37 protein-coding genes and 1 pseudogene (2 of these 38 running past the window's edge) are annotated in these 57671 nt (G+C 67.4%); 4 read left to right on the top strand and 34 right to left on the bottom strand.

Annotated elements, in window-relative coordinates; all coding sequences use genetic code 11:
* Both B8V81_RS17690 and B8V81_RS17685 read right to left on the bottom strand, forming a co-directional pair.
* Positions 1–87, bottom strand: partial view of a DUF2164 domain-containing protein gene (locus B8V81_RS17690; RefSeq protein ID WP_101808873.1) — the 5' portion only. It extends 159 nt beyond the left edge of the window; 87 of the gene's 246 nt are visible here — the first part of the coding sequence; it begins with the start codon at positions 85–87; its stop codon lies off the left edge, out of view.
* A gap of 135 nt (positions 88–222) precedes the next feature.
* Positions 223–6915 carry an RICIN domain-containing protein gene (locus B8V81_RS17685; protein WP_101808872.1) on the bottom strand — a complete coding sequence of 2231 codons (6693 nt, stop codon included), beginning with the start codon at positions 6913–6915 and terminating at the stop codon, positions 223–225.
* Positions 6916–7072: 157 nt separating this feature from the next.
* Between B8V81_RS17685 and B8V81_RS17680 the strand changes: the two genes are divergently transcribed.
* The 3 genes from B8V81_RS17680 (at position 7073) to B8V81_RS17670 (ending at position 9521) form a co-directional block, all read left to right on the top strand.
* On the top strand, positions 7073–7975 hold the full coding sequence (locus tag B8V81_RS17680) for a PhzF family phenazine biosynthesis isomerase (RefSeq protein ID WP_028597765.1): 903 nt from the start codon (positions 7073–7075) through the stop codon (positions 7973–7975).
* A gap of 63 nt (positions 7976–8038) precedes the next feature.
* Positions 8039–8524 (top strand): DinB family protein, encoded by a 486-nt coding sequence (locus tag B8V81_RS17675; RefSeq protein WP_028597764.1) that lies wholly within the window; start codon positions 8039–8041, stop codon positions 8522–8524.
* Positions 8525–8606: 82 nt separating this feature from the next.
* A complete protein-coding gene (locus B8V81_RS17670; RefSeq protein ID WP_028597763.1) occupies positions 8607–9521 on the top strand; it encodes an AraC family transcriptional regulator in 915 nt (304 codons plus the stop codon).
* A 590-nt stretch (positions 9522–10111) separates the two neighbouring features.
* On the opposite strand, the gene B8V81_RS17665 is transcribed toward B8V81_RS17670, so the two are convergent.
* From B8V81_RS17665 to B8V81_RS17635, 7 genes are all read right to left on the bottom strand, one after another.
* Positions 10112–11029 (bottom strand): DMT family transporter, encoded by a 918-nt coding sequence (locus B8V81_RS17665; protein WP_028597762.1) that lies wholly within the window; start codon positions 11027–11029, stop codon positions 10112–10114.
* 106 nt (positions 11030–11135) lie between these two features.
* Positions 11136–14996, bottom strand: coding sequence for a glycosyltransferase family 39 protein (locus B8V81_RS17660; protein WP_146000529.1), 3861 nt, complete (start codon positions 14994–14996; stop codon positions 11136–11138).
* Positions 14997–15291: 295 nt separating this feature from the next.
* Positions 15292–18036, bottom strand: coding sequence for a glycosyl hydrolase family 18 protein (locus B8V81_RS17655; RefSeq protein WP_280522989.1), 2745 nt, complete (start codon positions 18034–18036; stop codon positions 15292–15294).
* 447 nt (positions 18037–18483) lie between these two features.
* Positions 18484–19506, bottom strand: coding sequence for an AI-2E family transporter (locus B8V81_RS17650; RefSeq protein ID WP_101808869.1), 1023 nt, complete (start codon positions 19504–19506; stop codon positions 18484–18486).
* A gap of 126 nt (positions 19507–19632) precedes the next feature.
* On the bottom strand, positions 19633–21102 hold the full coding sequence (locus tag B8V81_RS17645) for an ABC transporter substrate-binding protein (RefSeq protein WP_101808868.1): 1470 nt from the start codon (positions 21100–21102) through the stop codon (positions 19633–19635).
* 32 nt (positions 21103–21134) lie between these two features.
* Positions 21135–22481 (bottom strand): response regulator, encoded by a 1347-nt coding sequence (locus B8V81_RS17640; protein ID WP_028597758.1) that lies wholly within the window; start codon positions 22479–22481, stop codon positions 21135–21137.
* Between the two features lie 2 nt (positions 22482–22483).
* Positions 22484–24301: a cache domain-containing sensor histidine kinase gene (locus B8V81_RS17635; RefSeq protein ID WP_101808867.1), complete on the bottom strand. Its 1818-nt coding sequence runs from the start codon at positions 24299–24301 to the stop codon at positions 22484–22486.
* A 180-nt stretch (positions 24302–24481) separates the two neighbouring features.
* On the opposite strand from B8V81_RS17635, the gene B8V81_RS17630 reads away from it, so the two are divergent.
* Entirely contained in the window at positions 24482–25276 is a 795-nt protein-coding gene (locus tag B8V81_RS17630; RefSeq protein ID WP_101808866.1) for a TerC family protein, read from the top strand.
* Between the two features lie 471 nt (positions 25277–25747).
* Here B8V81_RS17630 and B8V81_RS17625 read toward each other — a convergent pair whose 3' ends face one another.
* From B8V81_RS17625 to B8V81_RS25880, 25 genes and pseudogenes are all read right to left on the bottom strand, one after another.
* Entirely contained in the window at positions 25748–27331 is a 1584-nt protein-coding gene (locus B8V81_RS17625; protein WP_228551371.1) for an extracellular solute-binding protein, read from the bottom strand.
* Between the two features lie 27 nt (positions 27332–27358).
* Complete coding sequence (locus tag B8V81_RS17620; protein ID WP_445259682.1) at positions 27359–29722, bottom strand: helix-turn-helix domain-containing protein; 2364 nt, start codon at positions 29720–29722, stop codon at positions 27359–27361.
* A gap of 156 nt (positions 29723–29878) precedes the next feature.
* Complete coding sequence (locus B8V81_RS17615; protein WP_101808863.1) at positions 29879–31006, bottom strand: glycoside hydrolase family 88 protein; 1128 nt, start codon at positions 31004–31006, stop codon at positions 29879–29881.
* Between the two features lie 39 nt (positions 31007–31045).
* Entirely contained in the window at positions 31046–31927 is an 882-nt protein-coding gene (locus B8V81_RS17610) for a carbohydrate ABC transporter permease (protein ID WP_101808862.1), read from the bottom strand.
* Positions 31928–31940: 13 nt separating this feature from the next.
* Positions 31941–32864 (bottom strand): ABC transporter permease, encoded by a 924-nt coding sequence (locus B8V81_RS17605; RefSeq protein WP_101808861.1) that lies wholly within the window; start codon positions 32862–32864, stop codon positions 31941–31943.
* A gap of 77 nt (positions 32865–32941) precedes the next feature.
* Positions 32942–34600 carry a type 2 periplasmic-binding domain-containing protein gene (locus B8V81_RS17600; protein WP_101808860.1) on the bottom strand — a complete coding sequence of 553 codons (1659 nt, stop codon included), beginning with the start codon at positions 34598–34600 and terminating at the stop codon, positions 32942–32944.
* A gap of 415 nt (positions 34601–35015) precedes the next feature.
* A complete protein-coding gene (locus tag B8V81_RS17595) occupies positions 35016–36611 on the bottom strand; it encodes an NAD-dependent epimerase/dehydratase family protein (protein ID WP_180968482.1) in 1596 nt (531 codons plus the stop codon).
* A gap of 843 nt (positions 36612–37454) precedes the next feature.
* Positions 37455–38285, bottom strand: coding sequence for a dTDP-4-dehydrorhamnose reductase family protein (locus B8V81_RS17590; RefSeq protein WP_101808858.1), 831 nt, complete (start codon positions 38283–38285; stop codon positions 37455–37457).
* A complete protein-coding gene (locus tag B8V81_RS17585; protein ID WP_028597753.1) occupies positions 38282–39265 on the bottom strand; it encodes a polysaccharide biosynthesis protein in 984 nt (327 codons plus the stop codon). The genes B8V81_RS17590 and B8V81_RS17585 overlap by 4 nt, the downstream gene beginning before the upstream one ends.
* Positions 39258–40352 (bottom strand): non-hydrolyzing UDP-N-acetylglucosamine 2-epimerase, encoded by a 1095-nt coding sequence (gene wecB, locus B8V81_RS17580; RefSeq protein ID WP_101808857.1) that lies wholly within the window; start codon positions 40350–40352, stop codon positions 39258–39260. The genes B8V81_RS17585 and wecB overlap by 8 nt, the downstream gene beginning before the upstream one ends.
* Before the next feature lie 282 nt (positions 40353–40634).
* The gene (locus B8V81_RS17575) at positions 40635–41975 is read right to left on the bottom strand and encodes a glycosyltransferase (RefSeq protein WP_180968481.1); all 1341 of its coding nucleotides are present in this window, start codon (positions 41973–41975) and stop codon (positions 40635–40637) included.
* A gap of 49 nt (positions 41976–42024) precedes the next feature.
* Positions 42025–43206: a CgeB family protein gene (locus tag B8V81_RS17570; RefSeq protein ID WP_244912790.1), complete on the bottom strand. Its 1182-nt coding sequence runs from the start codon at positions 43204–43206 to the stop codon at positions 42025–42027.
* 55 nt (positions 43207–43261) lie between these two features.
* Positions 43262–44350 carry a CgeB family protein gene (locus B8V81_RS25345; RefSeq protein ID WP_052333137.1) on the bottom strand — a complete coding sequence of 363 codons (1089 nt, stop codon included), beginning with the start codon at positions 44348–44350 and terminating at the stop codon, positions 43262–43264.
* Positions 44351–44861: 511 nt separating this feature from the next.
* On the bottom strand, positions 44862–45227 hold the full coding sequence (locus B8V81_RS17560) for a hypothetical protein (RefSeq protein WP_043111194.1): 366 nt from the start codon (positions 45225–45227) through the stop codon (positions 44862–44864).
* A 218-nt stretch (positions 45228–45445) separates the two neighbouring features.
* Entirely contained in the window at positions 45446–46801 is a 1356-nt protein-coding gene (locus tag B8V81_RS17555) for a glycosyltransferase family 2 protein (RefSeq protein ID WP_101808853.1), read from the bottom strand.
* A gap of 553 nt (positions 46802–47354) precedes the next feature.
* Positions 47355–48329: a sugar phosphate nucleotidyltransferase gene (locus B8V81_RS17550; protein ID WP_176587467.1), complete on the bottom strand. Its 975-nt coding sequence runs from the start codon at positions 48327–48329 to the stop codon at positions 47355–47357.
* Positions 48330–48351: 22 nt separating this feature from the next.
* The gene (locus B8V81_RS17545; RefSeq protein ID WP_101808852.1) at positions 48352–49380 is read right to left on the bottom strand and encodes a hypothetical protein; all 1029 of its coding nucleotides are present in this window, start codon (positions 49378–49380) and stop codon (positions 48352–48354) included.
* Entirely contained in the window at positions 49377–50309 is a 933-nt protein-coding gene (locus B8V81_RS17540; RefSeq protein WP_244912789.1) for a glycosyltransferase family 2 protein, read from the bottom strand. The genes B8V81_RS17545 and B8V81_RS17540 overlap by 4 nt, the downstream gene beginning before the upstream one ends.
* A 458-nt stretch (positions 50310–50767) precedes the next feature.
* Complete coding sequence (locus tag B8V81_RS17535) at positions 50768–51688, bottom strand: WIAG-tail domain (RefSeq protein ID WP_180968480.1); 921 nt, start codon at positions 51686–51688, stop codon at positions 50768–50770.
* 233 nt (positions 51689–51921) lie between these two features.
* A complete protein-coding gene (locus B8V81_RS17530; RefSeq protein ID WP_101808850.1) occupies positions 51922–52488 on the bottom strand; it encodes a hypothetical protein in 567 nt (188 codons plus the stop codon).
* Between the two features lie 189 nt (positions 52489–52677).
* Positions 52678–53550, bottom strand: a complete 873-nt coding sequence (thiD, locus tag B8V81_RS17525; protein ID WP_101808849.1) for a bifunctional hydroxymethylpyrimidine kinase/phosphomethylpyrimidine kinase — start codon at positions 53548–53550, stop codon at positions 52678–52680.
* Positions 53547–54818, bottom strand: a complete 1272-nt coding sequence (gene thiO / locus B8V81_RS17520) for a glycine oxidase ThiO (RefSeq protein ID WP_101808848.1) — start codon at positions 54816–54818, stop codon at positions 53547–53549. The genes thiD and thiO overlap by 4 nt, the downstream gene beginning before the upstream one ends.
* A gap of 224 nt (positions 54819–55042) precedes the next feature.
* Positions 55043–55774: pseudogene (locus B8V81_RS17515) on the bottom strand (thiazole synthase); the annotation flags it as partial.
* 100 nt (positions 55775–55874) lie between these two features.
* A complete protein-coding gene (gene thiE / locus B8V81_RS17510; RefSeq protein WP_028598130.1) occupies positions 55875–56789 on the bottom strand; it encodes a thiamine phosphate synthase in 915 nt (304 codons plus the stop codon).
* 110 nt (positions 56790–56899) lie between these two features.
* Positions 56900–57671: the 3' portion of a ThiF family adenylyltransferase gene (locus B8V81_RS25880; RefSeq protein ID WP_228551366.1), read on the bottom strand. 452 nt of this gene lie beyond the right edge of the window; the window shows 772 of its 1224 coding nt (coding positions 453–1224); the start codon falls outside the window, past its right edge — the gene reads right to left on this strand; it ends in the stop codon at positions 56900–56902.

The following is a 57671-nucleotide window of genomic DNA, read 5'->3' as shown; positions in this document are numbered from 1 at the left end:
CGGGAGGTCGAGCTCCCGGTCCGCGAAGTCTCGCAGCTGCTCCGCCAGCTCCTTTTTCTGCTCCAGCGGCAGCTTGATCGGCATCATGTCGGTTCCTCCTTTTTCCTTCGACAGGCTCCATTATAAAGCTTTGCCGCGCCAAGCAAAACGGGACCAAGCGGACGACGCTCCGCTTGGTCCCGAATGCTCGCTCTGACGCCGAAAGGCGGCCACCGCCGAGAGCTAGATCAGCTCCGCCAGCCGCAGCAGGCGGACCAGCACCGCAGCCGCCTCCGCGCGGGTGACGGCGCGGGCCGGCTCGAAGCGGCCGCCGAGGCCGGCCATCAGGCCGAGGCGGGACGCCTCGGCGACCGGCTCCGCCGCCCAGCGCGCGATCGCGTCCGCGTCGGCATAAGCCGGCGCGGCGGCGCTCGCCGCCGTCGAGCCTGGCGCCCCCGGCGCTCCGGCGGACGCTCCGGCCGCATCGGCCGAGGAGCGCAGCAGCTCTGCCGCCCGCGTCGCGAGCGCGGCGAGCTCCTGGCGGCGGACCGGCGCGTTCGGACGGAAGCGTCCGTCCGCGTCGCCCTGCGCGAGGCCTGCGGCCAGCGCCGCGCGCACCGCCGCGGCATGCCAGGCGCCGGCCGCTGCGTCGCGCGGCGCGTTCGCGCTGTCGCCGGGCGGCAGCTGCAGCGCGCGGACGAGCAGCGCGGTCAGCTCCGCGCGCGTGATGGCGCGCGCCGGCTCATAGCGGCCGCCGGCGCCTTGCGCCAGGCCGAGCCCGGCCAGGCGGCCGATGTCGGCCGCCGCCCAGTGGCCGGCCGTGTCGGCGAACGCCGGCGCCGTGCGCACGGCGGCGACAAACGCGCCTCCGCCTGCCGGAGCCGCCGACGCCTTGCCGTCTGCGAAGCTCGCCGGCAGCGCGGCTGCCGAGCCGTCCGGCGCGGCCAGCCTCAGCAGGGCGGTCGCGCCGGCTGCGGCGCCGAGGCTCAGCCGCGGCCGCTCGGCCGGGCGGAACGCCAGCGGCTGCGAGCCGCCCGCCCAGACGGCGGCGAGGCTCAGCTCCGCCGCCGTGCCGGCCGGACGGAACCCGGCCGCGAGCGCCGCGCGGCGCAGCGCTGCCGCCGCGGCTTCATCCGCGTCGCCGAGCCGCAGCTCCAGCTCCAGCTCCGGCGTCGCGCCCGTCGCTGCCGTCGTCCGCAGCGCGCGCAGCAGCGCCGCCGGCTGCAGGCGCAGCTCGGCGCCTCCGTCCTGCACGAGCAGCTCCGGCTGCGGCTTGGCCGCGGCCGCGCGGGCGAGCGCGTCCAGGCTCAGCCGCAGGCTGCCGTCCGCTCCGAGCGGCAGTCGCGCCTGCGCCTTGCCTTCCGCGATGGCGGCCAGCAGCGCCATTTCCGCCGCATTCGCCGCTGCCGGCGTCGGCGTCGCGCTCGGGGTCGGCGTCGCGGACGGCCCGGCTCCCGTGCCCGGCGTCGGAGCCGGCGTCGCGCTCGGCGCAGGAGTCGGCGTCGCTGCCGCATCCGCCTCCTGCACCGTCAGCGTATACTTCCGCTCATCGTTGCCGAGACGGACCGTCACCGTCGCCTGGCCGGCGGCCAGCGCGGTCAGGCGGCCGTCCGCATACGATGCGGCCGCGGCCGGCCAGAAGGCGACGGACGCCTCGGCCGTCCGATCCGCTCCGGCCGCATCCCGCACGGCCACTGCCGCCGATGCGCCGGCCTTCAGGACGAACCGCGCTCCCTGTCCGTCCGCCAGCTTGACCGAGAACGGCTTCGGCCGCGAGGCCAAGCCTTCGTTCCATTCCTCCAGCGACAGCCGGCCTGCCGGACCGGCCGCGGCATCGCTCATCCGCTCGCCGCGCACGATCAGGTTGTCGATCACCAGGCTGCCGGTCGGATAGCCCTGCTCGTTGTCCGTCTTCGTCTTGGCCGCCTCCAGCCCGTTCGTGCCCAAGCCGTCGAGCACGTTGTCCTGCAGCAGCACGGAGCCCAGCTCATGCGAGCCATGGACCGTGATGCCCGCATACGCGCTGTCCCGCGCCACGTTGTCCCGCACGACGACGCTGCCCGCGCCGCCGGCGAGGTCGGACTCGCCGGCGAACAGCCAGATCGCCCCGAGCGGAATGCCGTAGCCGCTGTCGAAGCTGCCGGCGCGCACGAGCGTGTTGCGCTCGACGACCGTCTCGCCGCCGAACGGCTCCGCGGCGAAGCGCGTCGATACGGCGATGCCCGCTCCGTTCACGACCGTATCCTGAAGCAGATTGTCCTGGATGCGGTTGCCGTGGCCGCCGAACACGGCGATGTTGTCCGCCAGCCACGGCAGCGACACCGTGTTGAAGCGCGCCGTATTGTTCACGCTCGGCGTGCGCTCCGCTCCGTTCTGATCGGCCAGCTTCGGATCGGTGAACGACCACATCGCGATGCCGTCGTCGCCCGGATAGCGGATCTCGCTCTGCTCCATCAAGCTGTCCGAGGTGCCGACCGCGAAGTTGATGCCGTCCGCCAGCAGGTTGCGCAGCCGCAGCCCGGCCATGTAGAGCCCCTTCGTGCGGGCCTTCTCGCCGATCGGCTGCGTCAGCCAGAGCCCCGCCTTGGCATGCTCGACCCAGACGTTCTGGATGACCGAGCCGGGACCGAACGCGCCGTGGAACGCATTGTCGAACGCCTCGTCGTCGCGCTCCGCCACGCCCCCGTCGATGAACAGGTCGTAGACGCCGACCTTGCCGCCGTGGCCGTAGAAGCGCGCCCCGTTCAGCTCCGTATGCCAGACGCCCGCGCCGCGGATGACCGCGTCCCCGAGATCCAGCAGCTTGTCCGTAAAGTCAAAGCTTCCCGCCGGGAACCAGACGCCGGCCGCCGCGCCGCCTGCGGCCGCCTCCAGCGCGGCCGTCAAGGCGGCAGTGTCGTCCTGCCCGTCGCCGGCAACCGCGCCGTAGTCCGTCACGGATACGAAGCCGTCCGGCTTGGCGTAAGCCGCGTCCGCCCGCTCCAGATCGACCCGGTCGAGCGCGTACGTCGCCGCGTCGTCCCCGGCGTCCTTTCGCAGCGTGATCAGCGCGCCGGCCGGCACGTCGCCGATGACGGCGCGCACCTCGTCGTAGAAGCGGTGGCCGCTGCCCTGGGCAGGATCGTTCGACCACGGATAGCTGCCGTACACCCACGAATTGCGGTTCGTCAGCGTCAGCCTCTGGCGGAACTGCCTGTCCACATAAAGCGAAAGCGTATGCTGGCGCTCCGAGCCGTCGAGCGTATCGGGGATGGAATAGCGCAGCACGAGCGCGTCCGCCGCCTCGGCGCTCGCGAACTCGACCTGGTCGCCCTGCTCGCGGAGCAGGACGGCCTCCCGGCCGGAAGCCTCCGAGGCGAGCGTGCGATGCAGGCGCGACGGGCCGATCCGCTCGCCCTTCGCCTCCATATGCTCCGCTTCATAGGAAACGTAGGCCGGCGTCGCGCCGCGATCGTCCGGAGCGATGCCGCCCTCTACCGTCAGCGAGCGGAGCGTTCCCGCATCCGCCACGGAAATGACGTTGACGCCGCGGCGCAGCTCGGCCGTCCAGCCAGAGGCGGAGGCGATGCCGGCGGCCGGCAGGCCGTTGACCGCCAGCTTCAGCCCGGCCGCCTCCGGCGCCGCGCCGTCCCATGCGAGGCGGATCGCATAGGCCCCTGCCTCGGGAGCCGTGACGGCGAACTGCCGCATGCCTCCGGCTAAGAACGCCTTGTCCGCCGGGTAGACGACATCCGCCCGCACCGGCTCCAGCCTCCAGCGGGCAGCGGCTGCTCCCGCCTCATCCGAAAGGACAGGCGAGGCGCCATCCGCAGCCGCCAAATAACCGGCCGCCTGGACCGCCCGCAGCGTGCGGTAGCCGAGCCGCTCCTCCACGCTCCACTGCGCCTCGGCGGCGATCCCGCCTGCCGCCGTGCGCAGGCCGCCGGCCGGCAGCAGCTCCGGCACGCCCGCCGCCGTCATCGCCAGGTAAGCGCCCGTCGCCTCGTTGCGCAGCAGCTGGCGGCCGTTCGTGTCCACGAGCCGCCAGCGCGCCGCGGCATCCTCCTCGCCCGCTGCCGTCAGCTCGGGCCGGCCGCCGCGATCGGCGAGCCGCCTGTCCGGCGCTCCGGCCGGGGCGATCGTGACCGCTTGCGCCGAAGCCAGCAGCGGCGTCGACGTCTCCGCGCTGCGCGGCTCCGCGGCCGCCGGCGGCTCCATCTCCGCCGGCGCCGGCTCGAGCTGCCAGCGCGCCGTCGACGCCGAATCGAGCGCCAGTCCATGCTCCGCATACCCGGCCCCGCTGCCGACATGCACGAATTCGTCGCTGAACTCGCCGTACAGGCTGCGCAGCAGCCAAGCGCCGCCGTCGGCCGTCTGCTCGGCCGCCCAGGCGGCCGCTTCCGGAGCCGCCTCCCCTGCGGCGAGGCTTTCCAGGAACGGATAGTCGGCGTTCAAGCGGAGCAGATGGCCGCTCGCCCGGTTGCGGATGCTCCAGCCGCCGCTCTCCCGACGCTCGAGCGTCCAATGCGACGAGCCGTCCCGCTCGCTCGGACTGCCGTACAGCACGATGCCGGACGGATTCTCGTACAGCCAGCCTTGGCCGGACGCCGAGCGGATGCGCACCGGCTCCTGCGGCGGCTGCTTCGGCCCGCTGGCCGCCGGCTCGGCGATGAAGCGCGCCGCGTCCCGCTCGCCGGCGCCGGCCGCCTTGCTCAGCCGGATCGCCGGCGAGCCGTCCGCCGCCTGTCCGGCGAGCAGATAATGCCCGGCCCAGCGGCTCTGGATCGTGGAGTAGACGGTATCCGCGACGGTGCCGACCGCCCATTTGACGCTGGCCCAGTCGGAGCCGACGGAAGCGAGCGTCTGCGGCGATTCCGCCGGCTCGTCGTCGGCCTCATGGCCCGCGATGTTCTCCAGCGCCGCATAACGGCCGCTGCCCTGATTTTTGAGCCGCACGACGCCTGCGGCGCCGGCGTCCTCCAGATACCAGATCGAGGCCGGGTCCGCAGCGTCCGCCGGCCCGTACGTCGCCGTGCCGACGGCAGCATCCGCTCCGGCCTGGACATCGAGCAGATACTGATCGTCCGTGCCGGCGATGCGGAACCGGAACAGCCGCTGCTTGTCCGGCACGACCGGCACGAAGCGCCAGCGCGGGCTCGACCAGCCGGGGTTGATGACGCCGTACTCGGCGTATTTCGTCAAGTTCTGGATGGACATGTACTTCAGCGGCCGCTCGCCGGGATGCTTGTCCCGCACGCTGCTCACGAGCATGTCGCCTTCGCCGGCATTGCGGATCGTCCAGACGTAGCCGCCGGAGCGCTCCTCGCCCGGCGTCAGCGCCGCCAGCCCGATCCGGCCGCCGTATTCGGCGCCGAGACGGACATGATGGCCGGTCGCCCGGTTCTCGATCAGCTTGCGCCCCTCGAACTTGTGGACGACCCACTGATCCCGGCCGTCCGTGCGCGCGTTGCCGTACTTGAGCAGGCCGTCCTCCGATTCGTACAGGTAAAAGCGGTTGTCCGGCCCCCAGGCGTTCTGGATGCGGAGGTAGACCGGTCCGTCGCCCGCCGGCAGCGTATTCGGATCGGCCAGCTGCCACTGCGAGCCGAGCGAGGCGGCGTCGCCGCTGATCGCCGCCATGCCGTCCGCCCCGCCGGCCACATAGGCCGCCTCGCCCGAGGCGCTGCCGATCGTCACGTAGTCGTCGTACTCGTCGGACTCCGTGAACGCCCATGTCGAGCCGTCTCCAGGAGCCGCCTGCGCCGCGAGCGACACGCCGGACGCGCCGCCGCGAACGATGTAGCGCCCGCTGGCCGCGCTCCGCAGCCGCTTCGCGCCGTCGTAGTCCTCGACGAGCCACAGCGAGGCGGCTTCGTTGCCGAGCGCCTCCGATACGGCTCCATGCTTCAGCTCGCCGCCCTGCTCATAGAGGAAGTCCGTCGGCCGCTGCGCGTCCGTGTAGGCCGCGAGACGCACCGGCTCGATCTCGCTGAGCGGGACCGCCCGCCAATGCGCAGTCGGATTGCCCTTGCCGCCCGGCCAGCCGTTCGAGCGCACGTCCGTATCGTCCGGAAACTGCGCGTTCAGCAGGCTGCCGGACGCCTGGACGTTCTCCAGCGTGAACCAGCCGTCGTCCGCGGCCTCCTGCTTCCAGAGCGTCAGGCCGGGCGACGCGCCGTCCCGCTCGCCCGTCCGCACGGCCGCCCAGTCCGGATCGCGCTGCACGATATAGCGCCCGGAGCCGACGTTGCGGATCGCGACCGCGCCGCTGGCCGCATCCGGCTCCAGCATCCACTGGGAGGCCCGGTCCGTCGCCGGCCGCGCCGCGAAGCCGACGGTCGGCTCCCCGTCCTTCGCCGCATATTCCACCATGACCTGTCCCGGATGGCTGCGGGACTCCAGCTGCACCGGCTGCGGCGCGTCCAGCGGCACGAACGTCCACTTCGGGCTGTCGAAGCCGAGGTTCACGTCCGAGCCGAGCTCCGCCCAGCCGAGCTGCCGCTCCTCGTGGATCGCGCGCTTGCCCGCCGGGTCCGCCGCGCTGACGAGGTTGTAGTAGTCTCGCGTCGCGGTCGGCACGATGCGCCAGCGCTCCTCCGCTCCCGGCGCGCCGGTCTCCTTCGCCTGCAGCGCGGCGCCGAGCTCGCCCGCTCCCGCCGCCGTGACGACGTGGCCGGTGCGGACGTTGCGCAGCAGAGCGCCGCCTTCCTGCCATTCGACCGTCCAGTGCGAGGACTCGTCGGACGGATTCGTCTTGCCGTAGCGCACCTTGCCGTCCGAGCCCTCGTACAGATAGTTGCTTTTCCACAGGTTCTTGATGCGCACCTTGCCCTGCGGCAGCTCCGGCTGCGCGCTGTCCGCCGCCATCGCGGCTCCCGCCAGCGCCGGCAGGCTGCCGATCCAGAGCAGCAGCGCCAGCAGCGACATCGCGACCGGCTTCCACCTCGTTCGATTCATCGATTGACCCCCTTGATTGTCCACAGATTCTCTTTCAGTGTAGGGTGCAACCGCTTCCATGTTCGAGGTGCGCTTTTATCGCAAGCAGGTGTTTTTCTACGAATCTTCCTTGCTCCTCCAGCCGCCGTGCTATAATGCGGGAAAAAGGAGGGACGTCATGATCGCCGAAACGGCCTTTCTTCATTACGACGCTTTTGCCGACGAGCCCGGCAAAGGCAATCCCGGAGGCGTCGTGCTCCAAGCCGAAGCCTTGACCGACGAGCAGATGCTCGATCTGGCCGCGCGCGTCGGCTTCAACGAGACCTGCTTCGTGCTGCCCTCGGAGCGCGCCGACTTCCGCATCCGCTACTTCACGCCCGGACATGAGATGGATCTATGCGGCCACGGCACGATGGCCTGTCTCGCCGCGCTGGCAGCCGCCGGCCGTCTGGACGGCCTGGACACGCTCACCGTCGAGACGCTGGCCGGCGTGCTCCCGATCCGCGTCGAGCGCGATGCCGGCAGCGGCAGGCCGAGCTTCGTCATGCGCCAAGCCGCGCCGCAGTTCCGGCCGTTCGGCGGCTCGCGCGCGGAGCTTGCGGACGCCATCGGGCTGGCGGAGCAGGACCTGCATCCCGATCTGCCGATCGTCTACGGCAGCACGGGCATCTGGACGCTGTGCGTGCCTGTGCGCGGACTGGCCGCCTGCGCCCGCATGCGGCCGGACAACCGCCGGTTCCCGGAGCTGCTGGCCGAGCTCCCGCGCGCCTCGCTCCATCCGTTCTGCCTGGAGACCGTCCATGCGGACGCCCGCCTCCACGCCCGCCACTTCTCCTCCCCGTACTCCGGCACGGTCGAGGATCCCGTCACCGGCACCGCCTCCGGCGTGCTCGGCGCTTACTGGGACCGCTGCATCGCCGCGGCGCCGCCGGAAGGGCTGCGCTTGACCGTCGAGCAAGGCCGAGAAGTCGGCCGCGACGGCAAGGTCCATGTCAGAGTCGTCCCGCGCGGCGGCGAGCGGGAGGTCGAGATCCGCGGCTCCGCCGTATTCGTGCGGGAGTGGAGCTTGCCGGCGCTTTAGCCCGAGGACGCTCCGTCTCGCGCCCCATCCGACTCATTTCTCGATAAAAAGGAGACTGAACCTATGACCCGATCCGATTCCGCAATCTTCGCCCAGCTCGACGCCGTGCGATCGCTCACCGTCCGGCAGCTCGAGGATCTGACGCCGCTGCAGGGCGACCTCATCCCGTCCGGCTTCCGCAACTCCATCCGCTGGAACGCCGGCCATCTCGTCGCCGTGCTGGAGCGCTTCGCCTTCAAGGCGCCGGCGCTGCCGTCTCCGCTGCCGGCTTCGTTCCGCACGCAGTTCGACTTCGGCAGCTCGCCGGCATCCTGGATGGACCAGGATGAGCCCGTGCCGGCGCTCGAGGAGCTGCTGGAGCTGCTGCGCGAGCAGCCCGGACGGGTGCAAGGCGCGCTCGCCGGCCGCCTCGACGAACCGGTCGAGCCGTATACGACGTCGACCGGCATCCTGCTGACGACGCCGCGCGAATTCCTCTCGCTCGCCCTTTACCACGAAGGGCTGCACATGAGCGTCATCAAGCTGTACCGCCGGCTGCTCGGGCTGTGAGCATCGGTCCGCGAGGAGCAGTCTAAGACAGGCTGACGGCGGCGAAACCCGATACAATCAGCAAGGAAGGAGGCGCGAAGCCGTGGATTGGCTGACCCGAATGAACGACACGCTCGACCGGATCGAACGGCTGCTGGACGGACGCCTCGACGTGGAGGCGCTGGCGCGGGACGCCTACTCGTCGCCGTTTCACTTTCAGCGCATGTTCCATGCTCTGACCGGCTATCCGCTGGGCGAGTACGTGCGGCGCCGGCGGCTCACGAGAGCGGCGCAGGAGCTGGCCGCGAGCGGGATCAAGGTCGTCGATGTCGCGCTCAAGTACGGCTACGAGTCGCCGGAGGCGTTCGCCAAGGCGTTCCGCAAGACGCATGGCGTCACGCCGACGATGGCCCGCCAGCCCGGCTGCCGCCTGGTCGCCTTTCCGAAGCTGCGCTTCCATCTATCGCTGAAGGGAGAAATGGAAATGAACTATCGGATCGAGAAAAGAGACCGCTTCACGATTGCCGGAGCATCGATCGTCGTCAGCTGCGAGAACGGCGAGAACTTCCGGCGCATCCCGCAGTTCTGGCAAGAGAGCGGGCCGAACGGCACGATCGATCGTGTGCTGAAGCTCCAGCCGGGCCAGCCGCTGATCGGCGCCTGCACGGACTTCCGCATGATCGACGGCACGGCTAGCGACAAGGACGAGACGGAGCGGTTCCGCTACATGATCGCCGTGGAAGCTCCTGCCGGGACGGTGCCGGCGCCGTTCGAGCATGCCGGCGCCGAGTTCGTCGAGCGCGAGGTGCCCGCCTCCACGTGGGCCGTCTTCACCGCGGCCGGGCCGCTGCCGGAGTCGGTGCAGAGCGTCACGAAGCGCATCTTCTCGGAGTGGTTCCCGTCCACCGGCTACGAGCACGCGGGCGGCCCGGAGCTGGAGCTGTACCTGGAGGACGGCGGTCCCGATACGGACGCCGTGACCGAGATCTGGGTGCCGGTGAAGCTGACGTCGTCGTAATCGTTCCAAGCAAAAAGGCCAGCACACGGCATCCGTGCGCTGGCCTTTTTGCATGGGAGCGTGCGCCGACCGCGCCGGCCGCGCGGGCTACGCGCGGTTTTCACGCGCGTAGGCTTCGCTGGCGCGACGGCCGCGCGGGCTACGCACGGTTTTTACGCGCGTAGGCTTCGCCTGCGCGCCGGCCGCGCGGGCTACGCGCGGTTTTCACGCGCGTAGGCTTCGCTGGCGCGACGGTCGCGCGGGCTACGCGCGGTTTTCACGCGCGTAGGCTTCGCTGGCGCGCCGGCCGCGCGGGCTACGCGCGGTTTTTCTGCGCGTGGGCGTCATCTCCTCGCACCACCTGCACGCCGCACGACGGTACTCTCGACCCCGTCGTCGTCTCCTCGCACCACCTGCACGCCGCACGACGGTACTCTCGACCCCGTCATCGCCTCCTCGCACCGCCTGCACGCCGCACGACGGTACTCTCGACCCCGTCATCGCCTCCTCGCACCGCCTGCACGCCGCACGGTACGAGTGCAAGAAAAAAGGACGGAGCCAAGATCTTTTCATAGACCTTGGCTCTGTCCCTATGACTCCTTATCTTCCAGCTACTCCCGCTGCGCCCCGTCGACGCCGCTTCGAGCCGGCGCTGACGCCGGACGGGAAGGCCTCGTCGCCAGGAATACGCCGGCGAGGATGATCGCGAGCCCGGCGAGCAAGTTCCAGCGCAGCTCCTCGCCGAGCAGCAGGAAGCCCCACAGGATCGCGGTCGCCGGCACTAGATAGGTGACCATCGTGGCGAGCTCCGGGCTTCCTTTTTGGATCAGGTAATAGAACAGGATGTAGGCGATCCCGGAGCCGAATACGCCGAGGCCGACGAGCGCCCCGAGGAACGGTCCCGACCCGAGCGCTTCCACCGGCAGCGGATCGCGGACGAGCGCGATCGCGCCGCAGGAGACGGTCGCCACGAGCAGCGTGCCGAAGGTCGACTGGTACATCGTCAGTCCGCTCAGCCGCTTGGACAGCTGCGAGCCGATGCCGTAGCAGAGCGTCGCGCCCATCATGCACAGGAAGCCGAAGCCGTCGACCGAAATGATCGTCGCCGGATTGACGCCGAGCAGCACGAGGATGCCGGCGAGCGAGACGAGGATGCCTCCCCACTGCTTCGGCCCCGGCTTGCCGGCGAAAAAAAGCGCCCCGACGACGAGCGTCCAAAGCGGCGTCGTCGCGTTGAGCACCGAGGCGACGCTGCTCGTCAGCCTCGTCTCGCTGAGCGGGATGAGCGCCCACGGCACCGTCGTGTTGAACGTCGCCATGACGGCCATCGGCAGCCAAGGCAGCGAGCGCAGCGAGAACGGCTGCCGCAGCGCAAGCATGACGGCGGTGATGGCGACGAGCCCTGCGCCGGCGCGGAGGAAGGCGATCATCCACGGCCCGGCCTCCTCCAGCAGAATCTTGATGAAGAAAAACGAGCCTCCCCAAATGAGGCTGAGCGTTACGAGCGCGGCCGCGAGCGGCTTGGTCATGGCCATTCCCTTCCTTTCTGTATCAATCGCAGCAAAAGGCAAAAGGACGAAGCGGCAGGCGCTTCGTCCTTTTGCCTTTTGCCTTGTCGGCGGAGTCCTCTCCCCGTCAGGAGAAGAACGTCCAGCTGCCGAACCACTTGAGGAAATGCTCCGCGTAGCTGCGGCTGATCGTGAGGCCGGTCAGCACCGGATAGAACATCGCCAGCAGCGCGGCCGCAATTCCCACATAAAGTCCCGTCGCCAGGTTCGCCGAGCTTCGGTCCATCTTCTCCGGCAGGCGGATCAGCACGTACACGATGCACAGGATGAGGAACGGCACCGTCGCGTAGTAGTGGTAGATGAACGTCAGGCGCGGAATGCCGACCCACGGCAGGTACTGCGAGAGCAGCCCGATCGTAATGACGAGCAGCGCGCGGCTGCGTCTTTTCCAGGCGGCCGCGAAGGCAGCGAGCGCGCACGGAATGCCGGCCCACCAGATGAGCGGGTTGCCGAGGCTCATGATGCTGGCGATCTGGCCCTCGGCTAGGCCGGAGCCGCCATAGTACCAGATCGGCCGGCGGATGATCGGCCACTCCCACCAGGTCGAGGCGAACGGATGCGTCGCCACGAGCTTGGAATGGTAGTCGTACATGAACTTCTGGAACTCGATGACGTTGCGCAGGCCGTGGCCCGGCCCCGGCACGAGCATGAACGGGATGTACGTCAGCGCGTAGACGACGGCGGGCACGGCGACGAAGAACAGGAAGCCCGCGCCGATCAGCTTCGCCGGCACGCGGCTTTCCGCGGCCGCCGCCTCCGCTCCGCGCGGAATTCCTGCGCCGCCGCGAGCCGCGTCCGCTCCGCGCGAAGCCCCGGACACGCCTGGCGCTCCCTCGCGCGAAGCCTTCCACCGCCGGTATATCGAGCCGAAGAACAGGACGGCCAGGCCTGCGCCGGAGTAGACGCCGACCCATTTGACCGACGCTCCGAGCCCGAAGAAGACGCCGGACAGCGCGAACGCCTGCAGCGCCGGCCACAGCCTCGCTCCGACGACGTTGCGCTGCAGGAACCGGTTCATGAAGTGGTAGCTGAGAAGGATGAACAGGACGGCGTACGTATCGACCGTGCCGATCCGCGACTGCACGAGCGGCATGAAGTCGAGCAGGATGAGCGAGGCGGCCAGCAGGCCGGCCTTGCGCGAGTTGAACAGGCCCCGCGCCAGCGCGTACATCGCCGGGATGAGCAGCAGCCCCGCCAGTCCTCCCATCACCCGCCAGCCGAACGGGTTCATGCCGAAGATCGAGACGCCCGCCATGATGATGACCTTGCCGAGCGGCGGATGCGTCGTCTCGTACGGCTCGATCCGATGCAGATGCTCGAACGCCGTGCGCGCGTGGTAGATCTCGTCGAAGTACATGCTGTTCTTGTACGAAGGCTTTGCCGGCACGAGCGACTGCTCGTCGAACAGCGGCGAGCCGCCCGTATCCAGCAGCGGCATCGTCCGGCCGTCGGCGTCGATCACTCCCGCTTCGTACAGGACGACGCCCGGCGTGCCGGTGATGCGCACCGCCTGGATCGTCTGTCCGCCGATGCCGATCGACTTCCACTGGAAGACGGTGCCGCCGTCGAGCTTCTGCTCGGCCGGAGCGCCGAACGTCGTGCCGTCCGCGGACAAGGCGACCTGCACCGTGCCGCTGCCGATGCCGGCGTACAGCATGACATGATCGGCCGGCTGCGGACCTCCCTCGAGCTGCACCGTCACCTCATGGCTGGCCTGCGTCGGCGCCCACGGCGTGGACGGCGCCTTGGCGTCGCCGAGCTGCCAGAACATGAGGATGGCGTAGACGGCGACCAGGCCCGCGATCGGCAGCCATTCCTTGCGCCGTGATATGCGGGTCGTGTCCTCGTACGGCTCGGGACCGGACGGCTCGTTCGCGGAAGCCGCGGAGCCGGCTGCCCGCTGTGGCGCAGGCGCGTCCGGCAGCTTCCACGCGCCGCCGGCGGCCAGCGCCAGCGATCCGTACGAGCGGCCGCGGACGAGCTGGACGACCAGATGGACGAGCGCCGCGCCGGCGAGCAGCTGGAGCAGCGATACCGTCACCATGAGGCCGTCGCCGTTGGCCCGGTAGAAGCTCTGCTCGATCGCGTCCCGCAGCACCGGCGCCGTATTCGCCAGCACCGTGAGCGTCAGCGCGCCGTACAACGCGAGCAGCCGCTTGCTGCCGGAGACGATGAACGCCGCCAGCGCGAACGCGAGCGCGGGATATAGGTAGCGCTCATGCATGCCGGTCTTCAGCAGGAAGACGAGCAGGGCTCCGGCGAAGGCCGCCAGATAAAGCCCTTCGCGGCCTTTTTTCCAGCAGATCAGCCCCATCGCCACGAGCGCGGCGAGCGCCCCGACGTTGCCCCATGCCGAGAGCTCCAGGCCGAGCCAGGTGCGGGTCGTCTCGATGCCGTTGTAGCCGAGCAGCCCGTACAGGTTGAAGGCGTTGAGCGTGGCGTAAGGGTAGGAAGCGAACATGTTGCCGTAATGCTCGATGATCCAGCCCGGCTCCCTGCCGATCGCGAACGGCAGGAGCAGCAGCAGCGCGCTGCCGATGCCGGCCCCGGCGGCCTTGAGCCAATCGGCCGGCCGGCGGCTCGAGAGCAGCGCGAACAGCAGCAGCGGCAGGAAAAGCACCGCCTGCGGCTTGACGAGCACGGCGACGGCGAGCCAAGCCGCGCCGGAGGCGTAGCGGCTCGACGTCAGCGCACGCACGGCCAGCAGCACGAGCAGCGTCATGACGGAATCGACCTGCGCCCACAGGGCGGAGTCGAGCCAGACGGCCGGGCTGAACACGTACAGCGCCGCCAGAAACGCGCTCAGCCTCGTGCCGAAGCGGCGGCGGGCCAGATCGTACAGCAGCCAGCCGGCGGCGAGATCCGCGAGCAGCGCCGGCAGCTTGACGAGCAGGATCTCGGGTCCGGCTCCGAAGCCGAGTCCCAGCGCGCTTTTGAGCATCCCCAGCACCCACAGGACGTAGATGTAGCCCGGCGGATAGTCCGCGAACACGCCGTCCTCGAAAAATCCGTTCAAGCCCGTCTCGTACGCCCGCTGCGCCCATAGGCTGAAGTCGGTGTAGTCGACGGGATGGCCCTGCATCGTCGGCGCGAGCAGCAGCCGCAGCAGCAGGCCGGCTCCCAGCACGAGCCAGATCGCGCGGCCGGAGCGGCCCGGCTCCGGCTGCCGCCGCAGCTCCGCGGCCAAGCCGGCGGAGACGCGGCGGCCGAAGATCGCGCTCCAGCCGATGTACAGCGCCGCCGCGAAGGCGATGCCGCCGATGATCGCCAGCGGCATGAGGAAGCCCGGCGCGCCGGCGCCGGCGGAGGAATCGCCGCCCGAGCCCGGCGCTACGGTCGACGGATCGAACGAAACGGCGTTCGCCGCCGCTTCTCCCTCGACCTCGACGAGCGAGACGGCGGCGAAATCGGCCGTGCCGGTCGTCTCGCTGCCGTAGCCGCCGAGACGAAGGGCGACGTCGAGCTCCTGCTGCTCGGGACCGGTCCGTCCGTACAGCTCGACCTGCTGCCAGACGCCCGCGGTATCGAATGCCGGCGCGGACGTGTCCAGCACGCCGAGCACGGACAGGTTCGCGCCGGCCGAGCCGGACGGCACGCCGGATGCGCGGATCATGCCGCTGAGCTTGTACAGCGTGTCCGGCTTGACCGCGACCTTTTGCAGCCAGCGGGCGTCGTTCGGCTGCTGGCTCGCGACCCGGACGTAATGCGCGGGATCGGAGCCGCTGCCCTGCTCCAGCGTCCATGCCGTCACCGATTCGTCGAGCTTGTAGCCGTCTTTGGTCCAGCCTTGCGGCAGCCCGTCCTGGGACGCCTCGAAGCTGCCGTTGACGATCAGCTCCGTCGCGGCATAGGCCGGAGGCCGGCCGGCCAGCGCCATGATGGCGACCAGCAGGATCGCCAAGGCCGGGCGTATGTATGTAAGCTTCACTTCGTCCTACCATCCTCTCCTGGCTGCATGACTTCTACCAGATTAGCATACCGGACCCGCTTGCGACACCCTCAAAAGACGCAGCTTCCGAGCGGATTCGATCTCTTTCACCTTTGCAGGAGAGGAAGGCCGGGCGCAAGGGGAAATTTATCGGCGCGCAGGAGGAAAAACGGCTGCCGGCTGCCGCTCCGCTGCCGAAAGGCCGCTCCGGAATAGGAAAAAGGACGGGCCTCGCTCGAGGCCGCGTCCTTTTCTCGTTTTTTTGTAAATGGGGACCGTGCCGAGGCCAATGATCTTATTTCGTCAGCTCGCTCAAGAACCGGAGCACGAGCGCGGCCGTTTCCGCCCGCGTCGCGATGCCTTGCGGATCGAAGCTGCCGTCTTCCCTGCCGTTCAGCAGCCCTTTGTCGGCAGCGGCTTGAACGGCGGACTTGGACCATGCCGGGATGAGGGCGTCATCCATGAAGGAGGTGGCGGCGCCGGATGCCGGCGGCCATCCGGCCGCTCGAGCGAGCAGCGTGAGCAGCTCCGCTCGAGTGATCGCTTTGTCCGGTCGGAACGTCCCGTCCTCATAGCCTCGGATCAGGCCGAGAGCCTGGACCTGGACGATCGCATCCGCCGACCAGGCCGGGAAGCGGTCCGCATCCTTGAACGGCGCAGGCGCGGCTGCGCTCGTAGGAGGCAGCAGACGGCTGACCAGGACGGCCAGCATGCCGCGAGTCGTCTTTTCGTTCGGCTGGAACGATCCGTCCGGATAGCCTTGGAAGAGGCCGAGCTGGATCGCTTTGACGATATCGTTCTCCGCCCAATGCCCGACCGCATCGCGAGGCGTCTCGACGGACGGCGCATTTGAAGGCGCCGGGGTCGCGCTTGGAGCCGGCGTCGCGCTTGGCGATGCCGACGGAGAAGGCGTCGACGTAGGAATCCAGTAGATCGGCGGCTCCGGCGTCGGTGTCGGCGTCGGAGTCGGCTCCGGACGAGCCTGGCTCGGATTGCCGTAGATCGGCAGCTCCTCGAAGATCCGTGTCGTCAGCGTCCGGTTGCGGTCGCCGGAAATTTCCCAGTTCATGATGCCGGCCAGATTTTCCTTCCGCACATGGATCGCCTTGTACGTGATGGATTCCTCATCGTCATAAGAGATGAACGTGCCTGTTTTCTCGTTGAACAGATAAGGCACTTTGGCTTTGTCGTTCCAATGCCGCTTGTAGGTCGATTGGGTGACATAGTTCTCTTCCAGGTCGGTGAAGTCGAACTTGCCCGCTTCCCATGTGCCGTCTGTGGATGGAGAGGCGCACTCTCCGTACTCGCCCGAGCATCCGATCCAGCCGTTGCCGTAGAACGGCACGCCGAGGACGAGCTTGTAGTTCGGCACGCCGCCCTTCAGATGGCCCGCTGCCCCGCCGGCCACGTTGTTGCGCGGAGCGGTCGATTGCTTGTTGGCCGGATCGTAGTAGAGCGGCGCGTTGTGGTAGGCGGAGCTGTGCCAGCCGCCGCTGTAGTCGTAGGTCATGATGTTGACGAAGTCGAGGTAAGGCACGGAATTCGTAAAGTCGGCGTTGCGCGTGAAATTGTCGCCTTGTCCCGAAGCGATGGTCAGCAGGTAGTACTTGCCGTCCTTTTGACCGGCGGCGTCCAGCGTCTCGCGCAGCGTCTTCATGAGCAGCGTGAAGTTCTGGGGATCGTCCGGGCTGCGGTCGTTGTCGTCCTCCCCGCCTTCGACCGGATATTCCCAGTCGATGTCGAGTCCGTCGAAGCCGTTGCTGCGCAAATACTGCAGCGCGGTTTGAGCGAATGTCAGACGGGTCTCTTCCGCAGCGGCCAGCCTCGAGAAATACTTGGACCAGCTCCAGCCGCCGACGGAAACCATGAGCTTGAAGTCCGGATCGCGCTGCTTCATCGTCCTGAGCTCGGCGAAGTTCGGCATGTCGTCGGCCGGCGCGCCAATGACCATGCTGCCGTCGAACACATAGCCGGATTGGTCGGCGATTTCCGGATTCTGGCATTCCTTGCCGCTTTCGCCATAGCCGCCCCAGCAGATGTCTGCGAACGCGTAGTTGATATGCGTCAGCTGGCTCGTATCAATGTCGGATGGCTGGAAGTCGCGGCCGGTTTCGCTGCGAGCCCACGAGGCGTAGTAGTAGACGAGATTGTAGTTGTGGCCCGGCGTCGCCTTGACGCGAGCGCTCGTCGGAGATGTCCACAGATCGTTCTTGGCCACGACCGTGAAATAGTACGGCTGGCTCGTCTTCAGCCCCGTCGCCAGATAGCGCGGCTCCGCCGAAGTGCCGAGAAGCTTGCCGCCGGAGTAGATTTCATAATACGTCGCGCCTGCAACGGTCGCCCATCCGAGCGTGACCTCGGACTTCGTCGCCGTGACGACCTGCACGTCCTTCGGCGCGTCGAGCTGGCCCCAGATCAGGCGGATCGGATCGCTTTTCGGCGAGTTCGGTCTCGCTTTCGACGAGTCCTGCGCGGCGACCTGCAGGTAGACTTCTTGCCCGACGGTCAGCTTGGAGGCGTCCAGCTTGTAGGTGCCAGAGCCGTTCCAGATGCCGGCCAGCCAGTTCGTGCGGCTGTATACGTCATATCCGTCGGCTCCGGGAACGTTGTCGAACTGGATCGTCAGCGACTCGTACGTTACTTCCGTCACTCGAGGCTGATGGGGCTTCTTGAGAGGAGCGGGAGGAGCGGTCGCCGTATCGGCTGCCGTCGTGAAGGTGATCCGCTCGCTCGGCACGCTCGAGCCGGAAACGCTGGCCTGACGGATGTAGAACGTGTACTCCGTCTCAGGCTCCAGTCCTCCGAGCGTGACCGGCGGATCTGCGAACCAGCCCTGGTAGTTGAAGCCGCTGTCCGGCTTTGTCTTGTCCTTCGCGACATAGATGTCATACCCTTTGTCCGGATCATGCCGGTCGTTGAGATCCCAGGTCAGCATGGCGGAACGTCCCTTGATTTCCGACACCTGCAGATTCGTCGGCGGCGGAGGCGGGCCCTCCGCGGCGGTTGCGGATGCCGGCAGGGAGACTAGCCCTGCGAGCAAGGTCAAGCATAAAAAAGAGGCTAGCTTTGTGGCAACCTTCTGTTTCCATCGTCTGTTCAACCTCGATCACCTCTGCGGAAGAATGGGGGAAGAATGAATTCGCGGCTTGCCGGTCTGCGCCTTGCTCGTGCTTGTCCCTCCCTTGTCTCTCGAGCTGGATACGAGGTCCATTTTCGCATCTTTTCCCGCCATTTCCTTCCTATTTCCCAGACTCCGCGCGTATCTATAAGAAAAAGTGGGAAAGTATCAAACGATTGCGGATAAAGAAAAAAAGGAGGGAAAATCTCCCCCTTTTTCGATAAGATATTTCCCCCGCCGAACGTAGTCCCGCCTCTTGATTTCCTTCCATCTCTCTGATCAAAAAATAAAAAAAAGCCCATCCGAACGAATCCGGACAGGCTTTCCCTGCATGCGGCCGGGCTTGCGGGAAGCCGCTTCTTCCGACCGTCAAGCTTCTTTTTTCTTCTCGCCATCGCCGAGCGGCACATGCAGAATATCCAGCACGAACATGAACACCGGGATGCCGATGATGAGCCCCCAGATGCCGAAATAATGCTGCGAGAAGACGAGGATGACGAACGTGTAGAACATCGGCAGCTTCGTCTTGGACGCCATCAGCCTCGGGTTGAGGAAGTACGTCTCCAGCGCGTGGATGAGCAGGATCATGACGATGACCCACAGGACGAGCGAGATGCCGCCGGACTGGTAGCCGATGATGCCGATCGGCACGAACGAGATGATGACGCCCGCCACCGGAACGAGGCTGAGCAGGAACACCATGATCGTCAGCGCGAACAGGTACGGATAGCCCATGATCCACAGGCCGAGCATCGTGAACACGGTGTTGAACAGCGCGATGACGAGCTGCACCTCGATGACCTTGCCGAACGAGGAGACGAAGCGCTCGGAGAAATAGGCGATCTCGTCGTAGACCCAGCCGATCTTGCTCTTCTGGAACTTCTGCGTGAACGCGTGGATCTTCGCTTTTTGCAGCAGGAAGAAGAAGCTGAGGAGGATGACGATCAGCACGAGCTCCAGAATCTTGCCGATCTTGCCGAGATACAGGAACGCCTGGTCGACATACGTCTTGTAGTCGATCTTCTCCAGCTCCTCCGACAGGCGCTTCGCGATGTCGTTGCCCTCGGTGGAGTTGAGGAAGCGGATGATCGTATTGATCATGTCGCGGCCTTGGGTGACGAGCTGCGGCACGTAGTTGGAGATTCCCCACGCGAGCCCGGAGAGCAGCAGCACGTACAGCAGCACCGCGACGACGATCGGATGCACGGGGAACGCCTTGTTGATCCATCCCGTGACGAGCCCTTGCAGCCGGTTCATCACATAGGTGACGAGAAACAGCAGCAGGATCAGATTGAGCATGTGCCGGAGGCTGTAGAGCAGTCCGACGAGCAGCAGCAGGACGACGATCCTGCGGACAGCGGGCGTAGCGAAAAAGGCGCGCAACGATTCCATGACTTCCCTCTTTTACTTGTTGATTCTGGCTGGGTGCCTCCCTTCATTATCCTCGATGCCGGCCCCGATGTCGATGCGGATTCGGCTCAAAAAACCGGAGCCGCTTCGGGCGGCTCCGGTTCCTTTTTATCGGGCTTTGACGGCGTCGTAATATTTGGCCTGCATCGTCGCGGCGGCCGCAGCAAGCTTCGCCTTCAGGTCGACATCCCTTTGGGAGAACACTTCCTGCACGATATCCGTCATCTCGGCGTAGTATTCCTGGGTGTTGTACTGGGCTTCCGGATTGCCGTCGAGCAGCTTGCTGGACTCCGGATCATACTTGTACACGTTGTCGTACTTGTCGTAGATCGCCTGCAGCTTCTTGCTGTAGTCGGATTCTTCCTTGTAATAGCTCATTTGCGGAGGGATGTAGTACTTGCCTTCCGCCTTGCGGGCCTGGATGTCCTTCTCGACGGCCTCCAGGTAGTTGTCCGAGAAGTAGTCGAACGTGATGTAGCGGAACGCGATCTCCTGCTCGTCCGGGGAAGCGTTCGGGTTGACGACGAGGTAGTCGCCGCCCAGGATGCCGGAATGATTGCCGCCCGCCTGGGCCGCCGGCATCGGATAGGTCGCGATGTCCTCCGGCTTCAGGCCGCCCAGATTGAGCGCCTGATCGAGCACGCCCTCCGCGCCGGCGATGACCATCGCGGTGCGTCCTTGCGCGAACGCGCCGACCGCGTCTTCCCAGCCGAGCGCCCAGTCCTTCGGAATGGCGTTCGCTTCCCAGCGCAGCTTCTGATAGAACTGCAGCGCCCTCACGGCGGAATCGGAGTTGAACGCCGCCGTCACCTTGCCGCCTTCGACGGCCTGGATCTGGCCGCCGGCTTCGAACAGGAAGTTGGTCCAGTTCCAGCCGGATTCGTTGCCTTTGCCCATCAGGGCGATTCCCGAGATGCCTTTCCCCGGATCCGCCACCGCCTCGGCCGTGTTCAGCATGTCGTCCCAAGTCCAGTCATACGACGGGGCGGCCACGCTTTTGTCGGCGAGCAGCTTCTTGTTGACGATGGTCGAGGTGGAATAGCCGTTCTGCACGATGCCGAACACCTTGCCGTCCTGGATGAACTGGCTTTGCAGCGTCGGATTGATGTCGTCCTTGCGCTCGTAGCCATGCCACAGCTCGGTGATGTCCGCCGCCCAGCCGCGCTGCACGAGGAAGCCGGCTTCCGTCGCGAACGTGTTGAAGAACGTCGGCGCCTCGCTGGCCGCCATCTTCACGCCGATCTCGTCGACATTGTAGTGCCAGTCGCTCTTGTTGATCGTGACGTTCGGATATTCCCGCTGGAAGCGGGCGATCTTGTCGTCTTCGGCCTTGCGCTTCTCCGCTTGGTCCGGCAGCGGATAGTAGATGCTGATCGTGATCTTCTTGTCTTTGATGTCCTCTTCGGCCGGCGCCGGGGCGCCGCCGCCGCTCGCATGCGGCTGCCGCACCGCCGTTCCTCCTCCGCTGCCGCCCGTCGCGGCATGGCCGGAGCCGCCGCTGGCGGCATTGTCTCCGCTGCAGCCGGACAGCAGCGCCGCCGCCATCAGGCAGCTGATGAGCGCGGTCGACTTGCGCATGCGCAGCCCCCCCCCTTTTTTGCCTTGCTCGGTTACTTGCCTTGGCTTTCCTTTTTCAGCTCGCTCGGGCTGTAGCCGTAGTACTTCTTGAAGATCTTGCTGAAATGCTCCGGCGATTCGTAGCCGACCCGCTCCGCCACCTCGTATCGCCTCAGATCGGTCGTCAGCAGCAGCCGGCGTCCTTCCTCCATCCGCAGCTTGATGACGTATTCCCACAGGTTGTAGCCGGTATTCTTCTTGAACAGATAGCTGAGGTAGTTGGGACTGACATGTCCGCGCTGGGACACCTCGTGCAGCGTCAGTCCCTTCTGCGCGTAATTGTCCTCGATGTAGCGCAGGGAGCGCTCGACGATCCGGTTCGTCTGGGCGGAAGCCTCCTCCTCGCCGGGCTGCTTCGCCGAGCCGCCCTCCGCCTCGCTCCAGCTGAAGTCGCCGTAGTAGAATACCTTCTGCCCCGGATGCCGCATCCGCCACTCCAGCGCCCGCCTTGACTGATCCGCCAGCAAGTGGAGGAAATCCGGCCCGCGGGCGATCTGGCTGATGCCGACGAGCACCGGGAGCCGCAGGAACGAGTCGGCATGATGATGCAGGCTCCGTCCGATCATGTCGAGCTGGTTGATCTTGCTGACCGTCCCGTCGTCGTAGCGCTCCTCGCTCCAGCCGATGACGAGGCCGACCTCCCCGTCCGGCAGCGCGATCGGAACCGGATTCCAGTCCTTGCCGAGCAGCTCCGTGGAGAGGTTCATGACGGCGTAGCCGAGCAGATCCTTGTCCCGCGGCGACAGGTCCGGGCGCGCGTCGAACTCCGGATGGATGCGGATGACGGCAAAATAGGGTCCCGTCTCCCGCAGTCCGGCGGCGTCGGCCAGCTCTGCGGCCTGCGCCGGCGAGGCGGGCGATCCGGCGAGCAGCCGCTCGAGCGCCCGGCGCGGCTCGCCGTCCGGCGCCTGCAGCGCGAAGCGGCCGCCGAGGCTCGCCGCATAGTCGGGCTCGCTCTCGGCCGGGCGCTCGGCCTGCAGCAGCGCGTTGCGCACGCTGTCGAGCAGCTGCGCCGCGTTCAGCGGCTTGATGAGGTAGTCGCGCGCGCCGAGCCGCATCGCCATCTGCGCGTACTGGAACGTCTCGTGCGCGGAGACGACGATCGTCTGCACCCACGGCTTGATGAGCCGGGCCTGATGCATCAGCTCGATGCCGTTCATGCCCGGCATGCCGATGTCGGTGATCATCAGGTCGACCTCCTCCAGCCGGAGATAGTCGAGCGCCTCGAAGCCGTTGCTCGCGGTGTGGATGTCCTCGATGCCGAGCCCGGCTCCGGCCAGCAGGCTGGACAGCCCCTTGCAGATGAGCGGCTCGTCGTCGACGATCAGGATGCGGTGCATGTTCATTCTCCTCTCGGTGGTCCAGATGTCGAGTTCTCGTCCAGCAGCGGCAGCTGCAAACGCACCTCGGTGCCTCCGCCCGCTCTCGGGCCGATCGCCAGTCCATAGCGCGGACCGAACTGCAGCCGGATGCGCTGGTCGATGTTGCGGATGCCGTAGCCGATCGACGGCGAGCTGTCCGGCTCGGCCAGCCAGCTCTGGATGGAGGCGTAGTCGACCGCCTTGTAGCCGTTGTCGCCGACCGTCACGATCAGGCCTCCGCCCTCGTCCGCATGCGCCGCGACGACGATCTCGCCGTCTTCGCCCATGTGCTTGATGCCGTGGACGATCGCGTTCTCGATCAGCGGCTGCAGCGTGATCTTGGGGATGAGTGCCGAGCCGAGCTCCTCCGGGATGTCCCAGCGCACGCGCAGCTCCGCCTCGTAGCGCCGGCGCTGCAGCGCCACGTAGGCGGCGGCGTGCTCGCTCTCCTCCGCGAGCGTGATCAGCTCGCGCCCGCGGCTCAGGCTGATCTTCATCAGCTTGGACAGGTCCTTGATCATTTCCGCGGATTCGGAGTGGCCCTCGAGCGAGCTTTTCCAATAGATGCTCTCCAGCGTGTTGTACAGCAGATGCGGGTTGATCTGGTGGTACAGGATCTGCAGCTGCGCTTCCTTCTGCCGGATGTCCGCCTGGTACTTGTCGGCGATCAGGCTGTTGAGCCGGCGCGCCATGCCGTACACGGCCGAGATGAGCACGCCGACCTCGTCGCTGCGCGACTGGCCCGGCGTCTCCGGCACCAGCCTGCCCGGCTCGTACTTGCGGACGAACAGCGACAGCCGCTGCAGCGGCGTCATGAGCGAGCGCCAGAAATAGATCATGATGATGCAGCCGACCGCGACGTAGGCGGCGGAGATGAGCAGGATGACGTTCTTGAGCTCGCTTTGCTGCTGCAGCATCGCCTGCAGCGGGATTTCGTAGATGAGCCGCAGACGAAGGCTGTTCTCGCCGCTCGCCATGTAGATCCGTTCCCCCTCGATGAGGTGGACCGGCAGGTTCGAGCGCGCATGGGCCGCCTGCTCCGCGAGCGCCGGCGGCAGCTGCAGCCGCGTGCCGAGACGGTCCGGCAGCGTGCTGCTCATGACCGTGCCAGCCTCGTCGACGAGGCTGATGTCGCCTCCCGGCAGGCGGACCGAGCTCATCGTGCCGACGAGCTTGTGCTCCAGCTTGTAGGCGACGAGCACGCCGATGACGCCGCTGCCCTCGGCGATGTTGTTGACGGCGCGGACGTAGGCGAGCGTCGAGCTCTTGTCGAACGCCGTGTTGGTGGCCGTCACCTGGACGAAGCCGAGCCCCTTGAGCCGCACGGCCTTGTCGAACCAGTCCGGCTTGGTCTTGGCCGTGAGGAAGTAGACGCCGTTCTGCGTCATCTGGATGGAAGGAGCGAAGAAGAATTCTCCGGATGGGTCGTACACATAAAGGGAGTAATAGACCGGGGTCTCGCCGTTCGTGCCGGTCGAGTAGGAGCGCAGCAGCTTGTCCATCTCGGCGTACTTCTTGACCCGGCCGAGCACCGGCTCCCGTCCGCCCGGCACGATGCGCTGCGTCACCGGATTCTGGATGATCGTCGTCGTGATGCGGTTGATGCTGTCCATTTCCTTGTTGATCATGAGCAGGTTCTGCTTGTTGAGCTCGGCATAGGCGCCGGTGACGTTGTCCTTCATGATCGTCTCGGCCTTCAGGTTGCCGTAGGCGAACAGGCCGAGGATCGGCAGCGCCATGAACAGGAACAGCAGGATGAGCTGCAGCTTGACGCTCAGTCTTGTAAGCGGATTCAACATGAGCCGTCGGCCTCCGTGCACGTTCAAGTACCCCGATTATGGACCGGAATGAGACGGATTTCAATCCCCCGGCGCAAATGCTTCATTTCCCGGGCAATCGACCGCATAAGAATTCCCTGCGCTGCGGAAGCTAGCCAAAAAGCCGCGTCAACCGCGCGGCGCGGAAGGAGCGCGACGTTCATGAGCTCGGCCGTTCTTCTGGAGTATTTGTGGGTGCTGGTCGTGCTGATCGGGCTCGAGGGCATCCTCGCGGCGGACAACGCGCTGGTCATCTCGATCATGGTCAAGCATCTGCCGGAAAAGCAGCGCAAGAAGGCGCTGTTCTACGGCTTGGCCGGAGCCTTCGTGTTCCGCTTCGCCTCGCTGTTCCTCATCTCGTTCCTCGCCAACGTCTGGTATGTGCAGGCGATCGGCGCCGCGTACCTGCTCTACATCTCGATCAGCCACATGGCCAAGCGGCTGTTCGTGAAGCAGGAGAAGAACAAGCAGGAAGCGGAGAAAAAGCAGGAGAACTTCTGGGTGACCGTGCTCAAGGTCGAGCTGGCGGACATCGCCTTCGCCGTCGACGCCATCCTCGCCGCGGTCGCGCTGGCGATCACGCTGCCGCCGACGACGTTCCCCCGCATCGGCGGCCTCGACGGCGCTCAGTTCGCCGTCATTTTGGCGGGCGGCATCATCGGCCTCGTCATCATGCGCTTCGCCGCCTCGTACTTCGGGCGGCTGCTCGTCAGCCGGCCGGGGCTCGAGACGGCCGCGTTTGCCATCGTCGGCTGGGTCGGCATCAAGCTGGCGGTGTATACGCTGTCCCATCCCGATGTCGGCGTGCTGTCCGAGAAGTTCCCCAAAAGCCTCGGCTGGAAAATCGTATTCTGGGGCGTGCTGCTGGGGATCGCGATCGGCGGCTGGTTCCTGTCCAAGGAAAAGAAGCCTCCGCAGAGTCCGGAGTCGGGGGCGGCCGGGACGGAGCCGGTTTAGCAACGAAATCCAAGGCATATTTATGCCTTGGATTTTTTTCGGGCCGGATTCCGGCGAATCCAAGGCACTTTCATGCCTAGGATTCACGTTTCGGGCCTGTTCCCAGCGAATCCAAGGCACTTTTATGCCTTGGATTCACGTTTCGAGCCGGATTCCGGCGGATCCAAGGCACTTTTATGCCTTGAATTCATGTTTCGGGCCAGTTCCCAGCGAATCCAAGGCACTTTTATGCCTTGGATTCACGTTTCGAGCCGGATTCCGGCGGATCCAAGGCACTTTTATGCCTTGAATTCATGTTTCGGGCCAGTTCCCAGCGAATCCAAGGCACTTTTATGCCTTGGATTCACGTTTCGAGCCGGATTCCGGCGGATCCAAGGCACTTTTATGCCTTGAATTCATGTTTCGGGCCGGATTCCGGCGGATCCAAGGCACTTTCATGCCTAGGATTCACGTTCAGGGCCTGTTCACCGCTTAACGCGCGGCTCCTTCATACCGCTCCAGAGCCTGCTGCTGGATCGCCAGCGCGCGGCCGATCCCGAGCGCCTCCAGCCGGCCGCGCCAGCTTTCAAACGCCGCCATCGGCTCGATGCCGAGAACGAGCTTGAGCGACATCTCGTCGACGGCCGCCTGGACCTCCTGCATGATCGCGGACAGCTCCAGGCTTTCCCGCTCCGTAAGCGGCAAGTTCGGAAGAGCATGCTCTTCCGCATCGGTATTCGACCAGATGCGCACCGCCTCCCGCTGCTCCGGCAGCCGGAAATACTGCTCTTGGTAGCGGATGTCCTGCACGAACGGGCCGAAGTAGCTGGCCCGCGTGTACATCGCCAGCGTCTGGGGCATCGACAGCTGCTCCGGGTTGGCGAAAATCAGGTCCGTATAGGCGGGGTAGCCGCCGCGCAGCTCGTAGCTTTTGCCCTCCGCGCCGAAATTGAACAGCATATGCCCTTCCTCGCCATAGCCGAAGTCCATCAGCCGCACCGCCTCTTCGACGCGCTCGCTGCGCGCCGATACGGCTACCGCTCCGCTCGGTCCGACGGCCGGGGCGCGCTGCCCGAACTTGGGGCGATCGCCGCGGCGCAGCACCGGATACGGCGCCGCGGCCAGCTCGGCGTCCGAGTCCTGCTTGCGCAGCATCGGCAGCCAGCTGCCGATGCCGGCGCCGGCGTTCCATACGCTCGCCCCGCTGCGTCCCGACGTCATCGAGGCGTCCTGCGTGACGGAGTCCACAGCCGCGAAGTTCGGGTCGAGCAAGCCCTTTTCGTACCAGCTCCGCATCAGCTGCAGAAAGTCCCGGTAGCCGGGCTCCGCCGGTCCGAACCGTACCTTCCCCTCCTCCACATAAAACCCCTTGGCGATGCCGAAGGCGCCGATGAACGCCCCGCCCTCGACGCCGTTCAGCGGATTCGTCGTCCCGAGCAGCGTCAGCGGCGCTTGCGCGCCCTTGCGCTCCTTGAAGGCGGTCAGCGCCTGCTCCCAGTCGCCGATCGTCTCCGGGACTGGCAGGCCAAGCTCGTCCAGCCAATCCTTCCGCACGATCGGCCCTTGATAGGTCAGCAGCCGCTCGTCTCCCCGGATGAACGGAAAGGCGTAGTAGCTCCCGTCCGCCGTCCGCACGAGCTTGTCGATGTCCGGATGTTCCCGCAAATAGCGGGTCAGGTTCGGCGCATGCTTCTCCATCGCCTCGTTCAGCCGCAGGATATGGCCGTCCTGGATCGCCTTCTCCGGACCGCCGGGATAGTTGATCCACTCGTACTCGATCAGATCCGGCACGTCGTCCGAGGCGAGCAGCACGCTGATCGCTTCCCGCCCCTGGTTGGATGGCGGCTGCACGAACTTCAGCCTGACGCCTGTCCTCTCCTGCCAATCGTCGAAAAATGGAACCTCGGCGATGCGCGAGCGGGCGCTCGCGGCGTTGCCGTTCAGCTCCGCCCAGTAGGAGAGCGGCTCGTCCTCCGATCGGTCCGGACCGACCGGCTCCGGGCCGGAGCGCGTGCAGGAAGACAGCAGCGCTGCCGCCAGCAGCAGCGCCGCCAAGCGCCGGTTGCGATGGCTCATCGTCATTCCTCCCTTGTCGCCGCTGCCTTATGCCAGCTCGCGGTACTTGCCTGGCGTGATGCCCTCGTACTTCTTGAACACGCGGATGAACGTCGCCGAATCGTTGTACCCGACCTGCCGCGAGATCTCGCTGATCGACTCCCGCTTGCCTTCGATCAGCAGCTTGGCGCGGGAGATGCGGGTGCGGTGAATGGAATCGAGCAGCCCTTCCCCCGTCTGGCTGCGGTACAGCCGCGACAGATAGCTGCCCTTCATCGCGAACTGCTCGCCGATGCCATTCACATTCAAGCTGGCGTCCATGTAGTTGGCCTCGATGAAGCGGTTGACGCCGGCGACAAGCTCTCGCAGCGAACGCTGCCGCTCCTGCGAGACCTGCGCGTCGCGGCGCGTCCGGGCGATCGCGCACACCTCCGCCAGCAGCCGCAGCAGCTCCTCCTGCATCTCCCCGAACGTCGTGCTGGCCATGATCCGCTCCATCCAGCCGGGATGCTCCTCGAGCACCCGCTCCTCGCCCTCGCCGAGCTCATGGATCGCCTTGAGCATCGTCGCGAGCAGGTTGAACATGAGGCAGCGCGCCATCCCGAGCGACAGCGGAGCATTGCCGAAGTTGCGCTCCGCGATCTCGTCCATGCAGGCCGCGGCCTGCTCCAGATCCCCCGCTTTGATGATATTGATAAGCTGCTGCTCCTCCTGGAGCGGATAGTCGTAGCCTTTGCCGGATGGAGCTCGGCTCTCCATGCGGATGTCTCGGTAAGAGAGGATGCCCGTCTTGCCGAGCAGCATCCGATACTCCATCGCGTCCACCGCCTCCTGATAGGCGACTGCGACGCCCGCCCAGCCGCCGTGGATGCCGCCGATCGACACGGTCAGCTCCATCCCGTACCGCCGCAGGAACGCTTGCGCCTCGGAAGCGGCCGCCCGCAGCTCGGCTTCCGCGTCCGCGGCATCCGGACGGAGGCTGACGAGGCAGGCGTGCAGGTCATCCGACTCTGCCATGTAGCCGGCATGGCCCGCCTTGGCGCACAGCTCCTCGACAACGTTGGCGATGATGAACGGGATGAGCCGCCGGCGCTCCGCCGCCTCGATGCCGGACAGCGTCTCGTGCAGGCTGTCCTCGTTCTCCAGCGCGAGCAGCAGCACGGCGAACCGGTCCGAGCGCAACGGCATGCGGAACGAGCGGAATGCCTCCTCGTAGCTGACCGGCGTATCGAGCCTGCCCTTGAACAGCCGCTGCAGCATGTTTGCCCGCAGCACCTGCTGATGCTTCTGCAGCTGCTCGGCGATCCGCTCCTTCTCGCTGCGCGCGCGCCGGATCGCCTGCTCGATGCGCTTGAGCTCATTGCCCTCGGCGCGCCCCTCCGGAACGTCGGCTTCCCGCTCGTCGATCGAGCGGACGAGGCCGCGGATCGGCGAATAGTTCCGCCGCAGGAAAAACCACGTCAGCACGCCGGCGCCAAGCAGGCTGACCGCGATGCTGCTCGCCGTGAAGCGGCGCACGTATTCCGCTTTCTCCCAATAGAGCGAGCTCGGAATGATGAGCGCATATCGGAGGCCAGAGACGGCGGAGCGAATGTGGAACAGCTCGGCGTCTCCGGCCTTGCCCTCGGCGAGGCTGACGCGGCCGTCCGCGCCGAGGAACGCCTGCAGCTCCGGGGCGTCCGGCCGATTGGTCAGCAGCGGCCGCCCGTCCGGATCGAGCATGAGCAGCACGCCGCCGCCCAGGCCGGAGATGCTTTCGAAGTCGGCCTGGAAGCCGGAGCTGTCCGCCATGACGACGACCGCGCCGGTGAGCTTTCCGTTCAGGCCGTCCGGCAGGCGGTAGACGTAGGCGATCGAGCTTTGCTCCTTGCCCGCGTCCGAGCGCGGCAGCTCGATGAAGCGTCCCGGCCCTTCCCGCTGCGTCTCGGCTTTCCACTTCTCGAATGACAGCGCTTTCGAATTATGGATCGTGCGATAAGCCGTCTCGGCGTCGCGGATGTTGCCCGGACGGATGACGGAGTCGCCCCGCTCCCAGACGACGTAGAATTCCGCGATCGAGGCGTATGACGTCTTGTACATCCGGAACTCGTCGCTCAGCTGATAGGCCGTGTACGGCGCCTCCCGCGCCGACTGGCTCGAGTACATCAGCGTCTGGAGCTTGTCGTTCCAGGCTATTTCCATGCTGAGCCGCTTCATGAGGTCGATCTGCTTGTCCATCGTGTAGCGCACCTGCTCCAGCAGCGAGTCGTTGGCGCGGTGGATCTCGCTCTGCAGCGCCCGGTCGGCCGCGGCGGCGTTGACGAAGCTGATGAGGATCGGCAGCAGCAGCACGGCGCTGTAGGACAGCAGCCAGGCGACAACGACGCTTCTTCGCTTGTTCCATAGTCGGCGGATCTTGTTCAACCCTCTCATCTCCTGCAAGCTCGATATGCCGAGCGGATCGGCCGCGGATGCGGAGCTTTATTATACCGATAAATGCCGGCCGGATGGAATGCGCAATATGCGCGGCGGCATCGATCAAATCGTCAAAAAGCCCGCTGCGGACGGGGCCGCGCGGGCTGGAAGACGCTAGAACAGGCGAAGCGTCGACCCGCCGAGCTTGGCGAGCGCCTCGACATAAAAGTAATCGCCGTAGATGAGCGAGACGTCGACGTTCTGTCCGGCCGGCTTGTGTCCCGTGCCATGCAGCAGCAGCGCCTCGTGGCCGTCGACGCGCCAGGCGGCGTATCCGCCGCGAAGCGAGCGTAGCATCGCCTCCGCCTCGTCCCGCCAGCGCCCGCCGTCCGCTCCGTGATCCAGGGCGGCCAGCTCGAGCAGTCCCGAGGCGGCGATCGCCGCGGCCGAGCTGTCGCGCGGCGGCTCGCCGGCAGAGCGGTCGGCGCGGAAGTCCCAGTGCGGCACCCGATCGTCCGGCAGCTGGCCTACAAAATACGCCGCCGTCCGCCGCGACGCCTCCAGGTAGTCCCTCTTGCCGGTCCACCGGAACGCGTTGGCCATGCCGTAGAGCGCCCAGGCCGCCCCCCGGCTCCATGCGGACTCCGGCGCGTCCCCTTGGCCCCCGAGCGCCTCGATGCGTCGGCCCGTCGCCGGATCGAACGAGACGATATGGTACGCCGAGCCGTCCTCGCGCAGGAACTGCCGCAGCATCATGTCGGCATGGGCTTCGGCGATATGTGCATAGCGGGGATCGCCGCTCTCGGCCGAAGCCCAGAACAGCAGCGACAGGTTCATCGCCGAGTCGACGATCGACCACCCGGCGCGGTCGCCGTTCCAGGCGCGCAGGAAGCTGCCCTTGAGGTTGAAGCGTCCCGCCAGCAGATCCGCGGCGAGCAGCGCGCGGCGGCGCGCCTCCTCGTCGCCGGTCAGCTTGTGCTTGGCGACGGCGGTCGTCAGGAACTGGAAGCCGAGATCGTGATGAAAGCCGTTCGGCTCGATGAGACGCCGCTCCAGCCGCTCGTCCCAGCTCCACGCCGCTTCCCGGAACCGCTGCTCGCCGGTCCCGTCATAGGCGAGCCAGAGCAGTCCCGGCCAGAAGCCGGACGTCCACCAGTCGATCGGCCCGTCGTCATACTTCCCGTCCGCTCCGGCCCGATGCGGCGAGCGGCTCCCGATGCGTTCCAGCATGACGCCGACCGCCTGCAGCGCCTCGCGGCTCATGGCGGCGGCATCCGGAGCTTGATTCCTCTTTGTCTCCATGTGTGATTCCTCCTTTTAAGCGGCTGGCCCGCCGCGCGCTCAGCCCTTCAGCGACCCGACCATGACGCCCTTGACGAAAAAGCGCTGTACGAACGGATAGACGCACAGGATCGGCACCGTCGCGACCATGATCGTCGCGTACTTGATCGTCTCGCCGATCTGATGCCGGTCTCCCGCCGACGCCCCCGCCGACATGCTGTCGGTCGCATTGGCGATCAGGATCTCCCGCAGCACGAGCTGCAGCGGGAACAGCTCCCGGCTCTTGATGAAGATCGAGGCGTAGAACCAGCCGTTCCATTTGTCCACCGCGTAGTACAGGATCATGACGGCGATGACCGGCATCGACAGCGGCAGGATGATGCGCAGCAGGATGGTGAAGTGGCTCGCCCCGTCGATCTTGGCCGATTCCTCCAGGCTGTCGGGGATGCCCATGAAGGACGTCCGCATGATGATCAGGTTGAACGTGCTGACGGCGAACGGCACGATCGTCGACCAGAGCGAGTCGAGCAGGCCGGCGCCTTTGACGACGAGATAGAGCGGGACGAGCCCGCCGCCGAAAAACATCGTGAACACGAGGAGGAACATGAGGACGCCGTTCCACATCACGTTCTTGCGGGAGAGCACGTACGCGCCCATCGCCGTCAGGATCAGGTTGACCGCGACGCCGGCGACGACGATGAACAGCGTGTTGCGGTAGCCGATCGCGATCGCCGGATTGTCCAGCACGCTGCGGTACGCCTCGAGGCTGAAGCCGAGCGGTCGCCACAGGATGCCGCGGTAGGCGAGCAGCTCGCCCGAATCGCTGAGCGAGGCGAACAGCACGTACAGCAGCGGGTACAGCGTGACGATCACGAGCAGGCCGAGCAGCGCGTAGACGGCCGCTCCGACGAGCCGGTCCCCGAGGCCGGTCCGGATGTTCATGGCGTTTCCCTCCTTACCATAGGCTGCTGCGGCTGAACCGGCGGCTGAAGTAGTTGGCCGATACGAGCAGCGCCAGATTGATCAGCGAGTTGAACAGGCCGACGGCGGAGCTGTAGCTCCAGCCGAATTCCAGCAGTCCCTTGCGATAGACGAACGACGAGATGACGTCGGCCGTCTCGTAGGTGACCGGGTTGTACAGCAGGATGATCTTCTCGAAGCCGACGTTGAGCAGGTTGCCCATGCGCAGGATGAGCATGATCGCGATCGTCGGCAGGATGCCCGGCAGCGTGATGTGGAGCATCTGCCGCAGCCGGCTCGCGCCGTCCATGCGCGCCGCCTCGTACTGCTCCAGGTCGATGCTCATGAGCGCGGCGATGTAGATGATCGACTCCCAGCCGATGCGCTGCCAGATTTCCGAGAGGATGTAGATCGGGCGGAACAGCTCCGGCTTCTGCAGCATCGCCTGCCCGTCGTAGCCGAACCAGACGAACAGCCGGTTGATCAGCCCGTCCGCGTTGGTGAAGTCGGTGACGAGGCCGCAGATGACGACGAGCGAGATGAAATACGGCATGTAGGTGATCGTCTGCACGGTCCGCTTGAAGGCGCGGTGCCGCACCTCGTTGATGAGCAGCGCCAGCACGATCGGCGCCGGGAATTCGAACAGCAGCGAGTATAGGCTGATGAGCAGCGTGTTCTTGAGGATGCGCCAGAAGTAGTAGCTCTGGAAAAAATCCTCGAAATGCCTCAGGCCGATCCAGTCGCTGCCGAGGATGCCCTTGATCGGCGAATAGTCCTTGAAGGCGATCGTCGCGCCGTACATCGGGAAATAGTGGAACACGACGTAGTAGGCGAGCACGGGCAGGAACATGAGGTACAGGTACTTGTTCATCGCAAAGTCCCTCAACGCGCGGCTGCGGAACGATTTTGGCGCGGACATGCGGTTCGTTCACCTCTTTTCATGGGACGGGAAGAAGCCTGTCTGCTGCGGAGGACGGCCCCTTCCCGGCTCGCGGCTCAACGGCTGGAATAGCGGGCGAGCGCCGCCGTCTGAATCTCGATGGCGCGGTCGAGGCGCAGCGACTTCATCTTCGCCAGGTAATCGTCATAGGCGTCGAGCGGCTCGCTGCCGAGGATGATCTTGAGCGTCATCTCGTCGACGAGCGTATTGATGTCGTTCATGATCGTCGCATACTCCGAGCTTTCCTCCGCCGTCGGCGTGATCGGCGGCAGGTTGTAGCTCGCGGAGTCCGTCTGCTGCCAGAGCTCGACCGCGTCGCGCTGCGTCTGCAGGGCGAAAAACTGCTCGGCGTAGCGCTTGTCCTGAATGAACGGCCCGTTGTAGCTGCCCCTCGCGTACTGCGAGATCATCTGGGCCGGCGCGAGCTTGTCGGGATTTTTCATCAGCAGATCGGTGTAGGTCGGATAACCGTCCTTCATTTCATAGCTGACGCCCTCCGTGCCGAAGTTGAAAAACAGCCGTCCCTCCTCGCTGTAGCCAAAATCGAGCATGCGCACGGCGAGCTCCGGATCCTCGGCCGAGGTCGTGACCGCGACGATGCCCTCCGGCGAATAGGCGTTGTTGCGCTGGCCGAACTTCGGCTTGTCGCCCTTGTTCAGCACCGGGTACGGCGCGGCGGCGAGCACCGCCTTGGGATCCTTTGCCTGGACGAGCGGCTGCCACTTGCCGATGCCGCCGCCGGCGTTGGCGACCGTCGCCCCAGCCGCGCCGGAGACGATGTTGCCGTCGAGCGCCTTGCCGTCGGCCGTCGCCGCGTTTTTGTCGATCAGCCCTTCGGCGTACCAGCCGCGGAACAGCTCCAGATAGTCCTTGAAGCCGGGCTCGGACGGGCCGAACTTGATCTGGCCGTCCTCCTGATAGAAGCCTCGCGTCACGCCGAACGCGCCGAGGAACGCGCCGTTGCCGGATTCCTGGAAAAAGCGCGGCTTGCTGACGAACGACAGCGGCGCCGCCGCTCCCTTCTTCTCCTTGAACCGGCGCAGCGTCGCGGTCCAGTCGTCAATCGTCTCCGGCACCGGCAGTCCGAGCTCGTCGAGCCAGTCCTGGCGGATGATCGGCCCCTGGAACACGCGCAGATACTCGTCCTCCCGGATGAACGGGAACGCGTAGTAGCTGCCGCTGTCCGTCTTGACCATCTTGTCGATGTCCGGATTGTCCTGCAGGAATCGCTTGAGGTTCGGCGCGTACTTGTCGATGTAGTCGTTCAGCCGCAGGATATAGCCGTCCTTGATCGCCTTCTCCGGACCGCCCGGGAAGCCGTCGAGGAAGTTGAACTCGATCAGGTCCGGCAGGTCGCCCGAGGCGAGCAGCATGTTGAGCGACTCCTTCGCCTGCCCGCTCGGCGGCGAGGCGAATTCCAGCTTGACGCCCGTCCGCTTCTGCCATTCCTGAAAGAAAGGCACCTCGTCCAGCGAAGGCTGTACGCCGACGAGATTGCCGGGCAGCTCCGCCCAGTAGGCGAGCTGCTTGTCGGTCTGCAGCGGATAGGCCGTCTGCTCGGCTGCGCCAGCCGCCCCTTGGCCGTCTGCTCCCGCTCCGCCGGTCTGGCCTCCGCTTCCTGCGTTGTTTCCGTTATTTCCTCCGCCGGACGTGCAGCCGGCGAGCAGCGCCCCGGCCAGCGCCAGCGACAGGCTCGATTTCAGCCATCGGTTCATTCATCTTCCCCCTCAGCTCGAGTGGCGGGAACGGTCGGACCTTGGAATGGGAGCGCTTGCATGTTCCCGTTCGGCCTCCGCGTCTCGCCTCCTTAGGCTACCTTCCGGCGGCAGCGAGCCGATAGAGGCGAATTCGGCTTTTCGATCGGCCGTTTCGGCCATCGGCATTGACGATATCGGCACAGGAATAGGCGGAATCGGTACTCATATCGGCCGAAATGGCCCGATCGGCGTGAAGCGGGGCGCGCCTTCGATCGAAGAGGAAGTCTTTTTCGACGAAAAAAAAGCCCCCTCGGGTCGCGGAGTGGACCTTTAGGGACAGCTTTCTAGCTGCCGGCGGAGCAAAGACGGCTCTGTCGCTCTGTCGCGTGCGTTCGTTCGCTGAAATGTCGGCGGCAGCCTGCGCCGCTGGCGCTCAGGCGCTGCCGGCGGCGCGGCAGTCCTCCAGCGTATCCTGCGCCGACTGGCGAAGCGGGATGCGCGGTGCCCAGCCGAGAGCGCGCAGCGCGCTGGCGTCGATCGGCTCCGGCGAAGCCGCCGTGCTGCCGCCGATCTCCATCGGCAGCGGCACGGCGGCCAGCTCCCGGTACAGCTCCGCCAGCTCGCCGAGCGGCGTCATCCTACCGCTCGCCATGGCGTAGCTGCGGCCTGCGGCGCCCCGCTCCAGCAGCGTCTCGTAGCCTGTCATGGCGTCCCGCACGTCGAGAAAATCGCGCGCTTCGGTGGCAGAGGACAGACGGAACGGAGGCGGAGCCTGCGTCTCAGCCGCTGCAGATGGAGCGAGATCGGCGACAGCATCGCTGCGGCCTGGCAGGGACGGATCAGCGGCATCGCTCCGGCCTGGCAGGGATGGATCGGATGCAGGCGGGGCCTCTGCCGAATTTCCAGCCTGCGCTGCCGTCCGCTCGCAAGCGGCCGCGTAGCGGGCGAGCAGCCGGCTCAAGCCGGCGGAAGGGCCGGGGCCGACGAGGTTGGAAGGAATTGCGACAAGCACGTCGAGCCCGTACAGCGCATGCCAGCCCAGCGCCGCCTGAGCCTGCATCGCTTTGCTCAGCGCGTACGGATGCAAAGGCTTGACGGGCGGCGGACCGTCCGCCGAGCCGCCGAGCATCGAGCCGGCCACGACGATCCGGCAAGGATGCCCGGAAGCGCGGACCGCCTCCAGCAGCCGGACGGTGCCCATCAGATTGAGGTCCAGATAACCGGATGGATCGGCCCAGGAAGGTCCGGCGGCGTTGAGCCCCGCCAGATGAAGGACGGCGTCCGGACGCGTCCGGCGCAGCAGCTCGGACAGGCTGTCCGAGCCGGGCTCCGACAGGTCGAGCGCCTCGAGTCGGATGAGAGACAGCCACTCCGGCTCATCGCGGCCCGGCCGGCTTGCGAAGGCGAGAGAGGATGAGCCGGGAGCGCCGTCATCCGAGGCATCGGCGTGATCGACGGCATTCGAAGCGTCCAGGGCGTCCGGGGCGTCCAAGGAATTCGAGACATCCGAGGCATTCAAAACATCCGAGGAATCCACGCCAGCTTCGGCTCCCGGGGCATCTACGCTATCGGCGGCATTCACGGCATCCGTCGCATCCACGGCTTCCATGACATTCAAGGCATCCGTCGCATCCACGGCATCCGCAGCGACGAACCAGTCCGGACGTTTCGCCGGGTCTGCCCAGAACGGCGTCGATCCCGGACGGACGCAAGCGACAATCTCCCAGCCCGCCCGTGCGAAATGCCTCACCGCATGCGAGCCGCAAAAGCCGCCCGCCCCGGTGACGAGGAGCCGCTTCCGACGGCCGGACGATCCCGCTTCGCTCCGCTCGCCGGCTGCGCCTTCTTCCAGCCTGCATCCTGCCGATCCGCCGGTCTCGTGACCGCTCGTTTCCTTTTTCAGCCTGCGGCTGGACGACCTTCTCCAATTGGAGGCTTCGGCTCCCTTTGGCCCGCTCGTTCCCCCGATGCTGCGGCTGGACGATCCGGAGTCGCTGATTTCCCGCCTGCTCGTTCCTTTCCCTATCATCCTTCCTCTCCCCTCCCGACCCTCATCATTTGCTTCATAACGCTGCTTGCCCGGCCCGATCCTTTGAATGAAGGCTCGTGCAGCAAACGTGACTTCTGGAGCTGAAGACCGCCCATACGCTGATGTATCTAAAAATGCGGAATGCGTCGAAAACATGCTAGTTGCATCCTTTTTTTGCCGCCGCCAGCTTATCGCCCTCTCCAAAACGGGGACTATCGGCCATCCACGGCTCCGGTTGACGTGGAGAAGAAGCCAGCACCGAGCGTCGATGTTCCGTGGCTGCTTTGATCGATGAACCTTGACTGCTCTGGTCTATGATCCATGACTGCTTTGTACGAAAGATCGTACAAATTCTCCGCTCACTGATCAATTCCGACCTCTTTGTACGATAAATTACACAAAATCCTCACCTGACATTTTAGGAAGGCTGAGTTTATATGAAAAATCATATAAACTGCTCCAATGTCTTCCAATCGATCAAAGTTTGTGTGATTAATCTCACAAAGGGAATGATTCTATTCGCAAATCGTCACCGAGAGTTCCCTCCACTTGCGCTGCAGGCCCCCGACATGATTTTCCGCTGAGATTTTGCCGCTGAGAATGTCGTGCGGGATTGCGCTGGACTGCCCCTTCGCCGAAAAAGCAAAACGGGAGCAGGAAAAGGACCGGCTGCGGCGACATGCCGAAGCCGGTCCAAACCTCGCCCGGCCGCGCAACAGCCGGGGGTTATAGCAGCAAGGATTGCGGCGGCAGGGAGTTGCAGCAGCAAAAATTACGGCAGCTGGGTGGTGCGGCAGGGGCGGCTTCGCTCGCGGGCGCCGCTCCCATGCCGCCACTGGGCCATCAGCCCCCGCGCCGCTCCCATGCCGCCAGCTCGCGGACCATGTCCGGGATGCTTGGCGCCCGGTAAGTCCAATCGGTCCGCACCGCGCTCAGCGTGCGGTCGATCTCCGGCTCTGCCGCCGGCACGATCGCAACATCATCGCGGCCGTACGCCTCCTTGAACCACTCCAGCATTTCCAGCTTGCTTGCCGGAGCCGCCGCCAGCAGATGCACGAGCCCGCCGATCTCCGGATGCGCCGCCGCATGCTCGACCGCCTTGGCCAGCTCCAGCGTCGTCACGCCGTTCCAGTAGACGCGGCTGTAGCCGGACACCTCGCCCGTCTGAGCCAGGAACCAGCGCAGCAGGCCGATGCCCTTGGGGCTGGCGTCGGGCCCGATGATCGACGTGCGGATCGTCAGATGGCGCGGATCGTTCACCTCGCCGAGCGCCTTGGAGCGCGCGTAGACGGTGATGCCGTCCGGCCGGTCGAGCTCCGTATAGCCGCCGCGGTCGCCGAGGAAGACGCAGTCCGAGCTGATGTGGATGAGCCTCGCGCCGATCTCGCCGGCGGCGAACGCCAGCCAGTGCGGCAGCAGGCCGTTGACCGCGTACGCCTCCAGCGGATGCGCCTCGGCGTCGGCGTTGAGCTTGCCGATGCAGTTGACGATCAGCTCGGGACGGACCGCCGCCACCGTGCGCCGCACCGCCTCCAGGTCGGAGGCGTCGAGCGGCAGGGATCCGTCCCCGCCGCCGCGCGTCGTCCAGCTGAGCTCGAAGCCGTCCCGGCCGCGAAAGTAATCGACCATCATGGAGCCGGCCATGCCGCCCCCTCCGAGGACGAGCAGCCTCATTGCAGGAACCCGCCCCTCCTCAGCATGTCGCGGATCTGCTCTTTGTCCATCAGGTTCTCGCTCGAGCAGAAGCTGTCGAAGTCGACCGCGTCATACGTGCTGTACCGCTGCTGAAGCCCGGGGATGTCGAGCGGCGGCAGGATGACCAGGTATTCCTTGTCGTAAATGACCGTGCTCTTGCTCTCGAACTCGGTCAGCAGAATCTCGTGCAGCTTCTCGCCGGGGCGGATGCCCGTCTCGACGACCTCCGCCTGCACGCCGATGTCCTCCATGAGCACCTCGGCCAAATCCTCGATGCGGCAGGTCGGCATCGTCATGACGAAGATCTCGCCGCCGAGGCTTTCCTCCGACGCCTTGAACAGCAGGCTGATCGCGTCATGCAGCGTCAAGAAGAAGCGCGTCATGCCGCGGTCCGTCAGCCGCACCTGGCCCTTCGTCTTGATCTGGTTCGTGAACAGGTGGATGACGCTGCCGTTCGTGCCGAGCACGTTGCCGCCGCGCACGCAGACGAACTTCGTGTCCGTGCTTACGAGGTTCGCGTATACGATCAGCTTCTCGCCGATCGCCTTGGTCATGCCGTAGAAGTTCGACGGGTTCGCCGCCTTGTCGGTCGAGATGTAGATGACGCGCTTCACCTTGTTCAGGTTGGCGGCCTCGATGACGTTCTGCGTGCCGAGCACGTTCGTCTTGAGCGCCTCGTACGGATGCTCCTCGCACACTGGCACATGCTTGAGCGCGGCGAGGTGGAACACGTAGTCCACGCCTTGCGTCGCCTTCGTCAGCGCCTCCAGGTCGCGGATGTCGCCGATGCGGAACGTGAGCCGCGCATCCTCGAACATGCGGCTCATCGTCACCTGCGCCGACTCGCTGCGCGAGAATACGATGATTTCCTTCGGATTTTGCGGCAGCAGCTGCCGAATCAGCTCATGCCCCCAGGAACCGGTTCCGCCGGTGACAAGGATGCGAGAGTTTTCAAACATTCCATTTCCCTCCAAGCACATATTTCACTACGATGTCCGAAACGTCCAAAGCCTCGTATCCCGCCGGGATGCCCCAGCTTGCCGGCAGCGCCGTCATGACGTCGACCGCATCCGCGATATTGCCCGCCCGCAAGCCGCTCACGACGTTGCTGCCGCAGTCGACCGTCTCGGGACGCTCCGTCGTGTTGCGGATCGTCACCGTCGGCACGCCGAGCAGGCAGCATTCCTCCTGCACCGTGCCGCTGTCGCTGACCGCGCACCAGGCGTCCCGCTCCAGCCGCACGAAGTCGAAGAAGCCGAACGGCTCATGAAACTCGACCAGCGGATGCGGCTGCACCGCCGTGCCGCCGGCGTCGATGCGCGAGCGGGTGCGCGGGTGGATGCTGCAGACGATCCGCTTGCCGTGCCGCTCCGCGATCCGGTTCAGTCCGCCGAGGATGCCGTCCAGATGGGCCGGCACGTCGACGTTCTCGGCGCGGTGCGTCGTCACGAGCACATAGTCCCGCTCCTGCAGGCCGAGCCGCTCCAGCACGCCGCTTCCGTCGATGCGGTCCTTGTACTGCGCCATCACCTCGCCGATCGGGTTGCCGGTGCGCACGATGCGGTTCGCCGGAAAGCCCTCGCGCAGCAGGTTCTGCTTGCTGTACTCGGTATACGGCATGTTGATCGTCGACACGGCGTCGATGATGCGGCGGTTCTTCTCCTCCGGCACGGTCAGGTCGTAGCAGCGGTTGCCGGCCTCCATATGCGCGACCGGGATGCCCATCCGCTCCGCTACGATCGCGCACAGCGCGCTGTTCGTATCGCCGAGCAGCAGCACGATGTCCGGCCGCTCCTCGCGCAGCAGCCGCTCCATCTCGCCGAACATGACGGACAGCTGGCCGCCGAGCGTGTGGCTGCCGCCCGCCATCACATGGTCGGGACGACGCACCTCCAGCTCGCGGAAGAACACGTCGTTCAGCGAATCGGTATAGTTCTGTCCCGTATGCACGAGGATGTGCCGGTCCGCCAGCCGGTCGAGCTTGCCGATGATGAGGCTGAGCCGGATGATCTCCGGCCGCGTGCCGAGCACGGTCATCACTCGCATTCGTCCATTCCGCCTTTCGGGTTGAAAATAGATGCTCTAGCGCTTCTTCCTGCCGGCTCTGCGGCCGGCAGAGCCGATCTTGCGGCGGCGCGAGGCGCCGCCGGCACGCCTGCGCCGGGCCGGGCGGCTGCGCTCGCCGCGCCGGGCTCGCCGCGCGCGGATGCTGCCGCGGCGCAGCCGGCCTCGCGCAGCCCCTCCGCTCGCCAAGCTTGGCGAAGCCGGCGCGGGCGGCTCCGCGGCCGCCGCCTCGCAGGCGAGCGAGCGGCTTGCTCCGGAGGCGGGTCAGCAGCGCCAGCACGCCGTCCGGCAGCTGGACCGCGGCACGCCGCCGAGTCCGGCGGACGCCTCCGCCTCCGGGCTTGCGATCGGCCGCAGCGTCCAGCCGGCGAGCAGGCCGCGCTCCGGCCCAGAGCCGTGCGCGATCCGGGACTCCGGCTCGCGCGGCAGCCGCAGCCGCTCGAGGCTCGCCAGCAGCCGTCCGCGAAAGGCCGGCATGCCGAACACGGCAAGCGCGGCCGCGCCGCTGCGCGTTCCGGTCGCGAGCCGCAGCGGCGCGTTGTCCGCGAGCCGCCCGATCCGCTCCGCGAGCCCGGCATAGTCGCCCATCGGCGCCAGCCAGTCGGCGTTGCCGGTCGCGTGCAGAATTTCCGCGAGGCCGCCGGAGGCGTAGGCGACGACCGGCTTGCCGAACAGCAGCCCCTCCAGCGCCGTCATGCCGAAGCCTTCCTCCACGATGCTCGGCACGACCAGGACGTCCATCGCCGGATAGGCGCGCGATACGTCCGGCTCGAACGGCAGCCAGCTGAGGCGGGCCGACAGACCGGCCGCGTCCGCGATCCGCGCGCAGCGGGCGGCGTACTCCGCGTCGACCGGGTTGCCGATGACGACGAAGCGCAGGTCGGGCCGCGAGGCGGCCGCCATTCCGGCTGCGGCCAGGAAGTGCTCCAGCCCTTTGTTCTCATACAGATGCGAAGCGATGAACCCGACCAGCACCTGCTTCTCCTGCAAGCCGAGCTCGGCTCGCCGGACGGCGCGGCTGGACGCCCAGGTCCACGGTTTGAACGCCGCCGTGTCTACGCCGGGCAGCAGCACCTCCGAGCGGGACAGCGCGAGCGGAGATGCGAGAGGCTTCAGCGTCGAGGCGGAGATGCCGACGACGCGGTCGGCATGCTGCTCGATGAGCTTCATCGTCGGCCCGACGCCGGCGGCCGGACGCATCGTCTCGGTCAGGCACCAGATGACCGGGATGCCGAGCCGCTTGGCGGCGATCGCCGGCAGCGGCTGGACGCAGGTGTTCACCCACGCCGCATGCGGCCTTATTTCCAGCAAAAGCCGGTACAGCCGCTCCATCGCCTCGCTACCCGTTCCCTCCTCGACTTCCTCGGGAACAGACGGCAGCCCCAAATACATGGAATAGTAGATCGGCACATGCCCCGTCACGCGCACCGGGATGCCTGCGGCGGCGGCGCGTCCGGACAGGATGCCTTCCTCGGGCACCGCGAGCGTGCAGTCGGCGACGGCCGACAGCTCGACGATCGTGGACAGCAGCAGCTTCTCCGCGCCGGTGATCGCCTCGGGACTGCCGATATGGGAGAAGAACAGCAGCCTCGGCCGGAACTCCATGCTCATCGCCCTCCTTGCCCGGCGCCGTCAGCGCGGGCCGGAAGCGCCGTCATGACGGAAACATGACGGAAAGCATCGTCGTCAGCCGGTGGGCGTAGGTGTGCTCCTTCATCGTCCGGCACATGCCGCGGAACGCGATCGCCTGCCGCTCCTCCTCGTGGTTCAGGTAGTAGTCGATCTTCTCGACCAGCTCCTGCGGCGAGGCATACGTCGCGATCTCCACGCCCGGCTCGTAGAAGCGGGCGAGGTCGTCCCGCACATCCGTCAGCTGCAGCGTGCCGCAGGCCGAGATTTCGAACGTGCGCGGATTCGGCGATATGGCCGTCAGCTGCGCGCTGTTGCTGTTGAACGTCTCGTCGTCATGGGCGCGGTGCATGTTGATGACGATTTTCGCTCCGTTGTACGTGGCGGCCGTCTCCATCGGGTCCATCCAGTGGCCGGCGCGGATCTTGGACTGGAGCAGCCGGAAGTCCCGGAGCCGCTCCCACCAGAGGCCGGAGATGGCGATGTCGCGGGTGGCGAGGTAAGGCGTAATCTGGTTGAAGAAATCGACGCGCTTGTGGTAGGCCGAGCCGACGAAGCTGATCTCGCGGCGCAGCGACAGGTCCGGATTGCGGGGACGGAACTCGGCCGGATTGACGCCGAGCGGCAGGTAGGTGACGTTCGGGCAGCCGAGCTGCCGGTAGAATTCGACCGTGTTGCTCTCGAGCGTGAACACGAAGTCGTAATGCGGGGCGAGCTTGCGGGTAATGTCGGAATAGTACGGATCATCCGTGAACCAGACGGCGGTGCGGATGCCGAGCACGCGGATCGCGTCCACCTGCTCGGTCGGATATTGCAGCCCGTCGAGCACGATGACCGCGTCGGGCCGCAGCTCCTTGGCCAGCTGCACGACCGGCTGCTGCGTGTCGGTGATGCTCACCCTCGCGGTCATCGAGCGGAGCGTGTCGGCGATCGCCGAGTCGAGCGGCGAGTAGGGATAGCCCTTCGCCGTCGCGACGAACAGGACGTGGATCGGAAAGACCGGCGGCGCGTACTGCAGGCGGCTCAAGCCAGCCTCGCATTTGCCGTACCACAGCCCATGCTCCATTCCTGCGGCGAAGCCCGCTTCGCGTCCGCGCTGGACTTCGGCGTCCAGCAGCGGGGGCGCGCTTCTCCTGACGGAAGCGGCTGCCTGACGCTTCTGGCGGCTTGGACGGATGCGCTTGCCGCGCATGGATTTTACTGCCACTATGCTTCCTCCTTCTTCATAGCCAGCCCGGCGGTCGCCTGCGGCTGCTTGCGCTTCAGCATCCGGCCCGGTCGAGCAGCATGCCCAGCCTGCCGGCGAAGGCATGGTCCCGCATCGTGCGCAGCATGCCGCGCACGGCGATCCGCCGCCTCTCGTCCTCATGGTCGAGGTAGTGGAGGATCTTGGCGGTCAGCTCCGCCGGCGTGGTGAACACGTCCAGCTCCCGGCCCGGCTCGTAGTACCGGCGCAGATCGTCGCGGATGTCGGTCAGCTGCAGCGTGCCGCAAGCCGAAATCTCGTACGTCCGCGGATTGATCGACGCTCCCCGGAGTCCGGCATCGTTGTGGTTGTCGGAGCCCGGCTCGGTCGTGCGGTGGATGTTAAGGACGATTTTCGCCCCGTTGTAGAAATTCACCGTCTCCTCGATCGGCATGAAGCCGGGCCGGATGAACGGCTTGTAGCGGGCGTAGCGGTCGAGCCGCTCCCACTCGCCGCCAGCGAGGACGACCTTGCGGCCTTCCAGCGCGGGCAGCACCTCGTCGAGCAGGCGGATCCGGTTCCAGAAGCCCGTGCCGACGAAAAAGACGTCGCTGCGATACTCCTGGCCGACCGGCTTCGCGTGGAACACCGCCGGATTCGCGCCGAGCGGCAAGTAATGCGCGTTCGCTCCGCTTGCCCGATAGAACGGAACCGCCTCGAGCTCATGCGTGAAGACGGCGTCGTAAAGCGGCGCGAGCCGCGCCGTCTCGCGGGTGAAGTACGGATCGTCGGCGAACCAGATCGCCGTGCGGATGCCGAGCGCGCGGATCGCCGCGATCTGCTCGGCATGGTCCGGCGGGAACACATGCAGCCCGTTCATGACGAGCACCAGCTGCGGCCTCAGCTCGGCGGCCTGCGCGAGCATCGTCGACGGATGGCCGACATGGACCGTGCTGGCGTGCTGCCGGAGCGCGTCCGCCACCCCTTCGTCGATGGCCGGGAAGCCTTGCGGCACGAAGAGGACGGTCAGCGGACGCTGCGGGTACGCGGCGGGAGCGACCGTCTGCGCGGCGCTCCGGCAAGCTCCGTCCCGGCGGCCGTGCGCCTCTCCGGCGATGCGGCCCGCCGCCCTTCCCGCCGCCAGCAGCTGCTCCTGTGATGCCATGCCATCTGCCTCCCTTCTCCTTGTCTTACTGTATTCCGGCGGCGCGGCGCCCTCTTGGCCTCTTGTCCGCCGTCCGCCAAAAGCGGCGGATATCCACGCCGCCGAGCGGCAGGGCGGGCTTAGTGCCCGGTGGCGCGAGTGGGCCCATGCGGCCGCGCGTGCTCGGCGCACGGTGGCGCGAGTGCAGCCAGGCGGCCGCGCGGTCTCCGCGCCCGGTGGTGCGAGTGCAGCCAGGCGGCCGCGCGGGCTCGGCGCACGGTGGCGCGAGTGCAGCCAGGCGGCCGCGCGGTCTCCGCGCCCGGTGGTGCGAGTGCAGCCAGGCGGCCGCGCGGGCTCGGCGCCCGGTGGCGTGGGTGCGGCCAAGTAGCCGCGCAGTCTCGGCGCCCCCGTGGCGCGAGTGCGGCCAGGCGGCCGCGCGGTCTCGACGCCTGGTGGCGGCGAGTGCGGCCAAGTAGCCGCGCGGTCTCCGCGCCCGGTGGCGCGGGCCTTCTCCCGGACGCCGATGCTGCCGCTAGGGCTGCGTCTCGTACGCCAGCTGCAGCCCTTCCTCGTAGCCTTGGCCGAAGCCGAGCTGGTACCCTTCGTTGTAGGTCTGCTGGAAGCCGGCCACATAGCTCGGGCTGCCTGCCATCTGAGGCACGGCCTGCAGCGGCGCGCGGCGGATCCGGCGGATTCGCCGCGGCCTCGCGGCTGCGGCGCGCCTCCGTGGCCGCGCTCCTTTTCCGCCTGCAGCGGACTTCGCTTTGCGGCGGATCGTACCGGACGCCTTCTTGCGCTTGCCTCCTGTGCGGGTCGTCGTCTTTTTGGCTCCGGCAGCGGTCTTCGGCTTCATGCGCCGCGTAGCCGGCTTGGATGCCGCAAGCAGCAGTATTGCCATGAGAGCATTCCTCCTTGATTCGGTCCGTAATGGGGAAAAGCTTGCTGGTAGTAGGCTTAAACTCTAACCATGATCCGCTCCGGCGCTTCTCAGTGCCGTTTTTACCACGATTGCTTTCGTACCGAGAAAGCTTGCGGCTAGAGCCGCCAATTGCTTTCATTTTGCGAAAGCTTGCGGCTAGAGCCGCCAATCGCTTTCGTCCTGCGAAAGCTTGCGGGCTAGAGCCGCTGATGCAGCTGCGGAGCGGCCGCAATGGCCGGGCCGGCGGGGATGGCGTCCGCTTCCGCCGGCGACAGCCGCCGGCGGACCGGCCTCCGCTCCAGCGACCAGCTGGACGCGGCCAGCGGGTTCAGCGGCCGGCGCAGCCGCCCTTCCTCGACGAGGCCGACGCTTCCGTCCGGCAGCAGCACGGCCTCCGGCGGCTTCGCGCCGCCGTCCGGCGCGTCCGGCAGCGGCGGCGCGTCCGGCAGCCCGTGCCAGCGGACGGCGGCCAGCTCGGCCGGCACCGGCTCCGCTGCTACGCCCAAGCGGCGCAGCAGCGGCATTGCGATTCTCTTCGACGGCAGCGTCCACGCGCCGTCAATCCGCCAGCGGCGGCCGCTCTCGACCCACCAGACCGTGCCGTCCGCGCCTTCGGCGGCGATGCCGCCGGGATAGAGCTCGAGCTCGCCCGCCGAAGCGGATCGCTCCTCCGGCCGGATCGCGGGGGGCAGGGAGCCGGCTCCCTCCCATTTCGCCAGGAAATACCGTCGGTTGCGCAGCGTGATCGCCTCCATCCTCCGGCCGATCGACCGGATGCTGACGTTGCCGTAATGATGGATGAAAGCGTCCCCCGCGATCGCGAGTCGATAGCCGGCCAGGCGGGCGCGAAGGCTGAAGTCGTCGTCCTCGTAGTTGCCGACCTCGTAGCCTTCGTCAAAGTAGCCGATCTCCTCCAGCAGGCCGCGCCTCATCAGCATGCAGAAGCCAGTCAGCCGCTCCGTCTCCCGCCAGCGGCCGGGGTCCGGCTCGTTGAACGAGGCGGCCCAGGCCCGCATCGCCGGAATCGTCCGGTACGGCGCGTCGATCCGCTGCTCGCCGCTGATGAAGTTCGTCACCGGGCCGACGATGCCGGCATTCGGGATGCCGTCCAGGCAAGCCGTCAGATTGTCGAGCCAGCGCGGCGTGACGAGCGTATCGTTGTTGAGCAGCAGCAGCTTCTCTCCGCGCGCCATCATGAGCCCGCGATTGACCGCCGCGGCGAAGCCGGCGTTGCGGCCCATGAGCCGCCAGCGCAGGCGGCCGAAGCCGAGCGCCGCGCCGCGGCTCGCCAGCATCTCCGCCGTCCCGTCGGAGGAGCCGTTGTCGACGACGATGATCTCGTACGGCTCCGGCGTGTGGGCGAGGATGCTGTCCAGGCATTGCTCCAGATAGCCGCGCTTGTCAAAGGTCGGGATGATGATGCTCGTGCCGGGCCACGGCACGCCGAACGCCTGGCGTCCGGCCTCCAGCCCTTGGCGGTAGCCTTCCTCGCGTCCCTGCGCATGGAGCTTTTCGTTTTCGGGGACAGCCGCGCGGCGGCCTGCCTTTGCCATGTCGGCTTCCTCCTCTGTGTGCGGAAATGAGCGGCCTTGACTCGATTTATTCGAGTCAAGATCACGCCTGCGAAGGCGCTGCGCGGCGCCTGCAACCCGATTTTTTCGGGCTGCAGCTTCTGTTCTGCGCTGCGCGGCGCCTGCAACCCGATTTCTTCGGGCTGCAGCTTCCGTTTCGCGCTCCGCGGCGCCTGCAACCCGATTTTTTCGGGCTGCAGCTTCTGCTTCGCGCCACGCGGCGCCTGCAACCCGATTTTTTCGGGCTGCAGCTTCTGTTTCCCGCTACGCGGCGCCTGCAACCCGATTTTATCGGGCTGCAGCTTCTGTTTCGCGCTCCGCGGCGCCTGCAACCCGATTTTTTCGGGATGCAGCCTCCGTTTCCCGCTACGCGGCAGCTGCTACCCGATTTCTTCGGGCTGCAGCTTCCGTTTCGCGCCACGCGGCGCCTGCAACCCGATTTCTTCGGGCTGCAGCTTCCGTTTCGCGCCACGCGGCGCCTGCAACCCGATTTCTTCGGGCTGCAGCTTCCGTTTCGCGCCTCGGGCGCTTGCGGTCAGCCCTGCGAAGCGGAATCGTCGTCTGCGGGCGAAGCATCCATCGCCGCAGCCGATTCTTCCGTCGCTGCGGGAGTTGGCGCGTCATCCGGCGGGACGGCTTCGACCGGGACGCTTTTCCCAGCGCCTGCCTCATCCGCCTCGCCCGGCTCAGCTGCCTCGCCCGACTCATCCGCCGCGCCTGCCTCGTCTGTCCCGGCCGACCCGCCTGCCGCATCCGCTCCGCCTGCAGCCCGGCCCGCCCCGGCAGCGGCCATGCGGTCCTTCATCCAGCCCGCCGCCTCGTGCAGCGAGTCGAACGTGCCCGCATCGGTCCACCAGCCCGGCAGCACCTCGTAGCGAAGCTTGCCTTGCCTGGCGTAGGCGTTGTTGACGTCGGTGATCTCCAGCTCGCCGCGTCCCGAAGGCTGCGTGACGGCGACGATGTCGAAGACGCTGCCGTCGTACAGGTAGATGCCGGTGACGCTGTAGCTCGTCGCCGGGTTGGCCGGCTTTTCCTCGATCGCGGCGATGCCTCCCTCGCTGTCGAACACCGGCACGCCGTACCGATGCGGGTCCGGCACCTCCTTGAGCAGCACCATCGCCGTGCCCGGCTCCTGGCCGCGGTAGGCTTCGACGTAAGGCTTCAGCGAGTCCTCCACCAGATTGTCGCCGAGCAGCATGAGGAACTTCTCCTGAGGAGCGATGAAAGGCTTCGCCAAATCAAGCGCTTGGGCAATGCCGCCGGCCTGCTCCTGGATCAGGTAGGTGAGGCGCGCTCCGAACGCTTCGCCGCTGCCGAGATAGTCGATGAACAGTCCCGCGGACTGCCGTCCCGTGACGAGCAGGATTTCGTCCGCGCCCGCCTCTGCCAGCGTGTGGATCGCGTAGTGGATCATCGGATATTGGTAGACGGGCAGCATATGCTTGTTCATCAGCCCGGTCAGCGGACGGAGACGGGTACCGGTCCCACCGGCCAGCAAAATGGCTTTCACTTCAGCTTCACTCCTTCGTGGATTACGGGTTCATGCCGGCCTCTCCATGCCCGGCGGCCGCAGCGCGGTCGCGGCTATGGTCGGGATAGCGGAAGCGGGGCGGCGCTCCGGCCAAACGGATCGCGTCGGCATAAGCGAGCGGACGGATCGGCTCGGACGCCACCCGGCTCGGACGGACGCGGACGGGCAGCGCCGATCCGCCGCCGGCCAGCAGCGCGGCCAGCGCGCGCGGCGGCTGCGCCAGCAGCGCCCCGTCTTCGAGGCGGCGGAGCGCCGCGCCGTTGAGCGCGAACGGCGTCCGCTCCAGCGACATCGCCGTCCGCCGCTCGCCTCCGAGCGACCAGTGCAAAAAGGCGTTGAGCCGCGTCTGCGGGCTCCACTTCGAGAAAGGCCGCCTGCAGCCGCCATCCTCCGCGAGCGCCGCCGCCGGCCGCTCCGGCGCGGCGCGCAGGACGGCCTGCAGCATCATGCGGCTCGCCGGCTGCAGCGCCTCATCGGCGTCCGCGACGAGCAAGGCCCGCGGCTGCAGCTGCCGCGCGGCTGCCGCGCCGGCGGCCCAGGCGGCCGCGCCGCCATGCGGATGCCGCAGCCGGATGCGCTGCGCCGCCTCCAGCCCGGCATCGTCGGCGGCGGACGCCTTTGCGGCGAGCTCGGCTGCGCCGGCTGGCGCTTCCGGCTCGGCGGAGCCGGGTCCGCAGCGCACGAGCACGAGCTTGCGGCAGCCCAGCTTCTCCATCCAGGCCGCCGCCGCCTCGAGCGACTCCGCGCGGGCGGAGCAGAGCACCGCGGCCGCTTCCGGCGGGAAGCTCCAGCCGTGGCCGGCGGCCGCCGGCTGCAGCCGGGCAGCGCGGGCGGACCGCGATCGGGCCGCCCCGCCTCGACGGGCTGCCGCCCTCCGGGCAGCGGCCAGGGAACGATGCCGGCGGCTGCCCGAGGCCGGCGCTCGCTTGGAGCGCGGGCTGCGCCGCGCGTGCCGCCGGACGGGTCGGCCGGATCGGCCGACTCGGCTGGCAGCGCCGCGCCTTCCGGCAGAAGCTTGCTTTTTCGTCATGACAAGCCGCTCCCTTCCCTCGTCTCGGAACCGGACTCCAGCGCCTTGGCCTGCGCCTCGGCCAGCCATGCCGCCGCCTCCAGATGATCGCCCGTGATGAGGCGATGCAGCGGATTCGTGCGCTCGCGCTTCAACCGGCTGCGGTTGCGGCGGCCGACGTCGACATGCACGATCCGCCGGACGGCGAGTCCTGCGGCCAGCGCCTTGACCTGAGCCAGCGGCGGCACCGCCAGCGCCTCCACGCCGATGCGCTCCGCAGCCGCGCGGGACATCGCATGAGGGACCGCGGTGAGGGACGTCCCCCGCAGGTCGCTCCGTCCTGCCATCGAGTTCAGCGCATGCTTGGCGAGCACGACCGGATGGACGCAGCTGCGGCCGGTCGGTCCCGAATAGTCGTTCAGCGCCACATCGGCTCCTCCGCTCAGTACCGCCTGCACGAACGGACGCAGCTTGGCGGCGGGCAGCACGATATCCCCGTCGAGGAAAAGCAGCGCCTCTCCTCGGGCGGCGCGAGCTCCTACGCTGCGCCCTACGTCATGTCCGAGCGCGCGGGCGCAGCGCAGCACCTTCGCTCCCATGCGGGCCGCGATCCGGTCGGAGCCGTCCCTCGTGCCGTTGGAGACGACGATCAGCTCCGTGCGCGGATGGACCCGCTTCGCTTGGGCAAGCACCGCGGCGATCGTCCGGCGTTCGTTCATGACCGGGATGATGACCGATACGGCAGGAGCCGCATCCTCCTCCAGCGGACCCGGCGGCAGAAGCGGAGACGGAGCGTCCTCGCCGGATGGCCGCCATCGCGGCGGCGGATCGGCCTCGGCCTGCCGGCGGTTTCCGGCCCTCGATTCGGACGGCATTGCCTCGTCCGCTTCTCTCGCGCCGCCCAGCCTCTCGTCGGATTCGGTCCGCGGATGGGCCGGACTTTCGTCCATTCTCGCAATTCGATCGGGCGCTGCGCCTTTGCCGGCCCTCGGCCCCGCAGGCTTCGCGCGGGCTCCTCTCCGAACGCCGGAGACGCTCGCGCCCGGCGCGCGGCGCTTTTTGCGCGGCGCCGCTTTTGCCTCGGATGGCTTTTCGCCCTGGCGGCTCGGCTGCGACTCTCTCACTTTTCTCACCTCTCTAATAGCCAGCTTATGAGAGTCGCCGGCCAGGGGAAACGGCATTTGTACAGGTTGGACAGCTGCCTTGCCGGGACGCGCGCCGCATGGGGCCGGCAGCTGGCGATTCGGCTTGCTTCTGCGTGCGCGCATAGGAAAAAGGACAGCTCCATCGCCGTCATGACGATGGAGCTGTCCTTCTTTCGGTTCATCCTGCACTTGCGCCTGAACGAAGCCGCGTTCCCGCCGCAGCTCGGCTCGGCCCTGCCCGGCGGGGTGCGCGCTTTCGGGCCTTACTCCCTGCGGCCGGCGGCGATCCAGTCCAGCCGGCCGCGCGAGTTGCCTTCCTCCTGCGTGCGGATGAGCGTCACGACCGCCTCCGCGCCCAGCTTCGCGCGCACGACGGCATGGCAGAACGGCACGTCGAGCGAGCAGGCGAGAGAGTAGCCCGTGTCCCGGAACGGCTGCTGCAGCGGCAGGATAAGGTCGAGGCGGCTGCGTTCCTTGAAGTCGAAGGCGACCGTGCCGAACTGCAGCTCGCTGCCGTCCGCAACCGGACCTTCCGCAAGCTCCGCGCCCGCCTGCGAAACTCCGGGCCCGCCTTGCGCGGCGGCTGCCGCAGGCGGCGCGGAGCGGACATCCGCTCCCGCTTCCGGCGTCCCGCCGCCGGGCATGGCCTGCGGCAGCAGCCGCACCGTCGGCGAGGTGCGGATCTTCAGCGCCGGGCTGAAGCGGACCTCCTCCAGCCGCGCCCATTCCGCCGCCGACCGGCTGGACGCGTGGAAGTCCGGCTCGCTCTCTGCGGACGGGCGAGCGAGCTCCCCGTCCCCCTCGCCCGCTCTTTCGAAAGCCGCCCGACTCCGGCGCTGCGGCTCGCCTTCGCCTTCACCTTCGCTTTCGTCTTCGCGAGCGCCAAGCTCCTCCGCCTCGAGCCCTCCCTCCAACGGACTCGCCACAGCGGCGAAGCCGTGCAGCTTGACCCGGCGGATGCCTCCCGGCCTGCGTCCGTCCGTGTCCTGATGCGGGCTGTCGACGGACGGCGATTCTCCCAATCCTTCCAATTCGGAATAGTCCGGATGATCGACCTGATACATCGGACGCGAGACTCGTCTCGGACGCGGACGGCTGTCCGTTGCGGCCCTTCCTTTGGCTGAGGGCGCGCCGCCCGGCACGAAAGGCCGGCTCGCCTTGCCCGGTTTCCCATTCGTTTTCATGTCCATGCTCCTTCATCGGCACCGTTGGCCATTCTTCTGCTCTTATACTCTATGCGCCTGCCCTGCCGGGGGATGACTGCGGCTTGCTGCCGCGGCATGCGCAATAAGGAATGCGCAAAAAGGATGCTCCCGGCCCTAGGCCGAGCCGCATCCTCCTGACCGCTCTCCATCTTATCCCTTCCGATCCGTCCGAGTGGCCGCGACCGCTCAAGCCCTCCCCGCCGCATCGCCTTCTACCGGCGCGTCCAGCGATGCAGCTGCAGCCCTTCCACGACCAGCAGCGCCTTGCCCTCTTTTTTCGCCGCCTCCTCCGCCGCCTTGTCGGGAAAAGGAAAATAGCAGAACATGTCGCCCTTGCGATAATTGATGCCCGACATGCCGGTACCGGAAGCCTCGTAGACGCTTCCCGCGGCTTGAACGTCCATCCTCGCCTCCAGCGTATACCCGAAGCCGCTGTCGCTTCGAGCATGGCGGAGGCCGCTCGCCAGCGTCGCTCCGCTCCACGAGACCGTGCCGTCCGAGCGGAAGCAGGCCATCAGGAGGCCGCTGTTCGGCTCCAGATGCGACAGCCAGATCCGCTGGTCGCCGTGGCGGTACAGGTCGCGGCCGACGTTGGCGGACAGATCCGTCAGATCGAGCTCCATGGAATATTCGCCGGGCAGCGTCGAGATGTCGAGCGAGTAGCGCTCCTTGTCGCTTGCGATCGCGGCCATCCCGCCTTGCCAGATCGGCATGATGCCGTACCCGTAGAGCCAGGCTCCTGCGGCAGCGGCGACAGCGGCAAGCGCGACGAGCCGCATTCCCTTTTTCCTCTTCCTCGGCGCTTTGCGCTCGCTTCGCATCCGTATGCGACCTCCCCGACCGGCCTGTGACCGTGATGCTCGATTAGACGCAGCGGACTGGAAAAGGTTCCCCGATCTGGACACGCTTCCGCTCCGCCCGCCGATTGAGATCGCTCCCGTCCGCGGCCGCGTCCGAAAAAATCCTGCTTATGCCCGCGGCAGCGAACGCCCCGCCGACCCGGCAGCGCCCGCCTCCGCCAGCGGCTCCGACCGCCAGGCGGCATGCCAGAGCGAGCCCGTGCCGGCTCCGGTCGGCCCTGCCGCCTGGATCGCCTTCAGCGTGAACGCCTTGGCGCGGCGCGCCGCCTCCGGCAGCTCATGGCCGAGCGCCAGCAGCGCCGCGATCGCCGAGGCGGTCGTGCAGCCGGTGCCATGCGTGTGAGGCGTCGGCACGCGCGCGGCGGCGAACCGCTCCGGCCGGTCCGGCCGATCGGCGGACAGCAGCAGGTCGACCGCCTCCGCGCTGCCGGGCAGATGCCCGCCTTTCAGCAGCACATGGCGGCTGCCGAAGCGCAGCAGCTCCCGTGCGGCCGCTTCCATCGCGGCCTCGGTCGCGAGCTCGCTCTCGTCCCAGCCGAGCAGCGCGCACGCTTCCGGCAGATTGGGCGTTATGACCTCCGCCAGCGGCAGCAGCCGGGTCCGCAGCGCCTCGGCCGCCTTTTCCTCCAGCAGGCGCGAGCCGTGCTTCGAGATCATGACCGGATCGACGACGATCGGTCCCGCCCCGCAGCGCTCCAGCTTGCCGGCGACGATGCCGATGATGTCGGCGGAGAACAGCATGCCCGTCTTCACCGCATCCGCTCCGATGTCGTCCAGCACCGAGTCGAGCTGCCGCGCGACCGCCTCCGCCGGGAGCGGGTAGACGCCCTGCACGCCGACCGAGTTTTGCGCCGTCGCCGCCGTCAGCACGCTCATGCCGAACGTTCCGAGCTCCTGGAACGTCTTCAGATCCGCCTGGATGCCCGCCCCGCCGCCGGAGTCGGAGCCTGCGATCGTCAGCGTTTTCTTGAATCGCCTCATGCGCGTCCCCTCCTTGGCCCGCCGGGGGCGGCGGCCGTCCTGCCCGCGTCGTCCCCGCGCCCTGCCGCTTCCGCCCGGCTCGGCGCAGACGTCCCCGCGCCGGCGCTCGGAGCGAAGGCTCCGGACGGGTGCGCCGAAAATCCGCGCCGGAAGCGCTCCGGATGGAACGCCGCGCTCGCCGCAAGCTCGTCTCCCTCCAGCAAGCCGAGCACGGCGGCGGCCGTCGCCGGCGCGAGCAGGATGCCGTTGCGGTAATGCCCCGCCGCGAACAGCACCTGCGGATAGCCGCTCAGCCGGCCGATGAGCGGACGGCCGTCGCGGGTCGCGGGCCGCAGCCCGGCCCAGCGCAGGCTCGGCCGCATGCCCGCCAGCATCGGAAAAGCCCGGGCGCTCCAGCGCTCCAGCCGGCCGATGCCTCGATCCGTGACGTCCGTGCAGAAGCCGGCCACGTCCTCCGACGCGCCGCAGACGAGCCTGCCGCCCGACTTGCCGACCCAGTAGGCCTGGCTCGTGAACACCATATGGCGCACCTCGCCGTCCGGCACGCCGTACGCGCAGATCTGGCCGCGGATCGGGTGGATCGTCTCCGGCAGGCCGAACAGCCGCTCGAACTCCCCGCTCCAGGCGCCGGCGCACAGCACGAGCCGATCACCCTCGAAGCGTTCGCCGCGCTCCGTCGTCAAGGCGACCGGACATTCCGGGGCGTCGCCGGGCCGCAGCTCCAGCGAGGCCAGCCCGCCCTGGCCGGCTCTGAGCCGGACGCCGACGCTGCGGCACGCCTGCTCCAGCGCCGCGGCGAGCTGCGGCGCGTCCACATGCGCCTCCGCCGGCGTATAGATGCCTCCCGCGCAGGCGGCGAGCCGCGGCTCCAGCCGCGCCGCTTGCGCCGCCGTCAGCAGCTCCGCTCCGCTGCCGGCGGCGCGCTGCCAACGCAGCCGCGACTGCAGCGGCAGCAGATCCGCTTCATGCAGCGCCACCCCGAGGCTGCCCGTGCGGCGCAGCCCCGCTTCCATCCCGCTCCGCTCCTCGATGCGCTCCACCCACTCCGGGTAGCGGCGCAGGCTGTCCAGGCACAGCTCGAAAAACGCATCCGGCTGCTCGACGTTCTCGGAGAACGGAGCCAGCATGCCCGCCGCCGCGCCTGTCGCCTGCCCGCCGAAGCCGCCGCGCTCCACGACCGTCACCTCGCGCGAGCCGTCGCTCGCCGCCTCGAACGCGCAGGCGAGCCCGATGATGCCGCCGCCGAGGATGAGCACGCGCTCCTTCATCGGCCGGCCTCCTTCGTCGCGGAACGGGCGCTGGCTATGCTTGTCCCGCCCGCCATTCCCAACGGGATCGCAGCGGCTTCTGTCGAGAGCTCAGCCGGAGCCGGAGCCGCAGCGGCGTCGCCGCCGTCGGCCCCGGCGCGGCTTGCCCCGGCCGTCCCCGCAGCGGCCGCCGCCTGGCCCGCGTCCGTTCCGTCCCGGAACGTGAACAGCTTGCCCGCCTCGGCGCTGCTCGCCGAAGCGTACGGCAGCTCCGGAATCCGGCCGGCCAGCCGGGCGAGGCGTCCCGCGCGGATCGCCAGCGCCATCGCTTCGGCCATCGCGACCGGATCGCAGGCTTTGGCGACCGGCGTGTTGGCGAGCACGCCGGAGGCGCCGAGCTCCATCGCGAGCACGGCGTCCTTGGCGGAGCCGAGCCCGGCGTCGACGATGACCGGCACCGGCGACTGCTCCGCGATGAGGCCGAGCAGATACGGATTCAGGATGCCGAGGCCGGTGCCGATCGGCGCTCCGCCCGGCATGACCGCCGCCGCGCCGGCTTCCGCCAGCCGGCGGCACAGGATCGGGTCGTCCGACGTGTACGGCAGCACCGTGAAGCCCTCCGCCGCGAGCCGCTCCGTCGCGCGCAGCGTCTCGATCGGGTCCGGCAGCAGCGTGCGCGCGTCGGCGCTGATCTCCACCTTGATCCAATTGCCGAGCCCGGCCGCGCGGGCCAGCCGCGCGATGCGCACCGCCTCGTCCGCGTTGCCCGCTCCGGAAGTGTTGGGCAGATACGTCAGCGCGCCTTCTTCCAGATGCTGCAGGATCGAGTCGTCGGCCACCTCCTCGAGGTTGACCCGGCGCACGGCGAACGTCACCACCTCCGCTCCGCTCGCCCGCAGCGCCTGCAGCATGACCGCCGGGCTCGGGAACCGGCCCGTGCCGAGGAAAAACCGCGACCGCAGCGTCTTGCCGCCGATCGTCCAGACGTCCGTCCCATTTCCTGTGCCTCCTGCAAGCCCGCCGCTTCCGCTGCCTGTCTTCGCCGCATCCGCACCGTTCGATTCGAATCGCATCCGCTCAGCCCCCTCCTACAAAATGCACCAGCTCGACCGCCATGCCGCGCCGCAGCCGGCAGCGGCTCCACTCCTCGCGCGGCACGATCTGACCGTCCGCCTCGGCGACGATGCGGCGGCCGCTCAGGCCGCGCTCCTCCACGAGCCGCTCCAGCGTGCCGGCCGCCGTCCGATGCGGACCGCCGTTCAGCACGATGTCGACCGCCGCGGCAGCCCAACCATTCGTCTCGCCCGCCGCTCGAGCCGCAGCCAGCTCCCTCCCCGCTTCGTAAGCCTGCCCGTTCCGCCTCCCCCGCGCCGCCGCGATCATCGCCTTGAGCTCGCGGCATGCCTGGGCGGGCGACGCGCTGCCGACGATCGCGGACACGGCGCAGAGGCGCGTCGCTCCGGCACCCAGCACCTGCTGCGCGTTATGCGGCCCGATGCCGCCGATCGCGACCCACGGGATGCGCACATGGCGCGACGCTTGGCGGACGTACTCCAGCGTCACCGCGGGACGCCCCGGCTTCGTCTCGGTCGGAAAGACCGGACCGACGCCGATATAGTCGGCGCCCGCGTCTTCCGCCGCCAGCGCCTGCTCGAGGCTGTGCGTGCTGATGCCGATGATCGCGTCCGGGCCGAGCCGCTCCCGCGCCTCGCGCCAGCCTCCGTCCTCCTGACCGAGATGGACGCCGTCGGCCTCCGCCTCCAGCGCCAGCTCCGGATCATCGTTGACGATGAACGGCACGCCGTACTCGCGGGTCAGCCGGCGCAGCAGCCGGGCTTTTTCCAGCAGCTCGTCCTTCTTCGCCGTCTTGTGCCTCAGCTGCACGATGTCCGCTCCGCCATGAAGCGCCTCGCGCATGACCTCCTCCAGCGTGCGCCCGGGATGATAGTTCTCCCCCGTGATGACATACAGGCCGAAATCCAGCTTTTTCATCTTCCGACTCCCTTCCTGAACCTGCGGCAGCGCGCGTCCTGCGCCTTTGCGGCCTCTCTCCGCCACGCTCACATCCAGGTCCGTTTTTACTTCTCGTTCGCTCGTTGCCTTCAGCTGACGGGCAGATAGCGCTCGCATACTCTCAATGCCTCGTCGGGATCTCCCGCTCCTTGCACGAGCACCCTGCCATCCGGAAAAACAACAAGCCGCGCCCCCTCGTCCGGCAGCTCGGCCCGCAGCAGGTACGGATTGCGCATGACCGCGCAGCCCGCCGCCTCGAGCTGACGGCGATAAACGTCCAGCGGCTGCGGCTCGCTCAGCTCCACCTGCACCGTGTCCCGCCCGCACAGGACGGCCGACAGCGCAGCCGTCTTCCGCGGCTTGAACGCAGCGTCGACCGGTGCCGCAGCTTGCGGCTCGCTCCGTGCAGATGACGCCTCCATAGCCGGCCCTCGCGCTTCTCTCGCTGCTTCTGCCTTTCTCGAGCCGCTCCGCGAAAGCTCTCCCGCGCCGCTGCCGCCTCTCTGCGCCTGACCTGCTTCGCCGCATGCCGGACAGGTCCGGGTCGGCCCCGGCAGCTTCAGCTCGCGCAGCGACAGCGGCCAGACGCTCGCCGTCGCGAGCGTGCGCCGCATGTCGCTGCGGCTACCGCTCAGCCACTTGAGCGCCTCCGCCGCCTGCAGCGCCGCGACCAGCTCCACCGCCGGCGACAGCATGCCGACCGTATCGCATGTCTCGCCGCTCTCCTGCTCCTCCTCGCCGCCGATCAGGCAGCGCAGGCAGCAGGTCGCGCCGGGCACGAGCGGCGCGCTCATGCCGGAGGCTCCGGCGACTCCGCCGTAGAGCAGCGGCACGCCATGCGCGAAGCACCAGTCGCTCAGC

The organism is Paenibacillus pasadenensis, from assembly GCF_002864175.1.
GTDB lineage: Bacteria > Bacillota > Bacilli > Paenibacillales > Paenibacillaceae > Paenibacillus_O > Paenibacillus_O pasadenensis.
This window is presented reverse-complemented; position numbering and strand designations above follow the sequence as displayed.

Excerpts from the sequence above, each read along its gene's own strand:
- B8V81_RS17585 (WP_028597753.1), bottom strand. The coding sequence starts at position 39,265 with ATGTTTGAAAACTCTCGCATCCTTGTCACCGGCGGAACCGGTTCCTGG.
- B8V81_RS17650 (WP_101808869.1), bottom strand. The coding sequence starts at position 19,506 with ATGGAATCGTTGCGCGCCTTTTTCGCTACGCCCGCTGTCCGCAGGATC.
- B8V81_RS17665 (WP_028597762.1), bottom strand. The coding sequence starts at position 11,029 with ATGACCAAGCCGCTCGCGGCCGCGCTCGTAACGCTCAGCCTCATTTGG.
- thiO (WP_101808848.1), bottom strand. The coding sequence starts at position 54,818 with ATGAAGGAGCGCGTGCTCATCCTCGGCGGCGGCATCATCGGGCTCGCC.
- wecB (WP_101808857.1), bottom strand. The coding sequence starts at position 40,352 with ATGCGAGTGATGACCGTGCTCGGCACGCGGCCGGAGATCATCCGGCTC.
- B8V81_RS17560 (WP_043111194.1), bottom strand. The coding sequence starts at position 45,227 with ATGGCAATACTGCTGCTTGCGGCATCCAAGCCGGCTACGCGGCGCATG.
- B8V81_RS17535 (WP_180968480.1), bottom strand. The coding sequence starts at position 51,688 with ATGAAAACGAATGGGAAACCGGGCAAGGCGAGCCGGCCTTTCGTGCCG.
- B8V81_RS17615 (WP_101808863.1), bottom strand. The coding sequence starts at position 31,006 with ATGGAGACAAAGAGGAATCAAGCTCCGGATGCCGCCGCCATGAGCCGC.
- B8V81_RS17685 (WP_101808872.1), bottom strand. The coding sequence starts at position 6,915 with ATGAATCGAACGAGGTGGAAGCCGGTCGCGATGTCGCTGCTGGCGCTG.
- B8V81_RS17605 (WP_101808861.1), bottom strand. The coding sequence starts at position 32,864 with ATGTCCGCGCCAAAATCGTTCCGCAGCCGCGCGTTGAGGGACTTTGCG.
- B8V81_RS17645 (WP_101808868.1), bottom strand. The coding sequence starts at position 21,102 with ATGCGCAAGTCGACCGCGCTCATCAGCTGCCTGATGGCGGCGGCGCTG.
- B8V81_RS17610 (WP_101808862.1), bottom strand. The coding sequence starts at position 31,927 with ATGAACATCCGGACCGGCCTCGGGGACCGGCTCGTCGGAGCGGCCGTC.
- thiD (WP_101808849.1), bottom strand. The coding sequence starts at position 53,550 with ATGAGGCGATTCAAGAAAACGCTGACGATCGCAGGCTCCGACTCCGGC.
- B8V81_RS17575 (WP_180968481.1), bottom strand. The coding sequence starts at position 41,975 with ATGGAGTTCCGGCCGAGGCTGCTGTTCTTCTCCCATATCGGCAGTCCC.
- B8V81_RS17590 (WP_101808858.1), bottom strand. The coding sequence starts at position 38,285 with ATGAGGCTGCTCGTCCTCGGAGGGGGCGGCATGGCCGGCTCCATGATG.
- B8V81_RS17635 (WP_101808867.1), bottom strand. The coding sequence starts at position 24,301 with ATGTTGAATCCGCTTACAAGACTGAGCGTCAAGCTGCAGCTCATCCTG.
- B8V81_RS17640 (WP_028597758.1), bottom strand. The coding sequence starts at position 22,481 with ATGCACCGCATCCTGATCGTCGACGACGAGCCGCTCATCTGCAAGGGG.
- B8V81_RS17675 (WP_028597764.1), top strand. The coding sequence starts at position 8,039 with ATGACCCGATCCGATTCCGCAATCTTCGCCCAGCTCGACGCCGTGCGA.
- B8V81_RS25345 (WP_052333137.1), bottom strand. The coding sequence starts at position 44,350 with ATGGCATCACAGGAGCAGCTGCTGGCGGCGGGAAGGGCGGCGGGCCGC.
- B8V81_RS17680 (WP_028597765.1), top strand. The coding sequence starts at position 7,073 with ATGATCGCCGAAACGGCCTTTCTTCATTACGACGCTTTTGCCGACGAG.
- B8V81_RS17530 (WP_101808850.1), bottom strand. The coding sequence starts at position 52,488 with ATGCGGCTCGTCGCGCTTGCCGCTGTCGCCGCTGCCGCAGGAGCCTGG.
- B8V81_RS17620 (WP_445259682.1), bottom strand. The coding sequence starts at position 29,722 with ATGAGAGGGTTGAACAAGATCCGCCGACTATGGAACAAGCGAAGAAGC.
- B8V81_RS17545 (WP_101808852.1), bottom strand. The coding sequence starts at position 49,380 with ATGACGAAAAAGCAAGCTTCTGCCGGAAGGCGCGGCGCTGCCAGCCGA.
- B8V81_RS17595 (WP_180968482.1), bottom strand. The coding sequence starts at position 36,611 with ATGATAGGGAAAGGAACGAGCAGGCGGGAAATCAGCGACTCCGGATCG.
- B8V81_RS17630 (WP_101808866.1), top strand. The coding sequence starts at position 24,482 with ATGAGCTCGGCCGTTCTTCTGGAGTATTTGTGGGTGCTGGTCGTGCTG.
- B8V81_RS17600 (WP_101808860.1), bottom strand. The coding sequence starts at position 34,600 with ATGAACCGATGGCTGAAATCGAGCCTGTCGCTGGCGCTGGCCGGGGCG.
- thiE (WP_028598130.1), bottom strand. The coding sequence starts at position 56,789 with ATGAAAAAGCTGGATTTCGGCCTGTATGTCATCACGGGGGAGAACTAT.
- B8V81_RS17625 (WP_228551371.1), bottom strand. The coding sequence starts at position 27,331 with ATGAGCCATCGCAACCGGCGCTTGGCGGCGCTGCTGCTGGCGGCAGCG.
- B8V81_RS17555 (WP_101808853.1), bottom strand. The coding sequence starts at position 46,801 with ATGGCAAAGGCAGGCCGCCGCGCGGCTGTCCCCGAAAACGAAAAGCTC.
- B8V81_RS17540 (WP_244912789.1), bottom strand. The coding sequence starts at position 50,309 with ATGGACGAAAGTCCGGCCCATCCGCGGACCGAATCCGACGAGAGGCTG.